Origin of the sequence: Flavobacterium bizetiae (genome assembly GCF_902804475.1) — a bacterium.
Classification (GTDB): domain Bacteria; phylum Bacteroidota; class Bacteroidia; order Flavobacteriales; family Flavobacteriaceae; genus Flavobacterium; species Flavobacterium bizetiae.
Genome location: NZ_CADCSU010000073.1, coordinates 1 through 57,671, shown reverse-complemented (window position 1 = coordinate 57,671; position 57,671 = coordinate 1). Strand labels below are relative to the sequence as shown.

Here is a 57,671-nt window from a genome sequence, read left to right as displayed (position 1 = left end):
ATCTTTTTAATCATTTAATCAGTGGCAAAAAAATATGCAAAAAAAAATCATGTTATTCGCGACTCAAGCGATAGCGAAGACGAACTAAATTCGTGGCGGAATATATTTATATAAATTATGGAATTAAGAGGAATTAAATTTACAACTATCGGATTGAGCTTATTGGTTTTTGCTATTTCACTTACTCAAAATGCTTTGGTTGTAAATTATAATAATGAAATAAAAACAGCTTCATCATTAGAATATCTTTTTATAGGATCAGTAACTTTTATGGGTGGAGGATTATTAGAAGAGATTATTTGGTTGGCAAGTCCGTTATGTTTATTAGCTATAGTATTAATGATCAAAGATGATAAGAGAGCCGTTTTAGTAAGTTTAATAGCTTCTGCTTTGGCAATTTCTTTTTCATTCTGGCATGAAATATTGGGTGCAGAAAGCGGTACTATGGCTAAGATAGTTTCTTTTGAATTGGGATATTATCTTTGGTTATCGAGTATTTTGATATTGACAATTGGGATTTTGATTCATTATAAAATGACATTAAAAACAACTTTACAAGCGTAACCTATGCAAGAAAACAACACTATTACTTTTATATTCCTGGCGATACTTTTATTGCTTATCATTATCATTTGTTTTTTAATGTATCAATTGATGCAGTTTAAAAAAGCAAAAGACGATGCTGAGAAAAGTTTTTATGCACTCGAAATGAAAGTCAACGATTTGCAGTTAGAAACTTTAGAATCGAAACTGAATCCGCATTTGTTTAAGAATATTTTAAACTCGATTCAGTCGCATGCTTACCAAACCTATTTTGCATTAGATAAACTGGCCAATGTTCTGGATTATATTTTATACGAAAGCAAAAAGAAATTTGTCACCGCAAAAGAGGAAATTGATTTTGCTTTGAATTTAATCGAAATCAATAAAATCAAGATCAGTCCGCTTTTTGAACTCAAGATAAAAACCAATATCAACAAAGAAGATAAATTATACGATCAGCCTTTACTCGCACCGTTAATTTCTATCGATTTAATCGAAAATGCCTTTAAACACGCCGATTTGCAAAGTGCCGATGCCTTTATTTCGGTTGTTTTTGAGTTTAGGGATAATGCTTTTTTTATGACGGTTTCGAATAAAATATCAGATAAAAAAGTATTAAAAAAAGAACGAAGCGGTTTTGGTCATGCCACTTTAGAACACCGATTGCGTATTATTTATAAAAACAACTTCAAACTCGATAAGTTTGTAGAAAACGATGTTTATATCGCTCATCTTAAAATAGATTTACTTGAATACAAAACTGAAATGCTTGCTTCTGGACGATGAGTTACCGGGATTAACGTACCTGAAAATGCTTTGCGAACAAATTCACGAAGTCGAAATTGTAAAAACGTATAATAATCCCGAGAAACTTCTTGCTGATATTCCCAATCTCGATTTCGATCTGTTGATTTCAGATATCGAAATGCCGGGAATGGATGGTTTGCATCTTGCAGAATTGCTCGATAATAAATTAGTGATTTTTTGCACGGCTTATAAAGATTATGCTGCCGATGCTTTTAATATTGATGCGGTAGATTATATCACAAAACCGGTAAAACTCGAACGTTTGCAAAAAGCGATCTCAAAAGCGTATGAACGTTTTCATAAACCGGATGCCGCTAAAAAGTTTATTCAGCTGAATACTGACAAAGGGAAAACGCTGTTGTATTTTAATCAAATCGTGTACATCAAAACCGCAGTGAGCGATAGCCGTGATAAAACCGTTTTGCTGACTGACGGAAGTTTCCTGAACCTGAAAAATGTAAAATTTGATACGCTTCTGCACGAATTACCCGATGCTGATTTTTGCCGCGTAAACAAAAAGGAAATTGTTGCTGTAAAAGCGATTAAATTCTTTAATCATAACGAAATTGTTCTGCATCATTTAGAAAAAAATGATAAAAACAGCACTTTAATTTTAAGCGAAACCTACCGTTCTGACTTTTTGAAAAAGGTAAAAATATAACTTATTACAAAGTTTTTCGGACTTGTTACATACATTCGAAATTAGGTTTAAAATTGCTTTATCACTTAATTCTCAGTTCTGATATTTGCACCATTAAATCAAAAAAACGAGTTATGAATAACATTAAAAACTCCTTATTTTACGTTACTGTTATTGGCGGATTCACTGCCTTGATATATTGGGTAATTTCAAAAGGTGCTGCACTCGAAGTGGGGCGCGGAATCGTACATAAACAAATAGAAAGCAATCATTGGAATGACTTCCTGCATTCGATGGTTGAAAATTTACAACATCCTCTCGCTATTTTATTGGCTCAGATCGTTACCATTATTTTAGTAGCGCGTTTGTTTGGATGGGTTTTTAGAAAAATAGGACAGCCATCTGTAATTGGCGAAATGATTGCAGGTATTGTTTTAGGGCCGTCTTTGGTCGGAATGTATTTTCCTGAATTCTCAGCCGCGTTATTTCCAAAAGAATCTTTAGGAAATTTACAATTCTTAAGTCAGATTGGTTTGATTCTTTTCATGTTCGTTATCGGGATGGAACTGGATTTGAAAGTATTAAAAAATAAAGCACACGATGCTGTAGTAATAAGTCACGCAAGTATTGTTATCCCTTTTGCCCTGGGTCTGTCATTAGCTTATTTTATCTACCATACTTTTGCTCCGGTTGGAGTTGAGTTTGCGTCGTTTGGTTTGTTTATGGGTATTGCGATGAGTATTACAGCGTTTCCGGTATTGGCCAGAATCGTGCAGGAGCGAGGCATGCAAAAAACAAAATTGGGTACTATTGCCATCACTTGCGCTGCCGCAGATGATATTACGGCCTGGTGTATTTTGGCTGTTGTAATTGCGATTGTAAAAGCAGGTTCGTTTACAAGTTCTTTATACGTAATTGGTTTGGCTATTTTGTATGTTATTATCATGCTAAAAATAGTACGTCCGTTCCTGAAACGTGTTGGAGATTTAAATTCAACTCGCGAAAGTCTGAATAAGCCTGTTGTTGCTATTTTCTTCCTTACACTTTTATTTTCTGCTTATGCTTCTGAGTTAATCGGAATTCACGCTTTGTTTGGTGCTTTCTTAGCTGGAGCAATCATGCCTGAAAATAATAAGTTCAGAAATATTTTTATCGAAAAAGTAGAAGATGTTGCCATCATCGTATTATTACCATTATTCTTTGTGTTTACAGGTTTACGTACACAAATTGGTTTATTAAATGATCCTGCTTTATGGAAAATTACAGGATTGATTATAGCTGTTGCTGTAGCTGGTAAATTTTTAGGAAGTGCTTTTGCTGCGAAATTTGTTGGACAAAGCTGGAAAGACAGTTTAGCCATTGGAGCATTAATGAATACTCGTGGTTTAATGGAACTTGTGGTTTTAAATATTGGTTATGATCTTGGTGTTCTTTCTACAGAGATTTTTACCATGATGGTAATTATGGCTTTAGTAACGACTTTTATGACGGGTCCGGCGCTGGATTTTATAGGTTTTATTTTTAAAGATAAAGTAACAGCTGTTCCGCAGGAAATTGGAAATAAAAGTAAATACAAGATTCTGCTTTCGTTTGCAACTCCGGAAAGAGGAAAGAAATTATTGAAAATCGCGAATAGCTTAGTGAAGAAACAAGGTGATAATTCGATTGTAACCGCGATGCATTTATCATTAAGTACAGAAATACATTCGTTTGATGTAAAAGACCATGAACGTAAAATGTTGGTTCCGGTTATTGAAGAATCAGAACGTTTGAATCAGAATATGGTGAGCGTTTTTAAAGTAACCAATGATATTGATACTGATATTATAGAAACGGCCAATCAAGGTGATTATGATTTGTTATTAGTTGGTTTGGGACAATCCATTTTTGATGGAACTTTGCTAGGAAAGATTCTTGGTTTCACGACCCGAATCGTAAATCCGGATCGTTTGATCGATAAGTTTACAGGAAAAGAAGGTTTGTTCGAAAATTCTCCTTTTGATGAAAGAACGCGTCATATTATTTTAAAAAGTAAAATGCCGGTTGGTATTTTTATCGATAAGGAATTAGAGGAAGTAAATCAGGTTTTTATGCCAATTTTTACCAAAGAAGATTCTTTCCTGATTGAATACGCGAAGAAATTAATCAACAATAATGGTTCTCAGATTACGGTTCTGGATGCGAGTGGTGAAGTAAAAAACACCAGAGATATTCAGGAAACGATTCGTTCGATCGAGCAAATTGCTCCGAATCATATTATGATTATGCACGACAGAACGATCAAAAAAGAGTTTTTAGAAAACCAGAATTTAATGATTATTAGTTTAGACAGCTGGAAAAAACTAATCGAATCTCAAAGTACGTGGTTGAATAATACGCCTTCGGTTTTGATTTTGAAACCATAATTAGGGTTTAAATTACAATTTGAAAATTCCAAATTCCAATTTTTATTGGGGTTTGGGATTTTTTTTGTTTTGGCTTTTTGAGGATTTTGATTGTGAGATGGCACGCGGATGACACGGATTCGCTTGCGCGAAAACACGGATTTATACGGATTTTTTATGTTGTGTTGTTCTCATTTTTTGTCATCCTGACGAAGGAAGGATCTTTGCTAGTGGCTCGGTAAAGATTGGCGGCAATCTTGTCATCTCGACGTAAGGAGAGATCACACTCGTAGATCGACAAAGATTGGTGATATGCTGTGCGGAGTTTGAAGTGTGATCTCTCCTCCGTCGAGATGACATACTATATGTGTAATTGGAATTTATATTTTTTATTATGAAAACAAGTGCCCTAGCCCTGATAGTAGAGGAAATCCTTTTGTTCCGTCCCGATAGCTATCGGGAGGAGCAAAAGATTGGAACGGATAGCAGGAAATAGCTCCTAATTCTTCGACTCGCTCAGAATGACAAGCTATTTCTATAATTGGAATTTGAAATTTAAAAAGATTGGAATTTAATTTTAATTTATAGCCCCAAATCCAGAACATACGAAATCTTAACGGCAATATTGTCTTCGAATTTCAATAACTGATTTGGTCCGTAGCGGTAGAAACCTCCAAGGCCAAAACCTTTGTAGATTTTGTTTAATTCAATTCCGGATTCGAAGAAACCTTTGTCTAGGGTTTTGTAGGTTGGGCCAACGTGTTGTTGAGGGTTTTCCATATTTCCCCAAGCCATTCTGGTGACTAATACTAATGACGGACGAACTTTTTTGAGTATTCTGATTCGGTCAAAACCATGTTTGATTTGAAAAAAGATATATTGACTCGAGAAAAACTCATTGAAATACATGGTTTCAAAACTGTTTCGGCCGGCAAAAGTAATACGCTGAATAACGGTTTCTTTGGTCAGGTTGTTGGGCATCGTGTTGTACAAATGCGTAAGCGGAACATCGCCTATGGCATAACCTCCTTGCAAAAGCAAGCTTGTTTTTTGACCGTTCAGGTAATTTTTTTCATACTCGGTTTTGAAATCTATTTTACCAAAAGTAAAATCGTTTCCTAGAACATCAGGCAGGGATTGCGTGTATTGAAAAGTGAATCGGGGAAATCTTTTCTCTGATTCGTTCCTTCCGGTTGGTGTTTGCATAAAGTTGCTAAATGGTGCCCAGACAATCGAAACCATTGCGGTTGTCATGATGTAACTCGAATATAATTTTCCGCCGTAATTAAAAAGATAATCAAATTGAGGTTCGACATTTGTTCTTGCCAATTCGAAAACAGCTTCGGTTTTTGGGATAATTTTAGACTGAACATTGGCTTTCCAGGCGGTATATTTGTAGAAAGTACTAATGTTGATTGGTCGCGGATCATAGATTTTAAAAACGCGTTTGTCTACCGCAAAAACGGTACTCGCAATTTCGCGAACATCATCTGTATAATATCCGTTCACCCATGTATTGGTGCTTTTGTCAAGCAAAACTCCGGTTCCTAAACTGTATTTTAGTTCACCATCTTTTGTTCCGTAAGCAGAGTATCCTTCGATTCTGAAATTCTTAGAAAAACGATCATTTGTGATTCCGCCAAGACCTAATCGAAAGCCTTCGTAGTTATTGTAACTGATGATTTTTTTCAGATCAAGATCAACTGGTCCGATAGGAACGTAACCATTGATTATTTTTCGGCCAAAACCCAAACGATTTTCGATTCTTTTCTTGATCGAAAGGCTATCGATCAGTTGATAGGTTCTTTGGCCTTTTAAGTCCAGAGTTTCTTTACGATACTCGTTCCAGAAGGCTTCCGGTTTTTTGCTGGCATCATCTTTAATTTCGATATAAAGTGCCGGATCTTTTATTGGGGTATTTGTGTTGTAATGTATGTCGAAATTATTACTTTCTGAAAGCAGATAAGTAAAGTCTGATGCTGATTTTTTTCGGGGTTCAAAGTTGTCCTCGACATCTCCGTCAAACTGAATCGTTCCGCCCAGAATTTTTATATCATCGTCGTTTTTACCTTTTACGATTTTAAAAGTAGTATTGCTCTGAAACCATACTTTTTCGTTGGGTACATAATCAAATTCATGAATACCGCTAATGTCAAGAACACCTTTTATGCGCATTACGGCTTTGGCTACGGCAAAATTTTCCTGATCGATATACAATACGCCTTCGAGTCCTGATGATTTTCTTTTTTGTTTGTTTTTAAAATAAATCATGTAGGTTTCACGGCCTTTGATATTGACAGTATCGAGTATTTTATAATTGTAATTTGCAGGAGCATTATTCGAAATTGGGTTTTCGTATTTGGTTTCGAAAAGCTCGTATTTATTATCGTAAATAGAGATCGATTGCAAATTAAAGGCAATAACTTCATAGATCGGATTTTTAAATCCAGCCATTTTTGTACCCAGAATGGTTTCTTTTAGTTTGTTGTTGCCAAACTGATATTGCGACACTTTTTCGGTTTGAAATAAATGCTGCTTGCTGATTATCTCTTTGAATTTATAATCAGATGAATCTATATTGATGCGTTTTTTGTCGAAATCTTTGTAAGCGGCCGTAGAATCGATTCTGCCATCGATAGAATCCGGATTGGCCGTTACGATCAGTTTATTGTAGCTTTTGTAATCAAAACTGTTCAGCTTTTTTTGCGGATTGTTTTTGTTCTTGTTTGCAATTACTTTCCTTATAATGGTTAAAGCCGGATTTTCATTAGAAACAATAACTTCTTTTAAATCATCTGTTTTTTGAGAAAGCGGAATTAAATAAAACTTTTTGTTCTCTGTAATCGCAATAATTTTGGTTTGAAAACCAATGTAAGAAACCGCGAAAGTGGTTGCTTTTGCCGAAGGTGTAAAAATGAACTTTCCGTCGACATCAGTAATTGTATTAATGTTGTCAGAAGTTGTTATGGTGGCAAAAGGTAAAGGTTTGTTGTTGGAGTCCGTTACAATTCCGTTTATTTGAAATTGCGCCTGAATAGTAAGCGTAAAAAACAAAGTCAATAAACAAAATAGCTTCATAGAGAATATTATAGTTTCAAAACGGATAAAACGTAATTTTGGTATGCAAAAATAACAATAAAAAAAATCCGTCTAGTACAATTTAACTAAACGGATTTTTATTTTGTGATAATATCATTAAACCTTCATGATTTCGGCTTCTTTTGCTGCCAATAATTCGTCGATTTTCTTGATATAAGTGTTTGTCAGATTCTGAACTTGCTCTTCTGCAGATTTACAAATGTCTTCAGAAGTTCCTTCTTTTTCTAATTTTTTAATATCAGTATTAGCATCTTTACGCACATTACGTACACCAATTTTGGCATCTTCAGCTTCAGATTTTGCTTGTTTTGCTAAATCTCTACGACGCTCTTCTGTCAAAGGCGGAACGCTAATGATAATTACGTCTCCATTATTCATTGGGTTAAAACCAATGTTGGCTACCATAATTGCTTTTTCGATCGCTTGTAGCATGTTTTTTTCAAACGGCTGTAAAGTAATCGTTCTTGCATCCGGAACACTAATTTTCGACACTTGCGAAAGTGGCGCTGCTGATCCGTAATAATCTACGAAAACACTTCCTAGCATTGCTGGAGAAGCTTTTCCTGCACGAATGTTAAGAAATTCTTTCTCTAAATGCGCAATCGAACCATTCATTGATTCTTCAGTACTATCTAATATAAATTCTATTTCTTCAGTCATTTCTTTTAGATTTTTAGATTTTTAGACGATTCGATTTTTAGATTTTTAAAAATACCGGCATCTAATTTACTAACTAATATAGTTTTTTATTTTTTTAATATTGTACGATTGTCAAAATTTAGAAATCTGATATTCTAAAAATTGAACAATCGAAGTAGCTTATACGTTAACTACTGTTCCTATGTTTTCGCCTTCACAGATTTTTAATAAATTTCCAATTTTGTTCATATCAAAAACAACGATTGGCAATTTGTTTTCCTGACTTAATGTAAAAGCTGTTGTGTCCATTACATTTAATCCTTTTTTAAGAACGTCATCAAACGAAATCATATCGAATTTTACTGCTGATGCATTTTTTTCAGGATCAGAATCGTAAACACCATCAACACGGGTTCCTTTTAAGATCACATCTGCATTAATTTCAATTCCTCTTAAAACGGCTGCAGTATCAGTTGTAAAATAAGGATTTCCGGTTCCGGCTCCAAAAATTACAATTCTTCCTTTTTCAAGGTGACGATCTGCTCTTCTTTTAATATAAGGTTCTGCAATAGACTCCATTTTTAAGGCAGTTTGCAAACGGGTTTTCATTCCTCTGTCTTCAAGAGCGCCTTGTAATGCCATACCGTTTATAACTGTAGCAAGCATTCCCATATAATCGCCTTGTACTCTATCCATACCAGCACTTGCACCTGCAACGCCTCTAAAAATATTTCCTCCTCCAATAACAATAGCAATTTCTACTCCTTTACTGTGAATTTGCTTAATTTCTTCAGCATATTCGGCTAATCTTTTAGGGTCAATTCCGTATTGTAAATCACCCATTAAGGCTTCGCCGCTTAGTTTTAGAAGAATTCTTTTATATTTCATGTGTTGTTGCGTTAATTTGTGCAAATATAGACATATTCTTATTTTTAAAAATAATGTTTTAAAAAAATTAATCGTTCTTTTATTTTTAAATTTATACGGAATTTTCAGGATTTTTTTGAATGTGATAAAAGTCATTCTTTGGGTCTTCTTGAAATTTGTAATTTTATGCAATTCAAAAAATAAACAAATATGAAAAATATTATCGCTAAGGCATTATTTAAAAGTCATACTTATCCTGAATATCGCAAATTGATTGCTGATTTATTAGTCGACGGAAAATCAACCGGTAGCGAACAATCTGAAAGTTTAACCAATTATAGTAAGCTGAACGATGCGAGAATGAATCGATTAGATAAAACGATAAAATTAACAGATGAAATTATTTTAAAATTACAAAATCTGGATCATAGATATATTTGGCTCGTAATTTCTGAAGGCTGGTGTGGTGATGCTGCGCAAATTCTTCCAATTTTGAATAAGATGGCTTTGGCATCACATAAAAAAATCGATCTTAGAATTGTGTTGCGTGATGAAAATGAAGAATTAATGAATCAATATCTTACGAATGGCGGAAGAGCAATTCCAAAAGTTATTATTATATGTAAAGAAGCCGGAATAGTTCGTGCCGATTGGGGACCAAGACCAAAAGGTGCTTCTGAATTAATGGCAAATTATAAAAAAGAAGTTGGCGTTATTGATGAAAAAATAAAAACAGATTTGCAATTATGGTACCTGGCAGATAAAGGTGTTTCGGTTCAGGAAGAACTCATGCAAATTATAGAAGACATTAAATATAATCGTTTATAATTTTATTTAATTAAGATACTAAAATTGGGATGTTATTTGTTAATGTGTTGTAATTGAATTTAATAGATTTTAAAAATACAATAAAATATTTTTTTTAATTTAAAAATTGTTTAACTTAGTCACATGATCCCACTTCTATTATTTATTTTCTGATTTACTCTTTTTATTGGTGTTTATTTAATGTTTAACAATTAAAATGCACTATTATGAAAAAGTTATTCGAAAGATTTTATGATTTTGTTTCAGGTGTATTGTTTGGAGGAAAAAATGTATGTAATTATTAACTCCAAAAAAAGACACCTTATGAAATAGAATTATTTTAGGAGTTGGCACATTACTATTTTTTAATTGTAATGTGCTTTCTGTTTTATTCTAAATTAAGGCTTTCCTCAAATAAAGTAACATCAATGGCATTCTTTACGTCATAATCGCCAATTTTAGTTCGGCGTAAAACAGTCAAATGCGATCCGGAATTCATCGCTTTTCCAAAATCATAAGCTATAGATCTAATATAAGTTCCTTTGCTGCAAACAATTCTAAAATCTACTTCAGGCAATGCGATTCTTGTAATTTCGAATTCGTGAATAGTAGTTTTTCTGCTTGCAATTTCTATGGTTTCTCCTGCACGTGCATGTTCGTATAAACGAACACCATCTTTTTTAATAGCCGAAAAAATAGGTGGCTTTTGATCAATTTCACCTAGAAATTGTTTTACGGTTTCATGTATCAAAGCCTCGTCGATATGCGAAGTTGGAAAAGTTGCATCGATTTCGGTTTCGAGATCATACGATGGAGTAGTGGCTCCAATAAAAAAAGTTCCTGTGTATTCTTTTGCCTGACCTTGTAATTCGGTAATTCTTTTAGTGAATTTTCCTGTACAAATTAATAATAATCCACTCGCCAAAGGATCTAATGTTCCGGCGTGGCCAATTTTGAACTTTTTAGGAAGTCCAACTTTATTAATCAATAGATATTTTAATTTATTGACAGCTTGAAACGAACTCCATTTTAAAGGTTTGTCTATCAATAAAACTTGTCCGTTTAAATAATCTTCAGGCGTCATTATATTATGGTAAGGGGATGAATGAAAAAGTGAATCAATAATAATACGATTCCGGCGATTATTCTGTAATAACCAAAAACTTTAAATCCATTTTTAGTCAAAAAGCCAATAAAAGTTTTAATCGCTAAAAGTGCCACAATAAATGCAACAATATTACCAATAACTAATAGATTAACCTGATCATGAGATAATTCGAATCCTGCTTTATAATAATCGTAGCATTTTTTTGCAGTTGCACCCAACATTGTTGGTACAGCTAAAAAGAAAGAGAATTCAGCAGCCGTTGTTCTGGATAATTTTTGAGACATACCTCCAACAATACTGGCTCCACTTCGTGAAACTCCCGGGATCATGGCCAGACATTGAAACATTCCGATTTTAAAAGCTTGTAAATAGGTGATTTCCTGCGAAGTTTCAGCAGTATTTGGATTGTTGAACCATTCGTCAACTTTCAATAAAATTAATCCTCCTATCAAAAGTGAAACGGCTACAGTAACCGGATTTTCTAATAAACCATCAATAAAATCACTTAATAATAATCCTAAAACTACGGCCGGAATAAAAGCAACCAAAAGCTTAAAGTAAAAATCAAGTGTTTGAAAGAAACGTTTAAAGTATAAAACTACTACAGAAAGGATTGCACCAAGTTGAATAACAATGGTAAAAAGTTTAGTGAAATCTTCGTGGGCAATACCAAAAAAAGAAGAGGCAATAATCATGTGGCCAGTTGAAGATACAGGTAAAAATTCTGTAATTCCTTCAATTATGGCAAGAACAATAGCTTGTAAAGTATTCATTTAATTTAAATTGTTAGATTATTAGACTTCTTAGATGTCAGACTTTTTTAAAGAGATTAATCTAATAATCTTAAAGATCTAAGTTGTCTAAGCAGTCTAAAGAAAGTCTATTTAGATTTTTTGAAAATAGAATAAATCGTGATTCCAAAACCAATTAAAACAGTAGTTGGAGCCAAACGAATACGTCTGAAATTAAAAACATCTTCATTAAAAATATTAGGATCTTTACTTCCTCCGCCAGACATTAAAATAAAGCCTAAAGCGATAACCCCAATTCCGATTAATAGAATTTTGTAGTTAATACCATCAAAAAGAAATTCTTGTTTTTGTGGCTGTTGTTCTGTATTGTTATTGTTTTTCATCTTATCATTGCGAGGCACGAAGCAATCCTCTATTTATATGAATTATCTTTTTTACTGTAAACTAAAAGCTGAGACTGAATACTTTTTTAATAAAGATCGTCTGTTCTTAAGTTCAGGAAACGTTGTGTTGCAAAATGTGTACTTACCCAGGTAATTAAAACTCCAAGTCCAAAAACGGCTAATAATACCAAACCAATTAAGACTTTATCTTCTAAAATACCTAAACCAGGAAAATTAGTTTCTACATAAAATAAAAGACCAATCAAGGCTATGATCGCCAATCCTGCGCCTAACATTCCTAATTTTACACTACGTGTTACGAATGGTTTACGAATAAACGATTTTGTTGCACCCACCATTTGCATGGTTTTAATGATGAATCTATTAGAATGTATCGATAAACGTAATGAACTGTTGATTAATAAAACAGCGATTATGGCAAGGAAACCGCTAATAATCAAAATCCACATACTTACTTTTTTGATGTTGTCGTTTACCAGATTTACCAATTGTTTGTCGTAAACGATATCTTCGATCATGGTGTTTTTACGCAATTTACTTTCGATTTGCACGATGCTGTCTCTCTCAACATAATCTGCTTTTAAGTGAATGTCGTATGAATTCAATAAAGGATTTTCTCCTAAAAAGGTCAGGAAATCTTCTCCAATAATATCGGTGTGTTCTTTTGCTGCTTTGTCTTTAGTAACATAAACATAAGATCTTGCGAAAGGAGCTCTTTTCAATTCAGTGTCAAATGCTTTTATCACACTATCATTAGCTTCATTTTTAAAGAAAACTGTCATTGCAATTTTTTCTTTAAAATCATTGGCCAATTTTTTAGAATTGATAATGAATAATCCTAGTACTCCCAAAAGGAATAAAACCAAGAATACACTTAGTACAACCGAAAAATAAGAGGAAATTAACCTGCGCTTTTGAAATTTATCAAAGTTAGAACTCATAGTTTGCTTAAATTATGTGGTAAAAATAATAAAGAATTTCTTTATTTGAAGTTAATAACGATCAAAGTTTTGACTTTCGTACCATAAATGTACAATTAGATGTTGAATAAAAAGTTTATTTAGCCGCAAAGCTTTATTTTTTAATCTCGCAAAGACGCAAAGTCGTAAAGAAAATAAAAAGCTTAGTTCTCAAGCTTTGCAATTGTTGATCTTAAAATTTGATTTTACCGCAAAGTGCGCAAAGTCTTTATAACAGATTGTGTTTAGATTATGTTGAAAAAGGCAAAGTTCGCAAAGCTTTGGGGAAAATAGAACTTAGAAAAATTTACTACAGATTATACAAAGACTCACACAAAGTTAATTAACATCCAGCTTTGCGAACTTTGTGTTTTTACAAAACCTTCAAAATTTAAAAAACTTTGCGCTCTTTGCGGTGAATGTCAATAGTTAAGTTCCCTATTTCAAATTACTTCATTTCCCAAACCAATGATAAATAATACAATCCGCCAATTGACGGACCTCCCAAGATAGAATTATAAGGTTTGTTTAAAATGTTGGTTCCGCCAAGTTTCGTAGTAATACCTGTTTTTTTGAAATTGTAGTTGATCTGTGCGTCCATCGACCAATAAGCAGGAACGGTTCCGCTGACTAGAAAAGAAACATAATCAAAATTGTTTTGATATCGGGCTGTTGCACTTGCACCAAGATTTTTCCAAATATTGTTTGCGATTAAAGTTCCGTTGATGTTGAATTCAGGAGTATTGAAGCCGTCCTCGAGACCATCTTTATCATCTGTTCTGTCGAGTTTGGTATAAGTCACATTCGTTAAAGCGGTGAAAGTTGGATCAAAACGGTATTTTAGACCTAAACTTCCTCCATAATTGTAGATTTTGCTTTTAGAATTGGTCCATAAACGATATCTGTTTTGTGAATTTTTAGAATATAATGCGGTCGGAATCTGATTAGGATCTTTAGTATTTGGGATACTTGCTTCGACTTGTGCAATGAAATTTTTATACGAGTTGTAATAGAAATCAGCATCTATAAAAAGATTTTGTTTCAGGGCAATTCCTCTAAAACCAAATTCGAAAGAATTAACAAATTCAGGCTGCAAGTAAGTATAAGGGTTTTTCTGAATCGTGTTTTTGTTCTTTTCAATAGCTTGCGCCTGAGTAATTCCAAGCGTATTTACATCATTATTGACCTGCGATTGAAATTTATCAATTGAAGCTTTGGTATATGAATTCTCAAAAATGCCATCAGACATGATTCGCAATCCACCTACACGTTTTACACCGCCACTATTTACGTTCGAAAAGCCTTCAAAAATACTTGGGAAACGATAGCCATTTTGATAAGAAGCTCTAAAACTGATTTCGTTTTTAGGAGCATAAACGGCTGTAAATTGAGGCGTAAATTTTGTATTGAAATAATCGGCTTTGTCCATTCTTATGGTGGCGCCAAGATTTATTTTTCGATCTAAAAAATCTTTCTTCAATTGAGTAAAAGCACCCGTTTTTTGGTACGTTAAATTTTCAGAAGGATTTACCGGATTGATGAAATAGTTTCCGTCAGGTACAATAATATAATTTCTGTAATCGAAACCGCTCAATAATTTTGCGTCTATTTTTCCGAAAAAAGCAGAGAAAGCTTTATCCCAATTGAATAAACCTTCGGCATGAACCAAAGTCGATTTTACGCGAAGTGCAGCACCATAATCCCAATTGTTTATATTGATTAATTCCTCTTTTTTTTCATTATATGCTGCTGTTCCCGGCTCAAAACGACCCTGGTCAGAAGATGTTCGGGCTATTTTATGCGCATCGGCAACTGCAGCTCCATTTGTGATGGCATTTTTATAAGCAGTCGAATAATCTGCAAACCATTTATCATCTGATTTATAAGCGCGATCCATGTTTTCGGCAAGAGAACGAAGATTGTATGAATTTCCGGTATTCTCGAAAGTAGCATATCCTTTTACCTGAAAAACAGGCGTATGGTAATCTAAAGCAATTTGGTTTAAAGTATAATTATCCAATCTAAAACGGTTCGAACGTTGATAAATAGTATTAATTAATGCTGTTTTATAAGTCACCGCCAATTCGTGGTCTTTTTTCGGACGGAAATAAAAACCAACATCCGTCTTGTAATTTTTAATATCATAATCGGTAATGTCTGTTTCGCGATATCCTGTTCTGGCAACAACATAATTTTTGCCATTCAGGTTTAATGTTTTTCTGTTTGCCGATTCATTTCCGTAACCATTTACTTCGTCATAAGCCGGATTGTTTGCGCCGTATAAATTGGTCGAAGCATTTGCGTTGGGTGCCAAATCAGTTCGATCATCTGCAACCCAATCTGTTCCGCCAGTAGTAGAAGCGTTAATTTTGAAAGCAAATTTTTCATTGAATGCTTTTGCAAATCTCATATTAAACTGCGAATACAACTTCGGTGAAAACCGATCAATATTACCAACATGATTCACGCCGGTTAATTGCTGAATGCTGACACCCTGGTATTCAAATGGATTTTTAGTCTGAATATTTGCCAGACCATTTATAGCGTTCATTCCGTATAAAGCAGCAGCCGTTCCCGGAATAATTTCTATTTTATCAATGTCAAGATCATTGGCGCCTAATGCATTGGCAATTGGCGCACCCAAATGTGGAGCCTGATTGTCTATTCCGTCTACTAATTGTGCAAAACGTACATTGGTTGAGTTGGCAAAACCTCTTGTATTGATAACCTTAAAACCTAAACTTGGCGTAATAATCTGTACACCTTTTACATTTTCAAGCGCTTCATAAATACTTGCTGATCCCATTATTTTGGCTTCCGCCGATTTTAACTGCTCGATACTTATAGGAGAACGCATTATTTTTTCGGAACGGCGAGAAGCTGTAATTACAATTTCATTCAATTCTTCTTTTTTGATGCTATCCCTAGTTGTTTTCGACTTTTCTACCTGAGAAAAACCGTTAAAACTTATAAAAAACAGAAAAATATAAAGTTGAATTTTCATGATTGTAATTATTATTCAGTGTGTTTAAAAATGAATACTGATAGATTTAAAAGAATATTTTCGGCTTAATTTTTTTATAAAATAGGGTACGATTTTAAAACTTTAGGTTTTGAGTTTCTTTTTGGGCAAAATCTTTAATTCGTTTTTCGATTTCATAAAAAACGGTTATGGCTTTTTTACCCGCTTCAGTTAGTTTTGCGCCGCCTCCACCTTTTCCACCAAGAAGTTTTTCCACCAAAGGACTTTCGGCACGCTGATTCATTTCTTCGACCAATTGCCACGCCTGGCGATACGCCATTTTCATTTCTTTTGCAGCATTGGTAATCGATCCGGTTTTTCGAATATTTTCTAATAACCAGATTTTTCCAATTCCTAAAAAAGGACCGTCAGCTTCTTCAATCCAAAGACGTACTTCGATAGAATATTTTTTATTATTTTCCATTTTTACACATTAAAAAACATCTTTAAAAATACTCTATTTTTAGTAAAATTATTCTTCAAACAATAAAAGTGTTTAAAAAGTCCAATTCCGTTCTTAAATAGTAGAGTGCAAATTTGATTATTTATGGATATTTAAAGAATGATTTTTATCACATTTTTTAATCTAAAAAAATTACTTTGGTACAATCCACAATAAACGTAAATTTGCGGTTTATAATTAATTAGTGAAAAAGTCTTTGAACCTTTGTCACTCTGAACCTTTGAACCTTAGAAATGACTTGAGTAAGCGAAAGCATGACTCCATTAAAATAAAAATATAAACAAGGAATGAAATACAATCCAAACGAAATCGAAGAAAAATGGCAAAAGTATTGGGCAGAAAACCAAACTTTTGCTGCAAAAAATAATTCTGAAAAACCAAAGCATTATGTTCTGGACATGTTTCCTTATCCGTCAGGAGCAGGATTACACGTTGGGCACCCGCTGGGTTACATCGCTTCAGATGTTTATTCTCGTTTCAAAAGACATCAGGGTTTCAATGTTTTGCATCCAATGGGTTACGACAGTTTCGGATTACCGGCAGAACAATATGCGATACAAACAGGACAACGTCCGGAAGATACAACGCGTGTAAATATTGACGGTGGAGTAGATAAAGAAGGAAAACAAATTGCAGGATACAGAAAACAATTAGATAAAATTGGATTTTCGTTTGACTGGAGTCGTGAAGTACGTACATCAAATCCTGATTATTATAAGCATACACAATGGATTTTTATCCAATTATTCAATTCGTGGTATTGCAAAAAACAAGGCAAAGCTTTTGAGATTTCAGAACTTGTAAAAGTTTTTGAAGAAGAAGGAAATGTTTTGGTCGAAGCAGTTTGCGATGATAATGTTGCGATTTTTACCGCAGCAGAGTGGAAATCGTATTCAGACGATCAGAAAGAAAAAATCCTTTTGCAATACAGAATGACGTATTTGGCTGAAACCGAAGTGAACTGGTGTCCTGGTTTAGGAACTGTTTTGGCGAATGACGAAATCGTAAACGGAGTTTCTGAGCGTGGAGGATATCCTGTTATTCGTAAAAAAATGACACAATGGAGCATGCGAATTTCGGCTTATGCAGAACGTTTGCTTCAAGGTTTAAATGATATCGACTGGAGCGAATCTATCAAAGAATCTCAAAGAAACTGGATCGGAAAATCGGTTGGAGCCTTAGTGACTTTTAATGTAAAAGATCATAAAGAAGTAATCGAAGTTTTTACAACAAGACCTGATACTATTTTTGGAGTTACTTTTATGACTTTAGCGCCAGAACATCCTTTAGTTGCTGAAATTACAACTCCGGAACAAAAAACGGCAGTTGAAGAATATATCGAAAAAACAGCAAAACGTTCAGAGCGTGAGCGTATGGCCGATGTAAAAACAATTTCAGGAGTATTTACCGGAGCTTATGCAGAACATCCTTTTACAAAAGAACCAATTCCGGTTTGGATTGGAGATTATGTTCTTGCAGGTTACGGAACTGGTGCTGTAATGGCGGTTCCTTGCGGAGATGAAAGAGATTATGCTTTTACTAATTTCTTTAAAGGTCAAAGTGGAATGCCGGAAATCAAGAATATCTTCGCTAATGTTGATATTTCTCAAGCAGCTTACGGATCAAAAGACAATATCGAAATCGCAAATTCTGATTTCTTAAACGGATTAAATTATAAAACAGCAACTCAAAAAGCGATTGCCGAATTAGAGAAAATAGGACAAGGAACCGGAAAAACAAATTACCGTTTGCGTGATGCCGTTTTCTCTCGTCAGCGTTATTGGGGAGAGCCTTTCCCGGTATATTATGTAAATGGTTTGCCAAAGATGATCGATGCGCAGCATTTGCCAATTATCTTGCCTGAAGTAGAGAAATATTTACCAACCGAAGATGGTTTGCCTCCTTTAGGAAACGCAACAGTTTGGGCTTGGGACACAAAAAATAATAAAGTTGTCAATACAGATTTAGTAGATCATGTAACTATTTTTCCGTTAGAATTGAACACTATGCCAGGTTGGGCTGGAAGTTCATGGTATTGGATGCGTTATATGGATGCGCATAACGAAACTGAATTAGCAAGCAAAGAAGCTTTGGCGTATTGGGAAAGTGTAGATTTATACATTGGAGGAAGCGAACACGCAACCGGACACTTATTATATTCTCGTTTCTGGAACAAATTCTTAAAAGACAAAGGTTTTGCTCCAACCGAAGAACCATTCAAAAAACTGATCAATCAGGGAATGATTTTGGGTACAACGGCTTATGTTTATAGATTAGAAGGAACAAACACTTTTGTATCTAAAAATAAAATTGAAGGTCAAAATGTACAGCCAATTCGCGTTGATGTTCATTTTGTAAATTCTTCAGATGAATTAAATATCGAAAAATTCAAAGCCTGGAGAGAAGATTTTAATACAGCAGAATTTATTTTTGACGAAAACGGAAAATACATTGTAGGTCGTGAAGTCGAAAAAATGTCGAAATCATACTATAACGTAGTTACTCCGGATGATATTTGTAACGAATACGGAGCAGATACATTGCGTTTGTACGAAATGTTTTTAGGACCGTTAGAACAAGCTAAACCTTGGAATACCGCAGGAATTTCTGGAGTATTTGGTTTCTTGAAAAAATTATGGAGATTGTATTTTGACGAAAATAACGGTTTAATTGTAAACAATGACGAACCGACAAAAGACAACTTAAAATCATTACACAAAACAATCAAAAAAGTAGCCGAAGATATCGAGAGTTTCTCTTTCAACACTTCAGTTTCTCAGTTTATGATTTGTGTAAACGAATTGTCGACTCAAAATTGTCATTCAAGAGCAATCTTAGAGCCGTTAGCAATTTTGGTTTCGCCTTACGCACCGCATATTGCTGAAGAATTATGGTCGCAATTAGGACACTCAACTTCTATTTCTGAAGTTTCGTTCCCGGTTTTTGAAGCTAAACATTTAGTAGAAACGAATAAAGAATATCCAGTTTCTTTCAACGGAAAAATGCGTTTCACAATCGAATTGCCTTTGGATTTAACCAAAGAACAAATCGAAGAAATCATCATGAAAGACGAAAGAACATTAAAACAATTAGATGGCAAAACGCCAAATAAAGTAATTATTGTTCCTGGAAAAATCATTAATTTGGTTGGATAACCAAATAAATTCCAATATTAAAAATTCCAAATTCCAATTTTATGATTGGGGTTTGGGATTTTTTTTATAATTACCTCATTTTATGTCTTTGTGAGGAACGAAGCAATCTCACTTGCTGCATAACGTTTTGTGTCTTATTGTAATGTGGTTGCTTCGTTCCTCGCAATGACAATATTGAAAAAAACTTTGCGCCCTTGCGCCTTTGCGAGCAAAAAAAACTAGCGCCCTTTGCGTAAACCTTCGCGCCCTTTGCGGTTAAATAACGCCCATAAACACTGAGGTTTTAAATTTTTTTATTAATTTTTTCATTTTAGTTGTAACATTTTAAAACTTCCCGTATCCAAAAGGCGAATTAAATCATTTAACAACTTAAATCTATTAAAAATGAAAAAGTATATCATCCTGGTTATCGCCCTTTTATTTTCAGCATTATGTTTAAATGTTTTTGCGCAAACAAAACAATGTCCTTTTGAAGTTCTTAAAACCGGAAAAGGAAAACAGACAATAGTATTCATTCCCGGATTTGCCTCTTCAGGAGATGTGTGGAATGAAACCAGAGCAAACTTCGAAAAAGATTTTACCTGTTACACTTTTACAATGGCAGGTTTTGCCGGAGTAAAACCTCAAGGAAACGCAACATTCAAAAATTGGGAAAACGAAATTGCCGATTATATCAAAGCAAATAAAATAGAAAAACCAATTATTGTTGGACACAGTATGGGTGGCGGATTAGCATTGGCAATTGCTGCAGATTATCCTGAATTAATCAGTAAAATTGTTGTGGTCGATGCATTGCCATGTTTAGGCGCGTTGATGGATCCTTCATTCAAATCAAAAGAAAATAATGACTGTTCAGCTATGGTAAATCAAATGACGGCATTATCAGATACTCAGTTTGCTGATATGCAGAAAAAAACAATGCCAAGACTTCTTGAAGATACTTCGAAACTGGATATGGTAGTAGATTGGAGCGTAAAATCAGATCGAAAAACCTTTGCCGAAATGTATTGCGATTTCTCTAATACAGATTTAAGAGATAAAATTGCTGCTATAAAATGTCCGTCTTTAATTTTACTGGAATCTTATTTTGTAAATTTAAAACCTGCAATTGATGCTCAGTATAAAAATTTAAAAACAGGCAATTTTCAATATGCCAATAAAGGCTTACACTTTATAATGTATGATGATAAAGTGTGGTATTTAAATCAGATCAACAATTTTATAAAATCGTAATAAATGGAGTTTGAAACTATTTATAAAACGTATTGGGACAGAATATTCAGGCTTTGTATGGGTTTTGTCAACAATCATGATGTTGCTCAGGATTTAGCTCAGGAAACTTTTATTATTGTCTGGCAAAAGCTGGAAACTTTTAGAAATGAATCGAGTATAGGAACCTGGATTTTTAGAATCGCATCCAATAATTGTTTAAGGCAGATCGAAAAAGAAAAACGTTTTCCTAAATCGGATTTACCCAATCATCTTACCGAAGAAAAACAAACATCATTAGAACCGCAAATTCAGTTTTTGTATCAATGTATTGCCGAATTGCCGGAAACAGAACGTATCATTATTTCGCTGGAATTAGAAGATGTAAAGCAAGCCGAAATAGCCAAAATTATTGGTCTTTCTGAAGCAAATGTTAGAGTGAAAATTCACAGAATTAAAGAAAAACTGACTCAAAAATTTAAAGAAAATGGACAACAATAATATAGACTTTAAAGATTTATGGAAGAAACAAGCCGTAAATAAACCCAATATCGAAGATTTGTTGGCGAGATTAAAACAGTTTAAAAAAGCAAGTTTAAGATCATTGTGGAGAACTAATATTTTGCTTGCAGTAACAAGTGCTTTTATAATTTTTATATGGTACCGTTATCAGCCTGAATTTATCTCGACCAAAATTGGGATCATATTAGCGATTTTAGCAATGGTAATGTACGTTGGAGTTTACAACAGAGTATTGAGTACTTTTAAAAATATAGATTCGACACAAACCAATCAGGAATATTTGCAACAATTAATCTTGATTAGAAAAAAGCAACAATACATGCAGTCGAAAGTGTTAAGTTGGTATTTTGTTTTGCTTATGGCAGGAATTTGCTTGTATATGTATGAATACGCATCAAGAATGACTGTTTTCTATGCTTTGATAACCTACGGAATCACTTTATTATGGATTGCCTTTAACTGGTTTTACATTCGCCCAAAACAAATTACAAAACAACAAGATAAAATTAATGGATTGATTGAAAAGTTTGAAGCGATCAACCACCAATTGGAAGAATAAAAAAAGCTCCACAATAATGTGGAGCTCCTTTTTTCCAAAATTAAAATAAAAATTCTACTCCTAAAACTTATAGAGGAAAAACATAAGGTGTAAGAGGTAATACAATTATTCCATCACTAGTTGCTGTAGCAGTTAGCTCATTTTCTAGTTTTCCTCCAATATAAATTTTACCAGTTAATTGTTGTCCTGCAACTCCACCGTGGCCACTTGCGCTTAATGACGCTCCTAAAGATTTTGCATCAGCAGTAAATTCTTTTGTCCATGGAAGTTTAGTGATATCTTCGTTTAATGCATTTCCGCCTTTTTCAAAATAAAATACAGACACACTTCCTGTATAATTTCCAGTTATTTCATATTTCACATCTCTTGAAGCTGCCTTTGAGTCATTATCGTTATCGCTGCTGCATGATCCTACTGTAAAAGCAAGAGTTAATACAATTGCTAAAGTCTTTAAAACTGATTTCATAATATTTTTTTTATTAATTAACATTCATTTAAAACAAAATTAGGTGCTTAGAAAAGAGATGGCAATACCTGATAAAATGCATTTTGAATTACCTGATATCAGGTAAAAGTGGTGTAATTCCTTTTCAAACATTTTTTTATTTATAAATTTGAATAAATACCATTTTATGAAGAAAATCTACTTATTGCTATTATTTCTTTTTTCATCTGCCGTTTCACATTCGCAGGTAATCCTTTCTCTTGATGATGATTCGGTTTATATAGACAGTATTGCTAAAATCACTAAAAATACAAAATCAGATAGTATAAAATGCCTGTATAGTTTTAAATTATCTAAACTGTATTTGATGGTTCAGGATGCCAAAAAATCAAAAGAATATTTAGAACAGGCCAATAAATTAAAAAGTAAATTTCCGTTCTTAAACGATGCGGGGGTATTTTACAATTCGTATAGCTTCTTAGAAAAAGGTGATGTTGACGGTTTTGAAAAAACACTTCTTGACGGAAACGAAAAACTAAAAAAATATTATAATACCGAAGCTTTTCGACTCAGGGCAATTATCCTGCAGAATTACGGTATTATGCAGCAACGTAAAAACAACGAAAAAGCCTATATGAAATTGCTGATTAATGAAGCGATTCCTGCGGCAAAAAAAAGTCGTGATTATGAACTTATAAGTGGTTTGTATAAAGCAGTTGCTATTATTTTTATGAATAACAACGAACGCGAGAAAGCGAGCGAATATTTAAATGAAGCCCAGCTTTATATTGAAAGAGCCATTAAAAAATCGCCAACTCTTGCCGAATCAAAAATGGAAACTTATATTATTAATGCTGAAAACCTGGTAGAATTGAAGCATTTTTATGATGCCGAAAAAGTACTCGATAAAGCATTTTCGACATTAAAAAATTTCCCGGACTCGAATTTAAACGATTCGTATTTTTATTCGGAAGGATTGTATTACGCCAAACAAAATAAAAATGCAATCGCTTTAGAAAGTTATGAAAAAGGAATAAAATCAGCCGAAAAACACCTAAATGCCATCGCTTTAAACCGATTGAAATTTGCTGAATATGAAGTGCTTTTTAGATTAAAGAATTATGAAAAGGCAAAAAAGAACTTAGAATATCTTTTAAAAAATACTCCTTTTGTTGTAGATAAAAAGAATTATTATAACGAATTGGCCAAAGTGTACAATGCCACAAAAGAATATGATAAGGCCTATTTTTATTCGCATAAATATAATGCAGTAAACGATAGTCTCAATAATACCAAGTTCAAAAGTGAGATTGTAGAACTTGAAGCAAAATATAAAAAAGCCGAAAGCGAGAAAAAAATAACGATGCTGCAATCGCTAAATGATAAAGCCGCCTTGATGGTGTACAGCAATCGATTAAATTCATTGCTATTTGCTGGTTTATCTTTTCTGTTGCTTTTGATTGTTTTATTCCTGTGGATTTTTAATAAAAACCAAAAAAAATTAAGTGTTCAAAAAGAAATCAATCTCAAACAAGAATTATCTGCTTTTGAAGACCGACATAAACTTTCGGTTTCTAAAGCTTTGATTCAGGGAGAAGAAATGGAACGTAAAAGAATTGCCAGAGATTTGCATGATGGTTTGGGAAGTATGCTTTCGAGTGTGAAAATTCATTTGAATCTGGCCAAAAAAGAAAATGCCGAAACCGTAAATGGAGTAGACGCGTTGCTGGACAATTCGATCAAAGAACTTCGCAATATATCGCAGAATCTAATGCCGGAAAGTTTGTTAGAATTGAGTTTAGAACATGCTTTGAGAGATTTGTGCGCGGCAAATTCTAATGCTGTTACCAAAGTTGAATTTCAATACCTGATAAAAAAATCAAGGCTTCCTAAAAATTACGAAATCATGATTTACAGAATTATTCAGGAATTGTTGAATAATGCTTTAAAATATGCAAAAGCCTCTCAGGTTTTGGTTTCATGCTCCCAAAACAAAGATGTATTTTTTATTACGGTCGAAGATAATGGAGTTGGTTTTGATATTTCCGACCCAAAAAACAAAAACGGAATGGGGCTGAAAAATATTAAAAACCGTGTAGAATTCCTGAACGGAAAATTAGAAATTGAAAGTAAACCCAATCAGGGAACATCAGCATATATTGAATTGAATGTAATAAACGAAAATCAGGAAAATGAGTAAAAAATATAAAATGGTTGTGGTGGATGATCATCCTATTGTGATTTCGGGTATTTCAGGACTCTTAGCTGATTTAGAAAACATAGAAATAATCGAGAAAATGCAATCTGGTGTTACGCTTCTCGATTACATAGAAAGCAATAAAGTAGATTTGGTTTTAATCGATATTTTTTTGCCGGTAATAACGGGTATAGATTTATGCAAAGCCATTAAACAGAAATATCCTCGGGTAATTGTTATCGGGATGAGCAGTCAGTCTGAACGAAGTTTAGTGATGAAGTTTATTCAGAATGGCGGAAATGGTTATATTTTGAAAAGTGCTTCGTTTGATGAATTTAAAAACTGTATCAATAAAGCAATTGAAGGCGAAATTGTTTTTAGTGATGAGGTTAAAACAATTGTGAGTCAGCCATTATCTGAAGATTTAGATACAATTCCCAGTTTAAGCAGAAGAGAAAAAGACATCGCTGTTTTACTTTCAAAAGGAAAACAAACTCAGGAAATTGCCGATGAACTTTTTTTAAGTTTCTTAACGGTACAAACGCACAGACGAAATATTCTTCAGAAATATAAAACTAAAAATGTAGCAGAATTAATTACGCTATTGCTGAAAAACAATCTTTTAGATTGAAAAAATGTCCGTAAAAATGCCAAAATGACATTTTTTGAGTTTGGTTCAGAAATTGCAGTTTCTTTTGTAACTTTAATAATCAATCAAATAAAAGTAAAAAAATATGGGAAGTGGATATTTAATTCTGGCCGGAGCAATTATGTTGTTCAGCTGGATAGTGAGTTCAAAGCTCAAGAGCAAATTTGAATTATATTCGAAATTACAATTACGAAACGGAATGAGTGGTGCTGAAATCGCCGAAAAAATGTTGGCTGATAACGGAATTACAGATGTTCGTGTTATCTCTACTCCGGGACAGTTAACAGATCATTACAATCCTTCAGATAAAACGGTGAATTTAAGTGAGGCAGTTTACAATCATCGTAATGCCGCCGCTGCCGCAGTTGCTGCGCACGAATGTGGTCACGCGGTTCAGCATTCTATAGGATATGAATGGCTTACTTTGCGTTCTAAATTAGTGCCAATTGTTAGCATAGCATCCAATTATGTACAATGGATTTTGCTGGCCGGAATTTTAATGATTAGAACGTTTCCGCAATTGCTATTGGTAGGAATCGTGATTTTTGCTGCAACAACATTGTTTACCATTATAACTTTGCCTGTAGAATATGATGCGAGTAACAGAGCGCTTGCCTGGTTAGAAAATAAACATATGCTGACACAGGAAGAACAAGCAGGGGCAAAAGATGCTTTAAAATGGGCGGCAAGAACCTATGTAGTAGCTGCTATAGGATCTATTGCAACGTTGCTGTACTATATCTCGATTTATTCAGGAAGTAGAAGGAACTAAAAAAAAGCAAACTACAATTTAAAAATTCCAAATTCCAAATCTGTTGGGTTTGGAATTTTTTATGCATTTCTGACTCGAAATTAAACCCGACAGGTTTTTAAAACCTGTCGGGTTTTGTTTTTATGAATTATTGAAACTTAAGAAGATGAATAATAAAACCCATATTCCGGAGATTATAAAAACGGAATTTAAATATTGTTTGTTCTCTGTTTTATGATACTTGAAAAACAGAATTAAAGAATAAATTATACTTATGGGAATTGCGAGCAAGAATAATAAAAAACCAAGTCCCGGTGTGCAGACACCACTCGGACTCGTTTTTTCTCCTATTAATGCTAATACAAAATAAGATATGAAAAAGACAATGGTTTTAATCTCAGGCCTAATGTTTGTCATGCAGGTTTTAATTATTATCTAATTATCAAATTGGTTCATTATCTAATTCTAAAGCTGTATTTGCCTGTCGATTTGCTGATCCAGCGATATAAATGTCTCAGTTCTTGAAACGCCTTCTATGGCTTGAATTTTAGTATTTAAAAGCTGCATCAGGTGTTCGTTGTCACGACAAATGATTTTAATTAAAACAGACCAGTTTCCGGTTGTATAATGACATTCCAGGACTTCCGGAATCTTTTTTAGATCTTTTACGGCTTCGGAGTTTCTTGAAGCTTTGTCCAGATAAACACCAATAAAGGCCATTGTATTATAACCCAGAACTTTTGGATTTACAGTAAATTTAGAACCTGATATTACTCCCGATTGTTCCAGTTTTTTTAAACGCTGATGAATCGCAGCTCCTGAAATGCCTATTTTATTGGCGATTTGTAAAATAGGTTTTCGGGCATCGTCCATAAGGTATCTAAGAATTTCTTTATCGATACCATCAATTTCTATTAAAAGGGAGTTGATTTTCATAACTTATAATTTGAAACTATTTAATGTGATTTGGGTTTAGAATAGAAATCAAATGTAGTTAAAATGATGTAAAAAGAAAAATTCCAATATTGAAACTCCAAATTCCAATTTTTATGCTGAAGCTACGGCATCAAATTCCAAAACATAGCCCGTGGTTTCAACCACGGGGAGATAATGGATTGCGTCCCAACGGTTGAAACCGTTGTTTATGTTGAAATAGGTCTAAAAAGAAAAATTCCAAATCCCAGCATTAAAGTCGGAATTTGGAATTTTAAAAAATTAAATATTTTGAAGGAATTATTTTCCTTTGTTTGCTTCTGCGATGTATTTTTCTAAAGCCATTGTCATAGAAGGAGTTTCAGGAGTTGGAGCAAGAATGTCGATTCTTAAACCATGATCAAGAGCTTCTTTTTGAGTTGTGCTTCCAAAAACAGCGATTCTGGTATCATTTTGCTTAAAGTCCGGGAAGTTTTTAAATAAAGATTTAATTCCGGTTGGACTAAAAAATGCTAAAACATCGTAATAAACATCTGCAAGATCAGATAAGTCGCTCATTACTGTTTTGTAAAAAACAGCTTGTGCCCAGTCTACTTTTAGATTGTTTAACGTTATAGGAGCATCAGCATTTAATTGATCAGATGCTGGTAACAAGAACTTTTCGTCTTTGTACTTTTTGATAAGTGGTGATAAGTCTGCAAAATCTTTTGCTCCAACGTAAATTTTACGTTTTCTATACACAACATACTTTTGCAGGTAAAATGCAACAGCTTCAGATTGGCAGAAATATTTCAATCCTTCAGGAACTTTATAACGCATTTCATCTGCTACTCTAAAAAAATGATCCACCGCATTACGGCTTGTCAAAATTATGGCAGTATAGTGATTAAGATCGATTTTTTGTAATCGAATCTCTTTTGCATTAACCCCTTCCACATGAATAAATGGTCTGAAATCAATTTTTATTTTGTGTTTTTGTTGGAGCTCAAAGTAAGGAGAATTTTCCACTTTAGGTTCAGGCTGTGACACCAAAATTGTTTTCACTTTCATATTGTAAACTTTTTCTAAGCGTTCCCTTTTGTAATCCAATAATAAAGAAAATAATAAGGGGCTATTTCAAGAGCGCAAAGATATAAAATAAAATAAAATAACTTGCTGATTATTACGTTTTGATACGTTTTTATTGAAATAAAATATGAGTATAGGCTGATACATAGCGAAATACCTATGATTGCTAGCGGTATAATTTTAGGAATATTGTCATAATAAAACAAAATAGCATTAATAGGAAGCACTAAAACGCCTATGTAAGTTCTGTAAGTGACTTTTTGTAAGTTAAAAAGGTCGGCAAACTCATCAATGTTGAATGAAGTTGCAACAATTTTTTCGATTAAAAACTTCGCTAAAATAAAATAAAGTAAAAATGTAGCGATCTGAATAAACAAGATCCAGTCGGTTTTTAAAACGCTATAAGTTCCCGTTTTAGGATCTTCTGAAAAAATATGCATCGTCAACTGAATGAAAAATGCATACGAAATAATCTGAACGAAAAACAAACCAACCGTAAAACTACTTTTCAGGTGGTTGTTGTCGCGGTAAATTTTTGCGTATTTGTCTGAAAAAATAAGCTTGCTGAATTCGCTAAATCTAGTTTCATAAGCTGATTTAGTCATAGCTACAACAGCAAAGGTCAACACAAATAAAAGTGTTGCCCAGTCTTTGTTTTCGATAATTCGAGGGTGAAGTTGTTCAATCATAACGACACAAAATTAGTAATTTTTTGTCTCAATACTTTTATTATATTTTTATTATGAATCAAATGCTATAAAAAGTTTACTTTTGCGATGAAATTTACGCAGAAAAATGAATGATTGTATTGTCATAATCCCCACTTACAACGAAATCGAAAATATTGAAAGTATAGTTAGAGCTGTACTTTCGCAACACAAACCCTTTCATCTTTTGATTATTGATGATAATTCGCCCGATTTTACGGCCAATAAGGTAATTGCGTTGCAGGAAGAATTTCCTGATAGATTGTTTTTAGAAAAAAGAGCCAAAAAATCAGGTTTAGGAACTGCTTATGTTCACGGTTTCAAATGGGCTTTAGAGCGCAAATACAATTACATTTTTGAGATGGACGCTGATTTTTCTCATAACCCCAATGACCTTGAAAAATTATTTGATGCTTGCCATTTTGGTGGAGCAGATCTGGCTATTGGTTCTCGTTATGTAACCGGAGTAAATGTTGTAAACTGGCCATTAAGCCGTGTTTTAATGTCTTATTTTGCCTCTGTTTACGTGAAGTTTATTACCGGAATGAAAATTCATGATGCCACGGCAGGTTTTGTTTGTTATAAAAGAGAAGTTTTGGAAAAAATCAATCTTAACAAAATTAAATTTGTGGGTTATGCTTTTCAGATCGAAATGAAATACAGAACCTATTGTGCTAAATTTGAAATTACTGAGGTTCCTATTATCTTTACAGACAGAACAAAAGGAGTTTCGAAAATGAGCAATGCCATTATCAAAGAAGCAATTCTTGGTGTAATTTCACTAAGATTAAAAAAACTAGTCAATACCTTATAATACCACAATGGCGATGAACAGGATTTTAATAAAGAATGCTAAAATTGTAAACGAAGGATCTATTTTTGAAGGTGATGTCTTAATCGAAAACGACCTGATCGTTGAGGTGGCAGACAGTATCAGCCTAAAATCATCTGATTGTAAAGTAATCGATGCCGAAGGAAGTTATTTAATTCCGGGAGCAATCGATGATCAGGTACATTTTAGAGAACCGGGATTAACACATAAAGGAGATATCGAATCAGAATCGAGAGCGGCAGTAGCAGGAGGAATTACTTCTTTTATCGAGCAGCCCAACACGGTTCCTAATGCAGTTACTCAGGAAATTTTAGAAGATAAATATCAAATTGCTGCGGTGAAATCATTTGCGAATTATTCGTTTATGATGGGCGCAACCAATGATAATCTGGAAGAAGTTTTAAAAACCAATCCAAAAAATGTTGCCGGAATCAAGATTTTCTTAGGTTCGTCTACCGGAAATATGCTGGTAGATAACGAAGCGACTTTAGAAAAAATATTTTCAAGTACGCCAATGTTAATTGCGGTACATTGCGAAGATGAAACTACAATTCAGAATAATCTTGCTGCTTTTAAAGAGCAATATGGTGATGATGTTCCGGTGACGGCGCACCATTTGATTCGTAGTGCCGAGGCTTGTTATATTTCATCATCAAAAGCGGTGGCACTGGCAAAGAAAACAGGAGCACGTTTGCATATTTTTCATCTTTCGACTGCGAAAGAAATGGAATTGTTTACAAATAAAATTCCGTTAGAAGATAAAAAAATTACCGCTGAGGTTTGTGTACACCATCTTTGGTTTACCGATGAAGATTATAAAACAAAAGGAAATTTCATCAAATGGAATCCTGCTGTAAAAACTGCCCAGGACAGAGCAGAACTGTGGAAAGCATTAAATGATGGTCGTATAGATGTAATTGCTACAGACCATGCACCACATACGAAAGAAGAAAAAATGCAATCTTATCTTAATGCGCCTTCAGGAGGACCTCTTGTACAACACGCTGTTGTGGCAATGTTCGAAGCGCATCACCAGGGAAAAATTACTGTAGAGAAAATCGTAGAGAAAATGTGCCACAATCCGGCTAAAATTTTCAAAATCGAAAAAAGAGGTTTTATAAAAGAAGGTTATTTTGCTGATTTGGTAATTGTAAATCCAAGTTTACCATGGAGTGTAAAACCAGAAAATATCCTTGCAAAATGCGGATGGTCGCCTTTTGAAAATTATACTTTTAAATCAAGAATTACGCACACTTTCGTGAATGGAGAACTGGTTTATAATAATTTTAAAGTAAAAGACCTTCGCAACGGAAAAAGATTATTGTTTGATAGATAAAAAGCTGAAATGAAGAATTGTATAGTAATAATATTGGTTTTGTTTCTTTCTGTAAGTTGTAAAAAAGAGTTGGTCAAACAACCTGCAAAACTTATAGAGAAAGAAAAGATGGTCGATATTATGTATGATTTGTCTCTTTTGGACGCAATGAGATATCAAAATCCACTTCCGCTGGACTCGGTTGAAACAGATCCTGTAAAATTCATTTTAAGAAAATTCAAAGTTGATAGTTTACAGTTTGCCCAAAGTAATATGTATTACGCAGCCGATTATGAGGGTTACAAAGAAATGTTTGACGAGGTAAGTAAACGATTGGCTGTAAATCAAAGAGCTACAGATTCGATCTTGAAAATCGAAGAGAAAAAAGCAGCTAAAGAAAAAAAGCAGAAAGAAAAAGATTCGATTAAAGAAGCTGTTAAGAAACCTTTGAAACAACAAGCTACTATCGATTCGATAAAACAATTAATACAATTAAGAAAAAAGAGATAGATTTTACTTCAAACTCTCTTTTATATATTGATGCACATCTAGAAAAACCGTTCCCAGAGCGGTTTTTATTTTTTCATTAGCATACAGATTTTTAGAATAAGAAGCTTTTGCAGTTGCTTTCGTAAGATGTCTTTTTTGAAAAAACAGCGTTGAAAATACTAAATCTGCCATCCAAAGAAAATTCATAAATAACGGTTTTGCATGTTTGGCCGGTCTTTTTACTTTTAAGGTATCGGCAATTGTGTTTAGGATATCCTGAAAAACAATATTATCTGCAATTAGAGTAAAACGTTCGTTTTTGATGTCGTTTTTCATTAATTCGTGCGAAATTCGAACTACATCATCCACGGTAATAAAACCGGTGCTTCCAAGCGTATAAAAAGAAAGTCCGTTGGCTACTTTTCGGTACAATTCGACACTTCCTTCATCGAAGATTTTTGTTGCTGCAATTGGTCCTAAAATCACACCCGGATTGATAATGATAATGTCTAAGCCTTCCTGAAGTGCGCGCCAGACTTCCATTTCGGCACCATATTTAGAAATGGCATAATCGCTGTGTGGTTTTTCCGGATTCCAGTCGGTTTCTTCGGTAATGTAAGTTTCATGCGGTGCTATATCTCCTAAAGCAGCAATAGAACTCACATAACAGAATTTCTTTATTCCTTTGGCAATCGAAAAATTAACCATATTCGCCGTTCCTTCGATATTAGTTTTTCGAAGAGATTCTTCATCTTTAGGATCAAAAGAAATAAAAGCGGCACAATGATAAACGTAGTCAATATCTATAAAAGCAACTTCTAACGAGGGAACATCAAGAATATCAGCTTCAAGCCAATTGATTTTTTCGAATAAATCTCCTTTTTTATACAATTCAAAAACCGATTTTGTTTTTTGAATGTTATCCTGATTTCGGTAAATCGCCCGAACATTTTCTCCATTTTCAATTAAATGAAGCAATAAATGCGAGCCTACTAAACCTGTTCCTCCAGTTACTAATACCATTTTGTAAAGATATTGAATGATTTACTAATTCGAAATTATTTCTTGAAATTGATTTTAAAAAGTTGATTAAAATAGTATTCAAAACCACATCTAAAAGAAAGAAAAATATTACTTTTGTGTCGAAATATTCATTTGTTTGATGTTGTAGAGATTATAAATTGTTTAATTAATCAGCGAAGTAAGAAATTACAAAGTTTGATGTGAGAAGAAGAAAAATTATATTATGGTTTTTAGGATCAGGTTCGTTTTTATTGTTTTTAATGATTCAGTTACTCGGATTTGATAATGACCTGGCCAAGGTTTATTTTTTATGTTTTAGTATTTTATGTTTTTTTATAGTGTTGCTTTTTAATGTTTTCTCTTTTTTGCGTAAAAAGGATTTAACGGTATAATTTTATTCGATTTTAAATCAGTCGTTCAATTCATTTTTGAGATTGCAATTCACAATTGCTATATTTGCACAAATTATTTTAAAAATGAAGAATCTAGTTGAAGAATTAAAGTGGCGAGGGTTATATCATGATAGCATGCCAGGAACGGAAGAACAATTGCTAAAAGAGGTAACGACGGCATATATAGGTTTTGATCCAACGGCAGATTCACTACATATTGGTAGTATGGTTCAGATTATTTTATTGGTGCACTTAAACAGAACCGGTCATAAAGCGATCGCCCTGGTAGGTGGTGCAACCGGAATGATTGGTGACCCATCTGGGAAATCTGACGAAAGAAATCTGTTGAACGAAGAAACTTTGGCTAAAAACGTTGCGGGAATAAAAAGTGTTTTGTCTCGTTTCTTAGACTTTAATTCAAAAGAAACAAATGCTCCGGTTATGGTAAATAACTATGACTGGATGAAAGAATTCTCGTTTATTGATTTTGCCCGTGAAGTTGGAAAGCGTATCACGGTAAATTACATGATGGCGAAGGATTCAGTAAAAAAGAGATTTGCCGGAGAAGGCGAAGGAATGTCTTTTACAGAGTTTACCTATCAATTAATTCAGGGATACGATTTTTATCATTTATATAAAAACAACAATTGCGTTTTGCAAATGGGAGGTTCTGACCAATGGGGTAATATTACCACGGGTACAGAGTTAGTGCGTAGAATGGGAGGAGAAAATGCAAAAGCTTTTGCTTTGACAACACCATTAATTACAAAAGCTGACGGTTCTAAGTTCGGTAAATCTGAAGGTGGAAATGTTTGGTTAGATGCAGATAAAACTTCGGTATATAAATTTTACCAGTTTTGGGTAAATTCAACTGATGTTGATGCTGAGAAATATATCAAAATCTTTACTTTTTTAGATAAAGAAACGATTGATGCTTTGATCGAAGAGCACAAAACGGCTCCGCATTTAAGAGTTTTACAAAAGAAACTGGCTGAAGAAATCACGATTTTTGTTCATTCTGAAGAAGAATTAGAGAAAGCAATTCAGGCTTCGAATATTTTGTTTGGAAATTCTACTGCAGACGATTTGAAGAAATTAGATGAAACTACTTTCTTAGAAGTTTTTGACGGAGTTCCGCAAGCTGAAATCGCAAAAGCAGATTTAGAAAACGGATTGGATATAATCTCGGTTTTAAACGAAAAAACAGGTTTCTTTAAATCAAACGGAGAAGCGCGACGTGCTTTAACAGCAAACTCAATCTCGGTAAACAGAGAAAAAATAAAAGAAGATTTTGTATTGACTACAAATGATTTGATTAATAATCAGTTTGTGTTATTACAAAGCGGAAAGAAAAATTATTTTGTGATTCGAGTGGTTTAAAAGGTTTAACTGTTTAATCGGTTAATTGTTTAATCGATCTAGCTGAATCTTTTAAATTAAATATATATCCCAATGTTCTAAAAGAATGTTGGGATTTTTTTATTGAAAAAAAAATCATTCCTTAGGAATGTTTCGTTGGTAGAATTAATTATGCGTTATCGATTAAACGATTAAACAATTTAACAAATCCACGATTAAACGCTAAAGCACCATCAAATTACAACCACGAATATCAGAATTATCAAAACGTCCCAATACCTCGAAAGAGTTGTTGGGATTTTTTTTGCCCAAATCCTGCGTGGCAATAAAAGAACAAGAGTTGATGTTGGCTAAATCGATGACGTTTATTCCGCCGGTTTTTCCATCTTTCACGTAAGTGAGAGCATCTTCAGGATCGCGAATTAAAATGTGCATCCATGACGGACATTCGAAAACACCTTCGCCTAAAGAATAGGCTTGTCCTAAAAGTTCTGTCATTCCGTATTCTGAGTGAATTGCAGTAACGCCAAAACCTTTGCAAAGTTGTTCGTGCAATTCTTCGCGAATCATTTCTTTACGTTTTCCTTTCATTCCTCCGGTTTCCATAATGATGGTATTCTGAAGGTTGAATTGGTGCTTTTCGATTAAATCTAATAAAGCGTAAGTAACTCCAATTAAAATAACATTTTGACCGGATTCATCAAGAGCTGTTAGTTTTTTTATTAAGTCGTCGTGATTGTGTAAATAAAACCCGCTCTCAGGCTGATTGGATAGCTTTATAAGATCTTCGACCATATAAATTAACGAAGAGCCGTCGCGTTCGAGATAAGACGGTAAAAGGGCTAAAACAACATAATCTTCGATATTGCCGTAAAATTGAGAAAATCCATTGCGGTAACTTTCCTCATATAGGGAAACATCGGTCACTATGTGTCGGCTTGTAATCATTCCGGTTGTTCCGCTGCTGGTAAAAGTAACCTGAGCAGGATCGTTATTAGAAACAACATTATGACTTTTGAAAAACTGAATAGGTAAAAATGGAATTTGCTCCAGCGATTTTACCTGTTGTGGATTTACTTTTAAAAAATCGCAGAAATCACGATATACAACGTTATTCTCATGTTGAAAACGAAACACTTTTAAAGCGATCTTTTCAAATTGTTTCTGACTCGAAATCGTAAATATATCGTTGGATGTAATCAAAACTTTTTTTGTGCAAAGATATTGTTTTTAGTTTTTAGTCGCGGTTTTCAGTGGGAGTTTTTGGTATGTAGTGAAACTGAAAACTGACACTGGGACTGAAAACTAAAAAAGCTCCTGAAAAGGAGCTTTTTTTATGATTTATCGAATAATGAGCTTTCTTGTTGCAGAAGCATTTTCTTCGCTTATTTTAATGATGTATACACCTGGAACAAGTTCTGATACATTTAATTCTCTTGAACTTAAATGTGTTTGAAGTACTTTTTTACCCAGAACATCAAAAATTATAATTTCTTTTTCAAGGTCATATTTAGACGAGATGGATACTTTTCCGCTTGTCACGGGATTAGGGTACAAGCTTAGACCCTCAATGGTAGTTGCCTCTTGAGGTTTTGGTAATTGCTTACTATCTTGCGCCGAGACACTTATAGTAAAGAAAAAAGCCAATAAGAATGTAATATAAAAGTAGTTTTTTGCCATCGCATTTTTTTGATTACCGTAAATATACAAAAAAAATTACAAAAAGTGAGCCAAAAAAAAACATCCTAAAAATTTAGGATGTTTTTAACAATTTATTTCGAAGTTATTAGAAATCAGCTAATCAATTAATGATGATGTGGTTTCTTAAACTTTATTTGTCTAATTACTTAGTCCAAGTAGCCCAAGTAGGTAACTCAGCACCAGCACCAGCACCAGTTGCTACACCAACAGTTCCTGATAATTTAGGACCAGTTAAATTCGTGATTGCAGCACCAATGTTGTAGTTTACGATAGTAAAGAAACCATCAGTAATGTTTTTAGCAGCAGCGTTATCTGTAGAAGATATTTTGATAAGTGCAGCTGGCATATCGTTATCAACATAGAAGTTTGTGTAAGCTTGTTTTCCACCACCATCTTTGTAGTTGATTGTTTTTTCGTCAGCTATGAAAGTAGCACCACCTTTGATGATAGAGAAGTTAACCAATTTAGCAGTAGTTACCGGAGTAGCTTCACCTGGGTTTTTCTCGTTGTTTGATCCTTCAATTGCAGCTTTTGATACTCCTTTGATGTATACATTAGTTGCAGTTCCTTGCCATCCGTCAGCGAAATCTAATGAGTCATCATAAGAATTTACGATTACTAAGTTAGAAGCGTTAACAGCTCCACCGAAAAATTCAATACCGTCATCACCACTTTCGAAAGTATAGATATCAGATACTACAGTTCCAGAACCTACACCGAAGAAAGAGATACCATTGTATTCTTTAGTTGGAGAGAATTTTGAACCAGTGTAAGAGATTTTCAAGAAGTTAATGTTTCCAGAAGAATCTGCATTATTAGTTCCACCGTAGCTTAAACCACCTACTTCAGATGTACCGTTATCTCCAGTGTTTACTTTAGCGTTACCAGCAATGATTAAACCTCCCCAGCTTCCTTCAGTTGGAATTGCTTTTGCAGATGTCATAACTACAGGTTTTGCAGAAGTACCATTAATGTTTATTTTTGCATTTCTTTCTACAGCAATGTATAAAGCATTAGGATCTATAGTAGCAGAAGCTTTTATAGTTGTTCCTGCAGGAATTACTAAAGTCGCTCCACCTTTTACTAATAATGGTCCTGTTAAAAGGTATGTTTGACTTGCGTCTAATGTTACTGTACCGTCTTTAATTTCTCCTTTAAGATCATCAGCTTTTAATACAAAAGTACTTTTGTTATCGTCGCTTTTGTTGTTGTCGTCAGAACTACAGCTTGTTAAAGCAAGTCCTAATATTGCAGCCATTGCAAATAATGATTTTTTCATTGTGTTGTGTTTTTTATTGTTTTATTTATTTATGGCAAAGTAAACGAACATATGTTTTTGCTGAGTTAAGACGGTATTAACAATATATTAAGTATAAGGGGATGAAGAGGATGCCGCTTAATGTAAAATTTACATTTGAATTTTACTCCATAAAAAAAGGTGATTAGAATATTGTCTAATCACCTTTCTTGTTTTTATTAAGATGTTTTTTTAAAACGTATAGTTTAAAGTAAGTCTTAAATCAGATCCGGCTTTGTATGAAGTTACAGTAACATCACCTACAGCGCTTTTTCCTGGTACTTCACCTTGTTCCTGTACACGCTCAAAAGTTGGGTTTAAGATGTTATTGTAAATAAGACCTAATTTTAAGCTTTTAGTTAAACTTGTGTTTAAGATAAAATCTAATTTATTTACAGCCTTATCAACCTGGTTCCCAATTTGAGAAGTTCCAATTACAGCTAATTTGTCTGAGAAATAAGAGTAAGAAACCGTTGCTGAAATATCGTTGTGATCTGTAAACTCTTTCAAAAGAGAAAGGTTAGCATTAGCAAGGAAAGTAGAAGCTCCTGTTAACTTACTATTTTTAAAAGTAAAATCAGCTCCAAAACCATTTTCTCTGTTTACTTTTTCGTTACTCAAATCCTGATCACTGTAAAGGTAAGATCCGTTTACGTCAAACGAAAGTTTTGTTTTAAGGCTATTAGCATTTTCGATTTCAAAAATATCTTTTCTAATCTCTAATTCAACTCCTGCTACAGTTGCTTTATCTCCTGTATTAGCATATGTAATATCATTTGAAGAAGAGTTTTCGAACATTTCGTTTATTGGGTTTTGGATGATTTTACCAAACGCAGTAACAGAAATTAATTCTCCCGCTTTAGGGAAATATTCCCATCCTAAATCAGCATTGTAATTTGTTGAAGGATACAGATCAGGGTTTCCTCTATAAGCTTGTGTTACATCTTCATAAACAATTGGCACTTTTTCTTTAAACTGAGGAAGAGTATAAGTTTTGCTGGCAGAAAACTTTAAGTTTTGTTTGTCATTTAAAGTGTATTTCGAAATTAAACTTGGTAAAACATTGAACTTTGAGTAATCAGAGTTTTTTCCGTCAATAAGAGTAGTTGTGATGAAGAAAACATCTTGAGTCAATTGTTCGAATCTCGCTCCTAAAATTACACTTAGTTTTTCAGTAAGCGCATATTGTACATTAGCAAATCCACCATTCGTATTCAAATTTCCATTGTATGATTGGTAAATTCTGTTAGATGAAGAAGAACCAAAATGAGCTTCATCTAAATAGTTATCCGTATGGTTGATATCTGATTTTGGGAAAGAAATTGTAGTTCTGTCAGGAAAGAATGAAAACTGTTGCATTGTGTAATCCAGTTTTTTGAATTTTCCAGAGTAACCAAATATTATTTTTCCTTTGAAACCATCATCATTTTTACTGAAGTTATAAGAAAGAGCAGCGTTTGCAGCAAATTCATTTTCTTTTAACTCTTGAAAAAATCTGTGATTATTAATGTTTGAGTTGATAAAGAAAGTATAATCTGTTCCGTTTGCAGAGTGAACAAATGTGTTTTGCATACGATCCGGAATAGCACTATTTGAAATACTGTATCCTGCACCCCAATTTAAATTCCATCTGTCGTTAAATTTATTTTTACCCGTTAATTGATTTACAATTAATTGAGTTCTTTCGAAAGTTCCACGTTTGATGAAACCACTAGTTTGCTGAAGTTCAGTATCACCACCACCATCAAAGTTTACGTTCGTTCCTTCATATTCGCTATAATCCTGATCACTTGAATTTAAAAATAAAGAAGTCAGCATTATAGAATTTTTGTTGTTGATTTTATAATCAGCCGTAGCCATAACAGTTGTTGTAGTGTTATGCTTGTAAGCTGTTCTGTATAAATCACTATTAATGTTTCCGTTAGCATTAATAGAACCTCTGCTATATCCTTCTGTAAATCTATTTCTTGCACTAAAAGATCCTGTAACAAAAGTTCCTATTGAGCTTTCGTCGTTTATAGTAAATCTTTTTCCTGCAGATAATGTGTAAAATGCATTTAATACATTTTTATCTTCTTGTCTGTCCCAGCTTGTTGCATAGTTGTAAGGTTTTAAAGGCGCATCAGGAATACCAACTTTTTTGAACCCTGAGTAAGAAGGTCCGTCCTGAAGGTAAAAATGATCTTGTCCTAAAACGTTTGTATTAGCTCCGGTTCCGATTGAAAAACTAACAAAAGGTTTTCCGTTGAATTTTTTTGCGCTAATATCGATATTTGCTCCACCAAAATCGGCGTAGTTTTGTACCTCAAATGTTTTACTAATTCCAATATTATCTACAATGTTAGTTGTAAAAATATCCAGAAGGATGTTTTTGTTTGCCGGATTGTTTGATGGTAATGGAAGTCCGTTTAAGGTAGTAACATTGTAACGGTCCCCTAATCCCCTTACAAATACATTTCCTGAATCGTCATTTTTCGAAACACCACTTACTTTAGCTACAGCATTAGCGACATCATTAATTCCCTTTCTGGAAATTTCTTCTGCACCAATTGCCGCTTTAAAAGCAACAGCATTCTTTTGGTCTAATAATAAAGCCGATTCTTTTTGCTTGTTTACAGCCGATGATTTTACGACTACATCCTTAAGATTATAACTTCCAGACGAAAGTATCTGATTTACTTTGATAGTCTCATTTGCTTTAACAGTTACTGGTTGCTCTACAGATTCATATCCAACGAAACTAAAAATAATAATATAATTTCCCGGATTTACGCTCAACGAATATTTTCCGTCAATGTCAGTGTTCGCGCTTGTTGTAGTCCCTTTTACTAAAACATTTGCGAAAGGTAAAGGCTGATTGTTGGTTTCTTTGTCGGTTAATACACCAGAAATCGTACCTTTGTTTTGCGCGACCGAAATCGTACAAATAAATAATGTAATAAATAGAAATTTTAAATTGAATTTCATTTCAGTGTTGTGTTTAATTTATTTTTGTGCAAAGAAAGAAACGCCGTGTAAAGTTCATGTTAGGCACTTGTTATGTTTTTGTGTCTTGTAGATTATCAAATTGTTACCAGATTAAATTACCGTTAACCGCAGTTTTTAACGGTTATTTTGTTAGTATATTTACGCTGTGAAATAAAAAACATCGAATGTATAATGAAGAAAATTTGATGTAAAAATCTCAATTTTTGCTATTTATGAAAAAAACACAAACCAAGATTTTATTAGTTGACGATGAACCAGATATCTTAGAAATCGTTGGCTATAACCTTGCTCAGGAAGGCTACCAGATTGTAACGGCTTCTAACGGAAAAGAAGCTATTGCAAAGGCTCAGAAAGAATTGCCGGACTTAATTATTATGGATGTAATGATGGCCGAAATGGATGGAATGGAAGCTTGCGAACACATCAGAAAAATCCCTGAATTAAATAATGTTATCATAACATTCTTAACAGCGAGAAGCGAAGATTACTCACAAGTGGCTGGCTTTGATGCAGGTGCAGATGATTATATCACCAAACCAATAAAACCAAAATTACTGGTAAGCAAAGTAAAGGCTTTGTTAAGAAGGTTAAAAGAACAAGAAGTTGTTAGTGACACTCTAAACGTTGGTGGAATCGAGATTAACCGAGAGGAATATAAGATCATAAAAGGCAATGTAGAAATTGCTTTACCAAGAAAAGAATTCGAATTATTTTATTTATTAGCATCAAAACCTGGGAAAGTTTTTAAAAGAGACGAAATCCTTGATAAAGTTTGGGGTAATGAAGTGGTAGTAGGAGGAAGAACAATAGATGTTCATATTAGAAAACTACGCGAAAAAATAGGAGAAGACCTTTTTAAAACCATCAAAGGTGTTGGTTATAAATTTGAAGTCTAGACATTCAATAAATATTTGAACCATATAAGTTCATTTAAATTATAGTACAACATACTTTTCGAATCAAAGTTTATCTTTGTCAAAGTTCAAAACTTTGACAGAGATTTCTTTTTTTAAGTTCTTAATGTATTATACAATTGCGCTTTACTTTAAATGAACTTATATAACTTATATGGTAAAAATATAATCTCTTAATAATATCAATGAAAATTAATTTTAAAAAAACATACAAATTTGCTGTAAAGTCGGCATTATACATAAGTCTTTTCGGAACAGGATTTGTACTGATCCTGATGAATTTATTCTATAAAAATCAACTGAAACATCAGGTTGCATTTGGAATTATTTTTATTATTTCAATTTATATTTTCTCATTTCTCGTATTACAATATCGTGTAGAGCGATTTATTTACAGAAGGGTAAAGAAAATCTACGATGAGGTTTCGTTGTTAGAATCTACAACATTAATCAATCAGCCAATTACTACAGATATGGAAACGCTTTCGCGTGAAGTGAAAAAGTTTGCTACCGACAAAAAGCTGGAAATCGAAATGCTCGAAATTCGTGAACAATACCGCAGAGAATTTTTAGGTAATGTTTCGCACGAACTTAAAACCCCATTGTTTACGGTTCAGGGCTATGTTTCGACTTTGCTTGATGGCGCGATGGACGATAAGAACATTAGAAAAAAATATTTAAAACGTGCTGAAAAGGGAGTAGAGCGTCTTATATATATTGTAGAAGATCTGGACATGATTACCAAATTAGAATCAGGTGATCTGGATTTGAATATGACTGATTTTAATATCGTTGAACTGATTCAGAATGTTTTTGATTTATTGGAAATGAAAGCCGACAAAAAGAAAATCAAATTGGCTTTTGAAAGCAAAAATGTACAATCAGTTATCATTCGCGGAGATCAGGACAGGATTCAGCAAGTTTTAGAAAACCTGATTGTCAACTCTATCAAATATGGTAAAGATGGCGGTTTAACCGAGGTTGGTGTGGTAAACTTAACCAAGAAAAAAGTCTTAATTCGTATTAGCGATAACGGAGAAGGAGTTGAAAAACAAAATATTCCAAGACTTTTCGAACGTTTTTACAGAGTTGATAAAAGCGGAACCCGTTCAGAAGGTGGTTCTGGTCTTGGATTAGCGATTGTAAAACATATTATTGAAGCTCATAAAGAGAAAGTATATGTAGAAAGTGAATTCGGAATTGGATCTGAGTTTTCTTTTACACTCGAAAAAGCCCATAAAGCTGTAAAAACCGAAGTTAAATAATTGTAAGCTGATTTAAGCGAAGTGCCTTAAAATAAGGCGTTTTAACAATTAATCAATTTACGGCAAAACTTCGTAACATTAAATTTTTATTATAGTAACATCCTGTTAATGATTTCTTAACATTGATGCTACATCTTTGTACCCTGAAATTAAGGGATATTAGAGAAAGGATGATAAAAAGAAAATTAGTTGCCGTTTTATTGCTGTTAAATTTTGCAGCAAATGCTCAGGATTTAAATAAACAGGATGTAAAAAACGAAGTAATGCGTATTTTAGATTCTATCAACAAAGCAAAACTTCCGGACACTAAATCCGGAGGAGGAGTTGAAGAACACTGGTATGACAGAATCTCTTTAAGAGGATATGCACAAATACGATACAATGGTCTTTTCTCTACAAATGATAAAGTTTCCTGCGAGCAATGTGATAAATCCTGGGGAACAACCTCTACTGATCCGGATGCAAAAGCCAACAACGGACTTTTTATCAGACGTGCACGTTTAGTGTTTTCAGGGCAAGTACACCCTAATGTGTTTTTTTATTTCCAACCTGATTTTGCGAGTTCGCCAAGTACAGGAATCCAGAATTTTGTTCAGATTCGTGATTTGTATTTTGATCTTTCTTTTGATAAAAAAAGAGAATATCGCGTTCGTGTTGGGCAAAGTAAAATTCCATATGGTTTCGAAAATATGCAATCCAGTTCACAGCGTTTAGCATTAGACCGTAATGATGCGATGAATAGCGCCATATTAAACGAACGTGATTTAGGAATATTCTTTTATTGGGCTCCGGCCGAAATCAGAGAGCGTTTTGCCATGTTAGTAAAAGATGGTTATAAAGGTTCTGGTGATTATGGAGTTTTTGCTTTTGGAGTTTACAATGGGCAAATTGCCAATAAACTTGATGGTAACCGAGATTTAAATGTTGTTGCCAGATTAACCTATCCTTTTGTTATTGGCAGCCAGATTATAGAGCCAGGAATTCAGGCTTATACAGGAAAATGGGCTTTTACAGGCGAAATTTCACCGGGAGTAAAAGTCAATGATCCGCAATATGTTAAGGACCAAAGAGTAGGAGCAACGTTTGTTTTGTATCCAAGACCTTTCGGAATCCAGACAGAATATAATATTGGTACAGGACCTCGTTACAATACAGTAACCAATACGGTTGACGAAACAGATTTAAACGGTGGTTATGTTTTGCTGAATTATAAATTAGATATTAAAAAACAACACATATATCCTTTCGCAAAATTTCAATATTATGATGGAGGAAAAAAATACGAAAAAGACGCCAGAAGTTATGTTGTTAGAGATTATGAAATTGGTATAGAATGGCAGCCCATTAAAGCTTTTGAGTTTACAGCCGAATATGTCATTGCTGACAGGACTTTCGAAGACAGTGTGCTTCCTATCAACCGTCAGCAAGGAAATTTATTACGACTGCAAGCCCAGTTTAATTTCTAAAATTAATCTTCGAAAACGCTAAATAGCGAATCCCAGTCGATATCTTCGTTAAACTGAGTTAAACCTTTAAACGACTTTACTTTTGAAAGATCTTCAATGGTAAAGTCGTTTTGCATTGCATACGGTACCAAGTTTTCTTCCTGAAGTTTTATCGCTAAATATTCTTGCTCATATTGTCCCGGAGTTGGAATAAAAAAAGCTTTTTTACCCAATTTTGCCAAATCCATTACAGTTGTATAACCCGAACGACATAAAACAAAATCACTTTCGTTAAAAGTTTGTTCCAGTTGTTTTGAGTTCATAAAATTGTAATACGTAACATTTCCGGCTTGCCATTTGGTTTGCGTTTTCTCTACAATACCTTGTACAAAAACCACTTTACCTTTATAATTTGCAACTTCTTTTTGAAGTTTCTCGTCTAAAAAAGTACGCTGAGGTTCAGGACCAGACAAAATCACCATCAAATCATACAATTTTGGAGTTTCCTTTTTACGCATTCTGCTCAAAGGACCAATATATTTTAAGTTAAGATGATTGGTTTTAAGATGCCCCAGGTTACCGGTTAAATTCACCGTTTCATTGGTGTCGGGTACCCAGCATTCATTGTATTTTTTTATAATATACTGATGGCATTTACTGGTAAACCAAGTCGTGTTTCCGGTCATGACATTCAATTGATGTGTCATAAAAACAGATGGGATTTTTTTACTGAAAACACCTAATCGGTTGTCTGAAATAATACCATCGATCCCGTGTTTTTTGATCCAGCGGTTCACCATTTTTTTCTCATCTAAAATAGCGACAATCATTTTGGGTAAACTTTTAATCAGCTTCCATTTAAAGTTTTTGCCGTTTTTAGCATATTCAATATGATAAGAAGGCAATTCCAGTGTTTGAATATACGGAAATTCCTTTCTTAATAATGCCAGGGCAACCCCATCAGAAGCTATTATCGGGATAAAATTATTTTCTTGAAGCGCTTTTATAATTGGGATACATCTTGTGGCATGGCCTAATCCCCAGTTTAATGGAGCAACTAAAATTGTTTTGTTCGCAGAATAGTCAATGCTCATAGTTTAACGCTTTTTAAAAACGAAGATAAAGAAATAAGCTTTTTATGTTATTTCGTACATATTACTAAATTATTAACTCTGATTTAAGCTTCTAAGTTTCTAAGGTACTAAGATGCTAAGTTTTAAATAAAAAAGCCGAACATAAGTTCGGCTTCAGGTTTTTACCTTATAATATAAACATCTTAGCATCTTAGAGCCTTAGTATCTTAGAATCTCAGCACCTTTAACTAATCCTGAATATAAGTTTTATTTCCGTTTTTATTGATGTAGTATTTACCACCTTTTGGTCCGGTATATACCTTTTTTCCGTTGTATTCTCCGGTAACTTTATCAGCTACTTTAGGCGCTTTTTCGGTAGTTTCTTTTAATGTTTTAGTCGCCGTTTTTTTTGTTGCTGTGGCATCTTTTTTAGCTACAGTTGCTTTGGTTTCAGCTTTTTTTGCGTCTGCCTTAGCTCCTTCTGCTGCTGAAGTTGCTTTTTTTGAAGCTTTAGTAGCATCGCTTTTTGCTTTAGCGGCTTCTTTGTCGGCTGCTTTTTTAGTTGCTGTGGCACTTGCTGCCGAAGCATCTGTGGCATCTTTGGCTGCCTTTTTAGATTTTGCAGCTTCTTTTTTCGCATCGGCTTTTGCTTTATCCGCATCAGATTTAGCTTTTTTAGCCGTCGCTTCAGTCTTGCTTTTAGCTGCTTTTGTAGCAGTTTCCTGGGCGTAGAAATTGGTAGATAAAACCACCATTAAGCAAAGTAATAATAATTTTTTCATAAGGTTTCCTATTTAAATTTCAATTAAAATTAATCAATTTATTAATACGTTTTTCGTAAAGTGTTAAAAATAAGCACGAAGCTGAACATTGCCCGTATGAACAACTGATCCCGTCTCACTTTTTCTGCCCTGATAGTTTAAATTTACATCCAGAAATTGAGTTAAATTCTTTTGTAAAAGCAGTTTCCAGACTAAATTTTGCCCTTCCTGAAGCCCTTCGAGCATCTGAAATCCTACTGATGAAAATTCGTTTCCGTTAAATTTATTTTGGTAAAAAGAAAACTCTCCGTTTAAGGTTACTTTTTTCTCTCCCGCAAACGAAAAAGAAGTTCCAAGTCTGTTTTGAACTAAAGTTTCGAAATCGCCAATTTGATTTTCTTTGTTCTGAAATTCATAGAAAAAATCTAAACTCGTATTTTTAGAAAACAAATAACTAATTTTTGGTGCCAATTGATATCCTCTTAAATCGTAGTTTTTTTCGACAAAATCTTTAGAAACTAAGTTGGTATTGATGGTTTTGGTAAAGAAGTTGAACAACCAGCTTTTTTGATACAAATGTGTATACTGCAATTGATTGGAACTGTTTCGCACATTTTGCGAACCTATAGACAGTAAATTTTTACCCTTATTAATAAGGTAGGTATATGTTACCGAATGCTTTTGTTTTCCGCGATTATAATACAGGCTGTTTCTAAAACTCGAATTTAACCCTAAGATATTTTCTTCAGATGAATCAAATGGGTTGAGTTCTAAACGCTCGCCCTGGCTTTTTACCTTTCGATCCATGATAAAAGAAGTCTGGTTGTAAAAGTAAGAAGCAATTTTTTTAAAGCCCGTTTCGTTTTGCCATTGCAGTGGATTCAGTGCAACAGATTGTGAAAATTTATTTTGATTGGTTTTAATGTAAATCTGGTTGGGTAAAAAGATGCGAACATATTTTGCCTGATCCGGAAATGCGGCTATTTCAAATTCTTCTAATTCCTGAATTCCGTTGCCGTTATAATCGTTCCAGGTATAAACACCCTGACCTGTTGGCACTTCGACATAAGTAAATTCTTGTTGCGCAATAGTTCCGGAACTGGTTTCGTAAGCCGTACCAATTTGCATGAATTGGTTAAAGAATCGATCGTTGTAAAGTATTCTCGAGTTGAGAGAAGGCTCATTTTTTTGGGATGAATTTATAAAATCAAGATTACGATAACTGGCGTAAACCGCTAAATCGGTTGTTTTATTCTGAATAAGTTTTGACTTTAAATAATAGGTTTGCGAATTGTTTACGTGCTGCAGCAATCCGTTTTGCAAACTATCATTTCGGCGTTGCAAATATCCAATTTCTACATATACTTTAGTGCTGTCTCCGCGTCCAAGAAAAGCGCCATATTCTGTGAATCTTTGGCTTAAAGCCGAAAACTGATTGCTAACTTTATCCCGCTGCTGATTATTTTCGAGTTGCATACTCGCGCCAATCCAGTTTTTGCCAAAATGATATTTTGTTCTGGTTTGATTTCGAATAAATTTCGAAGTAGAACTTGTCGCATCACTATTCATAAAACTGCCTTGATTTTCGATCGTCCAGTTTTTTAATTTAAATAATGCAGTCGTTGTATGTCTTGCCCCGGAATAACTTTCGGAGTAATCTAATTTTTCAAACTGATAGGTAAACAAACCAATATTTGAGGTTTCTTTTTTAGTAAATAAATCAAAGTTTAAACCCGTAACCAATAAGCTCTGATTGCCATAAAGGGGTTCGTTTAAATTCCAGTCTCTGTTAAATTCTATATTATACAATCGCTCAACAGATCTAAAATCTTCCTGAACAAACTGATAGTTAGCAAAACCATCTAAAGTCCATTCGCGGGTAAAAAGACGTTTTTTGATGTTGGTTTTAAGTGCAACTCCGCTATTGTCTCCATCATCAATTTTCGAAAATAAATTTTTGTCGTTGTTGCTTATGGCAATTTCAAAATCTACCAGCGTTTTTTCGTCAGGATTGTATTTTCCTAAAAAAGTAGCCACTTGCAATTTTATTGGAGCAACTAATTGTACTATAGGTTCATAATTTCCTTGTAAAACACCGCTTACCGGAGGAACATATTCATAAATACGTTCTACGGAATTGTTGTTTTGAATGATGTAATTTCCGAGATTATTGCCCATAAGGCTAAACTTTACATTGTATAAAACATTGCTCGCATCATTAGAATATTCATAAGCTTCTACAGAATTGACCAGTATTTTTTTATATAAAATTTTATTCTCAGCATAAGTATCTTCATAAGCTGATGGCGCTTTCATTAAATTAGGATTATCTCCCGCCTGACTTAAAATCTCCACCTGTTCTGTAGAAAGATTTTGTTGAAGAGGCTGGTTTTTCATATCATTTTCAGAATAAATATAACCGCCAAAACTCCAGTTTTTATTTTCATGAGTCGCACCGGCATACGTAACCAAACGATTATAATTGCGTTCAGAATATTGGTATTCTACATTAATACGCATTTCTGATGTAATCGTAAAAAGAGAAGTAAAAGTAATTTCTCCGGCATTATAGTCAATTACATAATCGTTGTTTTCACCGCGTTTTAGCAAAATACCATTTACGTAAACACGCTCTGATCCTGAAATTACCAGAACATACAGTTCACCGTTTTGTCCTTTTAATTTATAAGGTCCCTGATTACCTTCCTGCCCTGTAAAAGTACTTTTGGCATATTGGCCTTTTACAAAAGCGACCGATGCAAAAATATTGGTTTTGCTTTCTTCATCTCCAAAATTAAAACTGGTCGAAAGTCCCTGTACTTTTTTATTAAAATTTAAAAATTGAGTTTTTCTGTTTTCTAAAAAAACATCACCCGCCCGAATGTTCCAGTCGTTGCTAAAAAGTTCTATAAAAATATTATCGAATTGATCCAGCTTTTGCGAATAACCACCATCCTGAAGCGGAATATTATTGTCCTGAAGAGAAGCCCGAAGACTTATTTTGTCTGATATTTTTCCGGTAATCTGAAGATCCAGATTAGAGTTTAAAACCGTATTTTGATTGTTTCCCACCGTAACACCACGCGTGATACTTCCTGAAGTTACCAAGCCATCAAACGGAGTGACTTTTTTAGTGCTGGTATTATCAATTCGATATAATCTTTCAGAACCAACATCATTGGTAACCACCTGATCTGATTTGTAGAGACTGTATTCTTTGGTTAAGAAATCAGGATATTTTAAATAATTTACAATTAAAGTATCAGAAAGAGTGCCTGCATTTTCTTTTAAAATTAAAGTTCCTTTTTGAAAATCAATTTTATAAAAACTAGAATCTATGAGTTTGTTTTTAGTATTTAAAATTTCAAAAAAGCTGGAATTGATGCTGAATTCTTCAAGATGAATCGTATCACGAGTCACAATTACTTTTTTCGTTTTGTACGATGATTCCGTTTCCTGTGCCTGAAGCCCGGAATACCAGATAAAAACCGTTAAAAACAGTAATTTTTTCAACATAAATACTATAACTCTAAAAAATCAAAAGTAGTATTTATAATTGGGAAATTCCGAGTCTGTAATTTAGAGATTTTAGTTCTGTGTTTAAGGTTATTTTCTGCTTTTTATCTGACTGTACATAGAAAGAAAAATTAAAAGAGCCAATACAATTGAAGTTCCGGTTTTAATCATATTGCCCGTATGATCCGGGCTGTAGAAAAAGTAAGCTAAATAAAGACAGCTAATAATAGCCATACTATATTTGAATATAAAGAATTTCATGTTTTAGTGAATAAATTAATCAGGGGCAGTTATTCTTTTTTTTGCGTTTAATGATTACTATGTTCCCCAAGAATAAGGAGAATTGCAATGACAATTAACGCTATAAAAACAGAATTGGGATTGGCAAAATTTATTGTCCAGCCAAATTCCTTTATTCTTTTAGGAGGAAATAATCTATTGTCTTTTGGATTATAATAGAACATTCCCCAGATCCAGTTATCCGGATCATTTTCCCATTCGTTATGGTTTTCCTGATCAGGTTTATTGTTTATGCCCATGGTTTTTTCGCACTTTAAATTTATTATTACTAATTAATTTGAAAGAAGATTTTTAACGATGTTTTTTCGAAAATCGGTAACCAAGTGCGATAATTATTATTAGAAGGCATAAAAACAATGATGCATTACTCATATTCTGTAGATTTAGGGTTAAGTTTTTTAATAGATTTTATACCTGATTTCAGGTACTATCTACTTGTTTTTTGGAAAATCTAAATTACTGTTTTGTACGCCTTTTTATTATGTGATTATCGGGTATTTTTAATAAGTAAATTATATCTGTTTTTTATTTAAAAATAGTCTCTTTTTTGTGAGTATATATTTATAAAAGTGTCCTCTATACTTTTAGAACGAAAAACTGTATTAAATTATGCATACTGTTGTAGGTAATAAACTTAAAATACTTCGGAAAAACAAAAACATGTCACAAGAAGAAGTAGCAGATTGTCTTCATATATCTCAATCAGCGTATGCTAGAATGGAAAGCGGCGAGAGCCATTCCTGGGCAAATCATATTTTAACCATCTGTAAAATTTATGATATAACTCCTGAAGATTTACTCAAAGTAGATCTGGACAAGGGATCGTCTTCTAATAATACTGTAAATCAGATATCAGGTGAAATAATCGTGCAATACGAAGAACGCATCAAAGAGCTGAAGAAAGTAATTAAGGATTTGAAGAAGGATAAAAAAGCATTAAAGTCATAATTTTTTTTAGCTTTGTGAGAATAAAACAAACTTAAATTATGGATACCAGCAAAGAACTCTTATTCTTTTTTAGCGCATTAGGAGTTTTTAACGGAATTATTTTAAGTGTGTATTTCTTCTTTTTTACCAGGAAAAAGTTCCTGACCAATTATTTTTTGGGTGCATTATTATTCGCACTAAGCATCAGAATTGGAAAATCGGTGTTTGTGTATTTTAATCCCACGTTGCCAAAAATGTATTTGCAATTTGGGTTAACCGCTTGCTTTTTTATTGGTCCCTTTTTATATTATTTCCTCAAATCAGCCGTTGCCGAAATTAATATAATGCCCAAATCCTGGAAACTTACCCTTTTATTCTGGGCTTTATTTATAGGTACAATTGGATTTTTATATCCTTATGAATATTATCCGGAACTGTGGAGACACTATTTTATAAAAGCGATTTATTTTCAATGGTTTGTGTATATTATTTTTTCCGGGTTTACCATTAAAGACATTCTGCAAAAAATCATAAGTAAAAAACACAAAGCAACTCCGGCAGAAATGTGGTTCGGAATGCTTTTTCTGGGCAATTCCCTTTTATTCTTTTTTTATTTTCTTGCCATAATGAACGCTCCGGCCGCTACTTATATTAGTGGGGCAATTGTTTTTTCGATTATGTTCTATTTAATTATTTCGATCCTTTTATATCGTAAAAAAACCGATGATTTGTTTTTATTAAACGGATCAAAGAATTCCGGTAAAAAGATAGATGCAACCGAAGCGGAAATTTTTACACAAAAACTCGAAAGTGTAATGAATGAAAAAGCATTGTATAAAAATCCCAATCTTACATTGCAGGACTTGTCTAAAGAAATAAACATTTCAAGTCATCAATTATCCCAACTTTTAAATAATAATTTAGGTAAGAACTTTACCAGTTTTGTAAATGAATTTAGAATAAAAGAGGCTTGTGAAATTATAACTTCAAATGATAAACTTACTTTAGAATCTATTGGCTACGATGTAGGTTTTAATTCTAAATCGACATTTTTTGTTGCCTTTAAAAAATATACCGGAACAACACCTTCCAGCTATCAAAATCAGGCTTTACGATCGTAGCAGAAAGTGTGAATTTATAAATTCGTACTCCTGTTTTCTCATTTGGTTACCTCATAATGCGATTATCGGTTGACTTTTGCTTTAAAAATAAGTCAAATTTTAATCGCCAAAATTCATGAGATTTTCAGTTACCAATTTTATTTATAGGTATTGCATGATTCTTTATGCCATTACTGTAAACGCACAATCTTCAAAAACAATTCAGGAAAAGATTGTAACTCCCAATAACGAATTAAACGAAGTAGTTATTAAAAAACAGGCATCGTTAGTAAAATATGCTGCCAACGGAACGCTTGATGTAAACGTCGCCAATACATTGCTTTCGACAAGTAGTTCAGTCAATGAATTATTGGGCAGGGTTCCGAATGTCATTGTAGCCGAAGGACAAATAAGTGTTCTGGGGAGAGGAGAAGCAATTATTTACCTTAACGGAATTTTGATTAATTACGAACGTTTTGCTGCGATTCCGGTTTCTCAAATTTTAAAAATCGAAGTAATTTCAAATCCATCTTCAAAATACGATGCCGAAGGAAAGGCGGTTATCAATATTATTACCAAAAAAAATATCGAAAACGGAATGTTAGGAAGCGCGAGTCAGCAAGTGACCGTTTCTGAGTTTGCCGGAACGAGTACGAATACTCTTTTGGATTTTAATTATACAAAAGGCAAATTTTCGTTCATCACCAATTACGGATTGCAATTGGGCAAAGGCCGCGAATTGTTATATACGACCAGAACAAGACCAAATCCGGATGAATATATGCGATCTGAATTAACCACAGATTGGAAACGTCAGTTTAATAATTATTCGAATTTTGGTTTTGGACTGCAATACACGTTCTCTGAAAAGAATTATATTTCATTAGCTTATAGCGGTAATATTGAAGATTTGGGAGGAGTTGTAGAAAGCCGAAACTCTATTAGTAATAATGTGGGAAATAGTTTTTATGCCACAGATATTGCTAAAAATGATGTGCTGCTGAATCAGTTCATTAATCTAAATTATAATGCGATAACAGATAGTAAAGGTTCGTCGTTATTTATAGGAACACAATACTCTAATTATAACGGAACTGTAAAAGATTTTATTGATGAAAATAGTTGGGTTGAAGAACGAAATGCTGAAAAGTATTTGAAAAACAATGTTGACAATACAATTAATATTATAAGTATTCAGGCAGACTATTCTAAAAAGATAAATGAAAATACAAAGCTCGAAACCGGAGCAAAATTTAGCAATGCAAAAGTACAATCAGGAACAGATTTCCTAGTTTCTGATGTAGAAAATGGAGGTTTTGAACCTGATGATCAACTTTCGAGTGATTTTAGATATGTTGAAAAAATCAGTGCCGCTTATTTTAATTATGGAAGTTCACTAGGAGAGAAGTTTAGTTTTTCGTTTGGCGCACGAGGCGAATGGACAAATTATAATTTGTACACTACTGCAAATGGGATTCAGGAATTCAAAAAAAGTTATGGCAATTTTTTTCCTAATGTGTTGCTAAATATGGATGTTTCAGATGATTTAAAACTACATGCATCGTATGTTTCCAGAATAACAAGACCAAGATATCAGGGTTTGAATCCGTTTGTTATTTATCAGGATCCGTTTACTACTATAGAAGGAAATCCGAATTTACTTCCTGAAAAAACTCACGCCTTTGAGATTGGTTCGATGTACAAAAAGTTCGATTTTAAAATAGGATATACTTATAAAATCGATCCAATTTCCGGAGCAGCTTTGCGCGGCGATACACCAAATAGTTATATTTTGAGATCATTAAATATAGAAAAAGAACATACTTTTTTTACTTCGCTTTCAAGATCATTTACAAACAAATGGTGGAGTTCGACAAATACCATTAGTATGAATTTAAGCAAATCGATCGATAATTTTTATGAATATGCTTTGGGTCCTGTCAAACCTCAAATCTATCTTTATTCTAATAATACATTTACGATTCCGAATCTTTTTAAAGTTCAGTTGCTTGCCTGGTATCTTGGCGATAAAAGCTACGGATTAAGAAGCGAAAATAGCAGATCGACAGTTACTGTAGGAATCGAAAGAAACTTTTTGAAAGAGGCGCTAAAAATTAATTTTACCGCAAATGATATCTTTCACGACTTTATGGTTTCCGGTAATTATGATGTTGGGCAAACCGAAATATATTATCACAGAACCTATACTACCAATTATTTTAAACTGATAGCAACATATAGTTTTGGAAATTCAAAGAAACAAGCTTTTAAGAAAACAGAGATTGAACAAAGCGAAAATAACAGAGCGAGATAAAGAAAAAAGGCTTCACGTATTAGTGAAGCCTTTTCTAAATATAATTGAATTGTATAATTAACGTATAAAGAAGATTTAGTTGATCTCTTTAGTAACAATTTGCATTGTTTCGCGGCTTACTTGTTTTAGTAAAACTTCTTTGTTTGCTTCAACAGTTTCGGCTGCATTTTCTGTAAAGTGACGAATAGTATATAAAGTCACATTCTCATTATAATCTACTTTGAATTTTTTCGAAAGAATAGCGTTTAATTCATTGAAATTTCCGAATTTATCTTCAACGCAAACAGAGAAACTAATTGCAGAGTTCTGGATTAAGTTTACTTTGATTTTAAATTCGTGGAATAAACCAAAAATCTCGCTGATGTTTTCTTCCATGATAAAAGAGAAATCAATTGAAGAAAGCGAAATTAAAAGCTGTTCTCTTTTTACAATAAAACACGGATATTGTGGCTCTAAATCAACACCTTTAGAAACACAGGTTCCTTTTAATAATGGGTTGATAAACGATTTTACGTATAACGGAATTTCTTTTTTCTGTAATGGCTGTAATGTTTTTGGGTGAATAACTGTTGCACCATAAAAAGCCAGTTCGATTGCTTCACGATAAGAGATTTGATTCAACAAACTCGCATTCTCAAAATAACGCGGATCCGCATTCATAACTCCCGGAACATCTTTCCATATGGTTACACTTTCGGCATTTAAGCAATAAGCGAAAATTCCTGCTGTATAATCAGAACCTTCACGACCAAGAGTAGTAGTAAAGTTATTTTCGTCAGCACCTAAAAATCCTTGAGTGATGTTTAATATTTTGCGTTTTACATTTTTGCTGATCAATTGTTGAGTCGTTTCCCAATCCACTTCCGCATCTCTGTAATTTGCATTGGTTTTAATAAAATTACGAACATCAAGCCATTGCGTCTGAATACCTCTGTAATTCATATAATGACTTAAAATGGTAGTCGAAATTAATTCTCCAAAACTTACCACCTGATCGTAAACAAAATTGTAATTAGGAGATTTATTATGTGCCAGGAAATATTCTAATTCAGAAAACTGAGCTTTTACAGCTGTAAAAACTTCGTGTTTTTCATCTTCAAATAAATCTAATAATATTTGATTGTGATATTTTTTTATTTCTTGTACAGATGAATTCAACTCCGCTGATTTATCAAAATAATTCTTGATAACAACTTCAAGAGCATTTGTCGTTTTTCCCATTGCCGAAACGACTAAAATCACATCTTCATAACCTACTTTTTGTAAAACGTCGTATACGTTTTTAATTCCATCAGCATCTTTAACCGATGCACCACCAAATTTAAATACTCTCATTATTAATTTTAGATTTTTAATTTTAGATTTCAGATTCAAATCGAAATCTAGTATTTTGTTTTTCTGCCACAGATTATTAGGATTAAAAAGATTTTAAAAATCTGTGAAAATCATTTTAATCTGTGGCAAAATATATCTTTATAATTTTTCTAAGAATGAATTTACGCCCGCTTCATCCATTTGAACCACTCTCCATTCTTCCAGAATTTTTGCACCAGAGTTTTCGTAGAATTTTACGGCAGGAGTATTCCAGTCCAGAACATTCCATTCAACTCTTCGTACATTATCTTTTTTACCTTGTCTCATGATTTCAGCATAAAGAGCAGATCCTAAACCTGTCCCGCGCATTTTTTCTTTAACAATCAAATCTTCAAGATGTATGGTTTTACCTTTCCAGGTAGAATATCTGTAATAATACAATGCGATTCCAACTATTTCTTTGTTGCTAGATTCATCTTCGATTTCTGCAACAAAAACATGAAATAATGGTTTTTCGCCAAAGCCATCACGCACTAAATCTTCTACAGTAATGACAACGGCCTCCGGTTCTTTTTCGAATATTGCCAGCTCCTGTATTAATCCCAAAACCGATTCCATGTCTTCAGGATTTCCTTTTCTAATATTCATATTCTATTCGTTTTATTTTAATCCTAAATATACAATTACCTCTTTTATTTTAAAAATTTGCTTGTACGAATTTCTTGTAAGGGCAATTCATATATTCTTATTATTAAGCGTTTATTAGCTAAAAATGTATTTTTTTATTTGACACTTCCTGCTATTAATTAGCAAATATACAATAGTGGCAAACTAACAAAATAATTTTTGAATCATTCTCACAAAAAAAGCGATATTTGTGACTTATAATCAAAATCTATAACGATATAGTAATGGAAGAACGCAATAAAACACTAGGAGAGTTTATTATTGAGAACCAAAAAGCATTTCAGTATTCGTCGGGAGAGCTTTCCCGAATTATCAACTCTATACGTTTGGCGGCCAAGGTCGTAAACTATAAAGTAAACAAAGCCGGACTGGTAGACATTATTGGCGCTGCAGGCGAACAAAATGTACAGGGCGAAGACCAACAAAAATTAGATGTGTATGCAAACGAAGTATTTATCCAGACGTTAATAAACCGTGAGATTGTCTGTGGTATTGCTTCAGAAGAAAACGACGATTTTATTACTGTTCAGGGGAGCGACAACAGTCATAATAATAAGTACGTGATCTTAATGGATCCGCTTGACGGATCTTCAAACATTGATGTAAATGTTTCAGTAGGAACTATTTTTTCTGTTTTTAGAAGAATTACTCCAATAGGAACCCCGGTAACAAGCGAGGATTTTTTACAACCGGGAATCAATCAAGTTGCAGCAGGTTATGTAATTTATGGAACTTCGACCATGTTGGTGTATACCACAGGTCACGGCGTAAATGGTTTTACACTGAATCCGGCAATTGGTACATTTTATCTGTCACACCCGAATATGAAATTTCCTCAAAACGGAAATATCTATTCTGTGAATGAAGGAAACTATGTTCATTTTCCGCAAGGAGTAAAAAATTACATTAAATATTGTCAGAGAGAAGAAGAAGACAGGCCTTACACTTCCCGATATATCGGAAGTTTGGTTGCTGATTTTCATCGCAATATGATCAAAGGCGGCATTTATTTGTATCCAACAAGTTCAAAAGCACCAAAAGGGAAATTACGTTTATTATACGAATGTAACCCAATGGCGTTTATTGCAGAACAAGCAGGAGGAAAGGCCACAGATGGTTTTGGAAGAATCATGGAAATTCAGCCAACAGAATTACATCAAAGGGTTCCTTTTTTCTGCGGAAGTTATAATATGGTAGAAAAAGCAGAAGAGTTTATGGCAGCTGAGTAAGTTTTCAGTCGCAGTCTCAGTCACGGTCTCAGTCTCAGTTTTCAGTCTGAACTATAAATAGCAAAACCCGACAGATTTTTAAAATCTGTCGGGTTTATTTATTTGTAATGTATTTCATGCTTTTGTATATATTTGATTAAAAAATTAATTATGAATAAAATTACTTTATTGTTTTTAGTGTTATTGGGATTTATTACTTCATGTTCTTCAGACGATGATGACAAATCGGGTGTGAATTCTTCAATAATTATTGACGGAATGAAATTTACGCCTAATAAAGGATTGTACTATTATCAGACAGCGAGTTTTGATTCGCAGAAGAAAGTTGTGTTTTTAATTTCTAATGAAAAGGAAGATGAAAATTTTTATATTGACATTGCTTTTCCTTCATCTCAAAAAGATTTGAGCGGAATCTATGACTTTGGACCAGGAACAGCTAATGAGCTTTTAGTAAGTTGTGAGTTAATAACATCAAAAACAAGATATTCTATACAGGGATATACTTTAAAATTGACAGATTTAGGTGATTCTAAGTTTAGCTTTGAATTTACTAATCCTGTCGCAGCATTTGATATTGTTAAAAATAAACAAGTTAGTTTTAAAGGTGGACTTGAAGGTAAGTTTGAATTTACAGTAATAAAAGAATAAAAAAAAGCTTCTTATGGGTAGTCATGGTCGGAAGATTATTCTTCCGGCCTTTTTTGTTTTATACTTTAAAAAAAAATGTTTTTATTTATTTTA

General features: G+C 33.5%; 49 protein-coding genes. 24 read left to right on the top strand and 25 right to left on the bottom strand.

Annotated features, from left to right (window positions below; all coding sequences use genetic code 11):
• Nucleotides 1–117: 117 nt before the first annotated feature.
• The 4 genes from FLACOL7796_RS08415 to FLACOL7796_RS08400 all read left to right on the top strand — a co-directional run bounded on the left by FLACOL7796_RS08415 (nucleotide 118) and on the right by FLACOL7796_RS08400 (nucleotide 4,395).
• Nucleotides 118–564 (top strand): hypothetical protein, encoded by a 447-nt coding sequence (locus FLACOL7796_RS08415; RefSeq protein ID WP_173970364.1) that lies wholly within the window; start codon nucleotides 118–120, stop codon nucleotides 562–564.
• Nucleotides 565–567: 3 nt separating this feature from the next.
• Entirely contained in the window at nucleotides 568–1,329 is a 762-nt protein-coding gene (locus tag FLACOL7796_RS08410; protein WP_173970363.1) for a sensor histidine kinase, read from the top strand.
• Complete coding sequence (locus FLACOL7796_RS08405) at nucleotides 1,292–2,011, top strand: LytR/AlgR family response regulator transcription factor (RefSeq protein ID WP_173970362.1); 720 nt, start codon at nucleotides 1,292–1,294, stop codon at nucleotides 2,009–2,011. The genes FLACOL7796_RS08410 and FLACOL7796_RS08405 overlap by 38 nt, the downstream gene beginning before the upstream one ends.
• Before the next feature lie 113 nt (nucleotides 2,012–2,124).
• Nucleotides 2,125–4,395, top strand: a complete 2,271-nt coding sequence (locus FLACOL7796_RS08400) for a cation:proton antiporter (protein ID WP_173970361.1) — start codon at nucleotides 2,125–2,127, stop codon at nucleotides 4,393–4,395.
• A 561-nt stretch (nucleotides 4,396–4,956) separates the two neighbouring features.
• Here the strand turns inward: FLACOL7796_RS08400 and FLACOL7796_RS08395 are convergent.
• From FLACOL7796_RS08395 to pyrH, 3 genes are all read right to left on the bottom strand, one after another.
• Nucleotides 4,957–7,452, bottom strand: coding sequence for a DUF5686 family protein (locus FLACOL7796_RS08395; RefSeq protein ID WP_173970360.1), 2,496 nt, complete (start codon nucleotides 7,450–7,452; stop codon nucleotides 4,957–4,959).
• A gap of 117 nt (nucleotides 7,453–7,569) precedes the next feature.
• On the bottom strand, nucleotides 7,570–8,133 hold the full coding sequence (gene frr, locus FLACOL7796_RS08390) for a ribosome recycling factor (protein ID WP_173970359.1): 564 nt from the start codon (nucleotides 8,131–8,133) through the stop codon (nucleotides 7,570–7,572).
• Nucleotides 8,134–8,292: 159 nt separating this feature from the next.
• A complete protein-coding gene (pyrH, locus tag FLACOL7796_RS08385; RefSeq protein WP_173970358.1) occupies nucleotides 8,293–9,000 on the bottom strand; it encodes a UMP kinase in 708 nt (235 codons plus the stop codon).
• 189 nt (nucleotides 9,001–9,189) lie between these two features.
• On the opposite strand from pyrH, the gene FLACOL7796_RS08380 reads away from it, so the two are divergent.
• Complete coding sequence (locus FLACOL7796_RS08380) at nucleotides 9,190–9,807, top strand: thioredoxin family protein (RefSeq protein ID WP_173970357.1); 618 nt, start codon at nucleotides 9,190–9,192, stop codon at nucleotides 9,805–9,807.
• A gap of 367 nt (nucleotides 9,808–10,174) precedes the next feature.
• Here the strand turns inward: FLACOL7796_RS08380 and truB are convergent, their stop codons facing one another.
• The 6 genes from truB to FLACOL7796_RS08350 form a co-directional block, all read right to left on the bottom strand.
• Nucleotides 10,175–10,870: a tRNA pseudouridine(55) synthase TruB gene (truB, locus tag FLACOL7796_RS08375; RefSeq protein WP_173970356.1), complete on the bottom strand. Its 696-nt coding sequence runs from the start codon at nucleotides 10,868–10,870 to the stop codon at nucleotides 10,175–10,177.
• Nucleotides 10,870–11,667: an undecaprenyl-diphosphate phosphatase gene (locus tag FLACOL7796_RS08370; RefSeq protein WP_173970355.1), complete on the bottom strand. Its 798-nt coding sequence runs from the start codon at nucleotides 11,665–11,667 to the stop codon at nucleotides 10,870–10,872. Before FLACOL7796_RS08370 ends, truB begins: the two co-directional genes overlap by 1 nt.
• Nucleotides 11,668–11,774: 107 nt before the next feature.
• On the bottom strand, nucleotides 11,775–12,029 hold the full coding sequence (locus FLACOL7796_RS08365) for a DUF3098 domain-containing protein (RefSeq protein WP_173970354.1): 255 nt from the start codon (nucleotides 12,027–12,029) through the stop codon (nucleotides 11,775–11,777).
• 86 nt (nucleotides 12,030–12,115) lie between these two features.
• Nucleotides 12,116–12,991, bottom strand: a complete 876-nt coding sequence (locus FLACOL7796_RS08360) for a cell division protein FtsX (RefSeq protein WP_173970353.1) — start codon at nucleotides 12,989–12,991, stop codon at nucleotides 12,116–12,118.
• 466 nt (nucleotides 12,992–13,457) lie between these two features.
• Complete coding sequence (locus tag FLACOL7796_RS08355) at nucleotides 13,458–16,013, bottom strand: TonB-dependent receptor (protein WP_173970352.1); 2,556 nt, start codon at nucleotides 16,011–16,013, stop codon at nucleotides 13,458–13,460.
• Between the two features lie 94 nt (nucleotides 16,014–16,107).
• Complete coding sequence (locus FLACOL7796_RS08350; protein ID WP_173970351.1) at nucleotides 16,108–16,455, bottom strand: winged helix-turn-helix domain-containing protein; 348 nt, start codon at nucleotides 16,453–16,455, stop codon at nucleotides 16,108–16,110.
• A 326-nt stretch (nucleotides 16,456–16,781) separates the two neighbouring features.
• Between FLACOL7796_RS08350 and leuS the strand changes: the two genes are divergently transcribed.
• The 4 genes from leuS to FLACOL7796_RS08330 all read left to right on the top strand — a co-directional run bounded on the left by leuS (nucleotide 16,782) and on the right by FLACOL7796_RS08330 (nucleotide 21,939).
• Nucleotides 16,782–19,649, top strand: coding sequence for a leucine--tRNA ligase (leuS, locus tag FLACOL7796_RS08345; RefSeq protein ID WP_173970350.1), 2,868 nt, complete (start codon nucleotides 16,782–16,784; stop codon nucleotides 19,647–19,649).
• 384 nt (nucleotides 19,650–20,033) lie between these two features.
• Nucleotides 20,034–20,882 carry an alpha/beta fold hydrolase gene (locus FLACOL7796_RS08340; RefSeq protein WP_173970349.1) on the top strand — a complete coding sequence of 283 codons (849 nt, stop codon included), beginning with the start codon at nucleotides 20,034–20,036 and terminating at the stop codon, nucleotides 20,880–20,882.
• Nucleotides 20,883–20,885: 3 nt separating this feature from the next.
• Nucleotides 20,886–21,359, top strand: a complete 474-nt coding sequence (locus FLACOL7796_RS08335) for an RNA polymerase sigma factor (protein ID WP_173970348.1) — start codon at nucleotides 20,886–20,888, stop codon at nucleotides 21,357–21,359.
• Entirely contained in the window at nucleotides 21,346–21,939 is a 594-nt protein-coding gene (locus tag FLACOL7796_RS08330) for a hypothetical protein (protein ID WP_173970347.1), read from the top strand. Before FLACOL7796_RS08335 ends, FLACOL7796_RS08330 begins: the two co-directional genes overlap by 14 nt.
• A 67-nt stretch (nucleotides 21,940–22,006) precedes the next feature.
• Here FLACOL7796_RS08330 and FLACOL7796_RS08325 read toward each other — a convergent pair whose 3' ends face one another.
• Nucleotides 22,007–22,405, bottom strand: coding sequence for an MmpS family transport accessory protein (locus FLACOL7796_RS08325; protein ID WP_173970346.1), 399 nt, complete (start codon nucleotides 22,403–22,405; stop codon nucleotides 22,007–22,009).
• Between the two features lie 166 nt (nucleotides 22,406–22,571).
• On the opposite strand from FLACOL7796_RS08325, the gene FLACOL7796_RS08320 reads away from it, so the two are divergent.
• From FLACOL7796_RS08320 to FLACOL7796_RS08310, 3 genes are all read left to right on the top strand, one after another.
• A complete protein-coding gene (locus FLACOL7796_RS08320) occupies nucleotides 22,572–24,584 on the top strand; it encodes a tetratricopeptide repeat-containing sensor histidine kinase (protein WP_173970345.1) in 2,013 nt (670 codons plus the stop codon).
• Nucleotides 24,577–25,212 (top strand): response regulator transcription factor, encoded by a 636-nt coding sequence (locus FLACOL7796_RS08315; RefSeq protein ID WP_173970344.1) that lies wholly within the window; start codon nucleotides 24,577–24,579, stop codon nucleotides 25,210–25,212. Before FLACOL7796_RS08320 ends, FLACOL7796_RS08315 begins: the two co-directional genes overlap by 8 nt.
• Nucleotides 25,213–25,315: 103 nt before the next feature.
• Nucleotides 25,316–26,002: a zinc metallopeptidase gene (locus tag FLACOL7796_RS08310; protein ID WP_173970343.1), complete on the top strand. Its 687-nt coding sequence runs from the start codon at nucleotides 25,316–25,318 to the stop codon at nucleotides 26,000–26,002.
• A 444-nt stretch (nucleotides 26,003–26,446) separates the two neighbouring features.
• Here FLACOL7796_RS08310 and FLACOL7796_RS08305 read toward each other — a convergent pair whose 3' ends face one another.
• From FLACOL7796_RS08305 to FLACOL7796_RS08295, 3 genes are all read right to left on the bottom strand, one after another.
• Nucleotides 26,447–26,917: an Lrp/AsnC family transcriptional regulator gene (locus FLACOL7796_RS08305; RefSeq protein ID WP_007811264.1), complete on the bottom strand. Its 471-nt coding sequence runs from the start codon at nucleotides 26,915–26,917 to the stop codon at nucleotides 26,447–26,449.
• Between the two features lie 297 nt (nucleotides 26,918–27,214).
• On the bottom strand, nucleotides 27,215–27,964 hold the full coding sequence (locus FLACOL7796_RS08300) for a uroporphyrinogen-III synthase (protein WP_041518659.1): 750 nt from the start codon (nucleotides 27,962–27,964) through the stop codon (nucleotides 27,215–27,217).
• A gap of 14 nt (nucleotides 27,965–27,978) precedes the next feature.
• Complete coding sequence (locus FLACOL7796_RS08295) at nucleotides 27,979–28,671, bottom strand: DUF4271 domain-containing protein (RefSeq protein ID WP_173970342.1); 693 nt, start codon at nucleotides 28,669–28,671, stop codon at nucleotides 27,979–27,981.
• A gap of 106 nt (nucleotides 28,672–28,777) precedes the next feature.
• Here FLACOL7796_RS08295 and FLACOL7796_RS08290 point away from each other — a divergent pair, with 106 nt between their 5' ends.
• From FLACOL7796_RS08290 to FLACOL7796_RS08280, 3 genes are read left to right on the top strand one after another with little or no spacing between them, the layout of a single operon-like run.
• A complete protein-coding gene (locus tag FLACOL7796_RS08290; protein WP_173970341.1) occupies nucleotides 28,778–29,503 on the top strand; it encodes a polyprenol monophosphomannose synthase in 726 nt (241 codons plus the stop codon).
• Between the two features lie 13 nt (nucleotides 29,504–29,516).
• Entirely contained in the window at nucleotides 29,517–30,857 is a 1,341-nt protein-coding gene (locus FLACOL7796_RS08285) for a dihydroorotase (protein ID WP_173970340.1), read from the top strand.
• Between the two features lie 9 nt (nucleotides 30,858–30,866).
• Complete coding sequence (locus FLACOL7796_RS08280; RefSeq protein ID WP_173970339.1) at nucleotides 30,867–31,346, top strand: DUF4296 domain-containing protein; 480 nt, start codon at nucleotides 30,867–30,869, stop codon at nucleotides 31,344–31,346.
• Nucleotides 31,347–31,349: 3 nt separating this feature from the next.
• Here the strand turns inward: FLACOL7796_RS08280 and FLACOL7796_RS08275 are convergent, their stop codons facing one another.
• Complete coding sequence (locus FLACOL7796_RS08275; RefSeq protein ID WP_173970338.1) at nucleotides 31,350–32,348, bottom strand: NAD-dependent epimerase/dehydratase family protein; 999 nt, start codon at nucleotides 32,346–32,348, stop codon at nucleotides 31,350–31,352.
• Nucleotides 32,349–32,824: 476 nt separating this feature from the next.
• On the opposite strand from FLACOL7796_RS08275, the gene tyrS reads away from it, so the two are divergent.
• On the top strand, nucleotides 32,825–34,120 hold the full coding sequence (tyrS, locus tag FLACOL7796_RS08270; protein ID WP_173970337.1) for a tyrosine--tRNA ligase: 1,296 nt from the start codon (nucleotides 32,825–32,827) through the stop codon (nucleotides 34,118–34,120).
• A 201-nt stretch (nucleotides 34,121–34,321) separates the two neighbouring features.
• On the opposite strand, the gene FLACOL7796_RS08265 is transcribed toward tyrS, so the two are convergent.
• From FLACOL7796_RS08265 to FLACOL7796_RS08250, 4 genes are all read right to left on the bottom strand, one after another.
• Nucleotides 34,322–35,302 (bottom strand): LuxE/PaaK family acyltransferase, encoded by a 981-nt coding sequence (locus FLACOL7796_RS08265; RefSeq protein WP_173970336.1) that lies wholly within the window; start codon nucleotides 35,300–35,302, stop codon nucleotides 34,322–34,324.
• 138 nt (nucleotides 35,303–35,440) lie between these two features.
• On the bottom strand, nucleotides 35,441–35,779 hold the full coding sequence (locus FLACOL7796_RS08260) for a T9SS type A sorting domain-containing protein (protein WP_173970335.1): 339 nt from the start codon (nucleotides 35,777–35,779) through the stop codon (nucleotides 35,441–35,443).
• A 163-nt stretch (nucleotides 35,780–35,942) separates the two neighbouring features.
• Nucleotides 35,943–37,079 (bottom strand): hypothetical protein, encoded by a 1,137-nt coding sequence (locus FLACOL7796_RS08255; protein WP_173970334.1) that lies wholly within the window; start codon nucleotides 37,077–37,079, stop codon nucleotides 35,943–35,945.
• A gap of 210 nt (nucleotides 37,080–37,289) precedes the next feature.
• Nucleotides 37,290–40,064 (bottom strand): TonB-dependent receptor, encoded by a 2,775-nt coding sequence (locus tag FLACOL7796_RS08250; RefSeq protein ID WP_173970333.1) that lies wholly within the window; start codon nucleotides 40,062–40,064, stop codon nucleotides 37,290–37,292.
• A 233-nt stretch (nucleotides 40,065–40,297) separates the two neighbouring features.
• Here FLACOL7796_RS08250 and FLACOL7796_RS08245 point away from each other — a divergent pair, with 233 nt between their 5' ends.
• The 3 genes from FLACOL7796_RS08245 (at nucleotide 40,298) to FLACOL7796_RS08235 (ending at nucleotide 43,730) form a co-directional block, all read left to right on the top strand.
• On the top strand, nucleotides 40,298–40,981 hold the full coding sequence (locus tag FLACOL7796_RS08245) for a response regulator transcription factor (protein WP_041518469.1): 684 nt from the start codon (nucleotides 40,298–40,300) through the stop codon (nucleotides 40,979–40,981).
• Between the two features lie 203 nt (nucleotides 40,982–41,184).
• Entirely contained in the window at nucleotides 41,185–42,264 is a 1,080-nt protein-coding gene (locus tag FLACOL7796_RS08240) for a sensor histidine kinase (RefSeq protein WP_173970332.1), read from the top strand.
• A gap of 170 nt (nucleotides 42,265–42,434) precedes the next feature.
• A complete protein-coding gene (locus tag FLACOL7796_RS08235) occupies nucleotides 42,435–43,730 on the top strand; it encodes a porin (protein ID WP_173970331.1) in 1,296 nt (431 codons plus the stop codon).
• Between the two features lie 2 nt (nucleotides 43,731–43,732).
• Here FLACOL7796_RS08235 and FLACOL7796_RS08230 read toward each other — a convergent pair whose 3' ends face one another.
• From FLACOL7796_RS08230 to FLACOL7796_RS08210, 5 genes are all read right to left on the bottom strand, one after another.
• Nucleotides 43,733–44,803 carry a glycosyltransferase gene (locus tag FLACOL7796_RS08230; RefSeq protein ID WP_173970330.1) on the bottom strand — a complete coding sequence of 357 codons (1,071 nt, stop codon included), beginning with the start codon at nucleotides 44,801–44,803 and terminating at the stop codon, nucleotides 43,733–43,735.
• Between the two features lie 227 nt (nucleotides 44,804–45,030).
• On the bottom strand, nucleotides 45,031–45,564 hold the full coding sequence (locus FLACOL7796_RS08225) for a hypothetical protein (RefSeq protein WP_173970329.1): 534 nt from the start codon (nucleotides 45,562–45,564) through the stop codon (nucleotides 45,031–45,033).
• A gap of 63 nt (nucleotides 45,565–45,627) precedes the next feature.
• Nucleotides 45,628–49,059, bottom strand: a complete 3,432-nt coding sequence (locus tag FLACOL7796_RS08220) for a hypothetical protein (protein ID WP_173970328.1) — start codon at nucleotides 49,057–49,059, stop codon at nucleotides 45,628–45,630.
• Nucleotides 49,060–49,149: 90 nt separating this feature from the next.
• Nucleotides 49,150–49,320, bottom strand: coding sequence for a hypothetical protein (locus tag FLACOL7796_RS08215; protein ID WP_173970327.1), 171 nt, complete (start codon nucleotides 49,318–49,320; stop codon nucleotides 49,150–49,152).
• Nucleotides 49,321–49,367: 47 nt separating this feature from the next.
• Nucleotides 49,368–49,598 (bottom strand): DUF5808 domain-containing protein, encoded by a 231-nt coding sequence (locus tag FLACOL7796_RS08210; protein ID WP_173970326.1) that lies wholly within the window; start codon nucleotides 49,596–49,598, stop codon nucleotides 49,368–49,370.
• 370 nt (nucleotides 49,599–49,968) lie between these two features.
• Between FLACOL7796_RS08210 and FLACOL7796_RS08205 the strand changes: the two genes are divergently transcribed.
• From FLACOL7796_RS08205 to FLACOL7796_RS08195, 3 genes are all read left to right on the top strand, one after another.
• Nucleotides 49,969–50,307 (top strand): helix-turn-helix transcriptional regulator, encoded by a 339-nt coding sequence (locus tag FLACOL7796_RS08205; protein ID WP_173970325.1) that lies wholly within the window; start codon nucleotides 49,969–49,971, stop codon nucleotides 50,305–50,307.
• Between the two features lie 38 nt (nucleotides 50,308–50,345).
• A complete protein-coding gene (locus FLACOL7796_RS08200; protein WP_173970324.1) occupies nucleotides 50,346–51,407 on the top strand; it encodes a helix-turn-helix domain-containing protein in 1,062 nt (353 codons plus the stop codon).
• A 115-nt stretch (nucleotides 51,408–51,522) separates the two neighbouring features.
• A complete protein-coding gene (locus FLACOL7796_RS08195; RefSeq protein WP_173970323.1) occupies nucleotides 51,523–53,700 on the top strand; it encodes an outer membrane beta-barrel family protein in 2,178 nt (725 codons plus the stop codon).
• 75 nt (nucleotides 53,701–53,775) lie between these two features.
• Here FLACOL7796_RS08195 and FLACOL7796_RS08190 read toward each other — a convergent pair whose 3' ends face one another.
• Both FLACOL7796_RS08190 and FLACOL7796_RS08185 read right to left on the bottom strand, forming a co-directional pair.
• On the bottom strand, nucleotides 53,776–55,035 hold the full coding sequence (locus tag FLACOL7796_RS08190; RefSeq protein ID WP_173970322.1) for an aspartate kinase: 1,260 nt from the start codon (nucleotides 55,033–55,035) through the stop codon (nucleotides 53,776–53,778).
• Nucleotides 55,036–55,173: 138 nt separating this feature from the next.
• A complete protein-coding gene (locus tag FLACOL7796_RS08185; RefSeq protein WP_173970321.1) occupies nucleotides 55,174–55,662 on the bottom strand; it encodes a GNAT family N-acetyltransferase in 489 nt (162 codons plus the stop codon).
• Nucleotides 55,663–55,925: 263 nt separating this feature from the next.
• Here FLACOL7796_RS08185 and fbp point away from each other — a divergent pair, with 263 nt between their 5' ends.
• The gene (gene fbp, locus FLACOL7796_RS08180) at nucleotides 55,926–56,930 is read left to right on the top strand and encodes a class 1 fructose-bisphosphatase (RefSeq protein WP_173970320.1); all 1,005 of its coding nucleotides are present in this window, start codon (nucleotides 55,926–55,928) and stop codon (nucleotides 56,928–56,930) included.
• 150 nt (nucleotides 56,931–57,080) lie between these two features.
• Nucleotides 57,081–57,578 (top strand): hypothetical protein, encoded by a 498-nt coding sequence (locus tag FLACOL7796_RS08175; RefSeq protein ID WP_173970319.1) that lies wholly within the window; start codon nucleotides 57,081–57,083, stop codon nucleotides 57,576–57,578.
• Nucleotides 57,579–57,671 lie beyond the last annotated feature (93 nt).

What these genes read in the sequence shown, in the direction of transcription:
- FLACOL7796_RS08415 (WP_173970364.1), top strand. Translation starts at nt 118, where the DNA reads ATGGAATTAAGAGGAATTAAATTTACAACTATCGGATTGAGCTTATTG.
- FLACOL7796_RS08410 (WP_173970363.1), top strand. Translation starts at nt 568, where the DNA reads ATGCAAGAAAACAACACTATTACTTTTATATTCCTGGCGATACTTTTA.
- FLACOL7796_RS08400 (WP_173970361.1), top strand. Translation starts at nt 2,125, where the DNA reads ATGAATAACATTAAAAACTCCTTATTTTACGTTACTGTTATTGGCGGA.
- FLACOL7796_RS08395 (WP_173970360.1), bottom strand. Translation starts at nt 7,452, where the DNA reads ATGAAGCTATTTTGTTTATTGACTTTGTTTTTTACGCTTACTATTCAG.
- frr (WP_173970359.1), bottom strand. Translation starts at nt 8,133, where the DNA reads ATGACTGAAGAAATAGAATTTATATTAGATAGTACTGAAGAATCAATG.
- pyrH (WP_173970358.1), bottom strand. Translation starts at nt 9,000, where the DNA reads ATGAAATATAAAAGAATTCTTCTAAAACTAAGCGGCGAAGCCTTAATG.
- FLACOL7796_RS08380 (WP_173970357.1), top strand. Translation starts at nt 9,190, where the DNA reads ATGAAAAATATTATCGCTAAGGCATTATTTAAAAGTCATACTTATCCT.
- truB (WP_173970356.1), bottom strand. Translation starts at nt 10,870, where the DNA reads ATGACGCCTGAAGATTATTTAAACGGACAAGTTTTATTGATAGACAAA.
- FLACOL7796_RS08370 (WP_173970355.1), bottom strand. Translation starts at nt 11,667, where the DNA reads ATGAATACTTTACAAGCTATTGTTCTTGCCATAATTGAAGGAATTACA.
- FLACOL7796_RS08365 (WP_173970354.1), bottom strand. Translation starts at nt 12,029, where the DNA reads ATGAAAAACAATAACAATACAGAACAACAGCCACAAAAACAAGAATTT.
- FLACOL7796_RS08360 (WP_173970353.1), bottom strand. Translation starts at nt 12,991, where the DNA reads ATGAGTTCTAACTTTGATAAATTTCAAAAGCGCAGGTTAATTTCCTCT.
- FLACOL7796_RS08355 (WP_173970352.1), bottom strand. Translation starts at nt 16,013, where the DNA reads ATGAAAATTCAACTTTATATTTTTCTGTTTTTTATAAGTTTTAACGGT.
- FLACOL7796_RS08350 (WP_173970351.1), bottom strand. Translation starts at nt 16,455, where the DNA reads ATGGAAAATAATAAAAAATATTCTATCGAAGTACGTCTTTGGATTGAA.
- leuS (WP_173970350.1), top strand. Translation starts at nt 16,782, where the DNA reads ATGAAATACAATCCAAACGAAATCGAAGAAAAATGGCAAAAGTATTGG.
- FLACOL7796_RS08340 (WP_173970349.1), top strand. Translation starts at nt 20,034, where the DNA reads ATGAAAAAGTATATCATCCTGGTTATCGCCCTTTTATTTTCAGCATTA.
- FLACOL7796_RS08335 (WP_173970348.1), top strand. Translation starts at nt 20,886, where the DNA reads ATGGAGTTTGAAACTATTTATAAAACGTATTGGGACAGAATATTCAGG.
- FLACOL7796_RS08330 (WP_173970347.1), top strand. Translation starts at nt 21,346, where the DNA reads ATGGACAACAATAATATAGACTTTAAAGATTTATGGAAGAAACAAGCC.
- FLACOL7796_RS08325 (WP_173970346.1), bottom strand. Translation starts at nt 22,405, where the DNA reads ATGAAATCAGTTTTAAAGACTTTAGCAATTGTATTAACTCTTGCTTTT.
- FLACOL7796_RS08320 (WP_173970345.1), top strand. Translation starts at nt 22,572, where the DNA reads ATGAAGAAAATCTACTTATTGCTATTATTTCTTTTTTCATCTGCCGTT.
- FLACOL7796_RS08315 (WP_173970344.1), top strand. Translation starts at nt 24,577, where the DNA reads ATGAGTAAAAAATATAAAATGGTTGTGGTGGATGATCATCCTATTGTG.
- FLACOL7796_RS08310 (WP_173970343.1), top strand. Translation starts at nt 25,316, where the DNA reads ATGGGAAGTGGATATTTAATTCTGGCCGGAGCAATTATGTTGTTCAGC.
- FLACOL7796_RS08305 (WP_007811264.1), bottom strand. Translation starts at nt 26,917, where the DNA reads ATGAAAATCAACTCCCTTTTAATAGAAATTGATGGTATCGATAAAGAA.
- FLACOL7796_RS08300 (WP_041518659.1), bottom strand. Translation starts at nt 27,964, where the DNA reads ATGAAAGTGAAAACAATTTTGGTGTCACAGCCTGAACCTAAAGTGGAA.
- FLACOL7796_RS08295 (WP_173970342.1), bottom strand. Translation starts at nt 28,671, where the DNA reads ATGATTGAACAACTTCACCCTCGAATTATCGAAAACAAAGACTGGGCA.
- FLACOL7796_RS08290 (WP_173970341.1), top strand. Translation starts at nt 28,778, where the DNA reads ATGAATGATTGTATTGTCATAATCCCCACTTACAACGAAATCGAAAAT.
- FLACOL7796_RS08285 (WP_173970340.1), top strand. Translation starts at nt 29,517, where the DNA reads ATGAACAGGATTTTAATAAAGAATGCTAAAATTGTAAACGAAGGATCT.
- FLACOL7796_RS08280 (WP_173970339.1), top strand. Translation starts at nt 30,867, where the DNA reads ATGAAGAATTGTATAGTAATAATATTGGTTTTGTTTCTTTCTGTAAGT.
- FLACOL7796_RS08275 (WP_173970338.1), bottom strand. Translation starts at nt 32,348, where the DNA reads ATGGTATTAGTAACTGGAGGAACAGGTTTAGTAGGCTCGCATTTATTG.
- tyrS (WP_173970337.1), top strand. Translation starts at nt 32,825, where the DNA reads ATGAAGAATCTAGTTGAAGAATTAAAGTGGCGAGGGTTATATCATGAT.
- FLACOL7796_RS08260 (WP_173970335.1), bottom strand. Translation starts at nt 35,779, where the DNA reads ATGGCAAAAAACTACTTTTATATTACATTCTTATTGGCTTTTTTCTTT.
- FLACOL7796_RS08255 (WP_173970334.1), bottom strand. Translation starts at nt 37,079, where the DNA reads ATGAAAAAATCATTATTTGCAATGGCTGCAATATTAGGACTTGCTTTA.
- FLACOL7796_RS08250 (WP_173970333.1), bottom strand. Translation starts at nt 40,064, where the DNA reads ATGAAATTCAATTTAAAATTTCTATTTATTACATTATTTATTTGTACG.
- FLACOL7796_RS08245 (WP_041518469.1), top strand. Translation starts at nt 40,298, where the DNA reads ATGAAAAAAACACAAACCAAGATTTTATTAGTTGACGATGAACCAGAT.
- FLACOL7796_RS08240 (WP_173970332.1), top strand. Translation starts at nt 41,185, where the DNA reads ATGAAAATTAATTTTAAAAAAACATACAAATTTGCTGTAAAGTCGGCA.
- FLACOL7796_RS08235 (WP_173970331.1), top strand. Translation starts at nt 42,435, where the DNA reads ATGATAAAAAGAAAATTAGTTGCCGTTTTATTGCTGTTAAATTTTGCA.
- FLACOL7796_RS08230 (WP_173970330.1), bottom strand. Translation starts at nt 44,803, where the DNA reads ATGAGCATTGACTATTCTGCGAACAAAACAATTTTAGTTGCTCCATTA.
- FLACOL7796_RS08225 (WP_173970329.1), bottom strand. Translation starts at nt 45,564, where the DNA reads ATGAAAAAATTATTATTACTTTGCTTAATGGTGGTTTTATCTACCAAT.
- FLACOL7796_RS08220 (WP_173970328.1), bottom strand. Translation starts at nt 49,059, where the DNA reads ATGTTGAAAAAATTACTGTTTTTAACGGTTTTTATCTGGTATTCCGGG.
- FLACOL7796_RS08215 (WP_173970327.1), bottom strand. Translation starts at nt 49,320, where the DNA reads ATGAAATTCTTTATATTCAAATATAGTATGGCTATTATTAGCTGTCTT.
- FLACOL7796_RS08210 (WP_173970326.1), bottom strand. Translation starts at nt 49,598, where the DNA reads ATGGGCATAAACAATAAACCTGATCAGGAAAACCATAACGAATGGGAA.
- FLACOL7796_RS08205 (WP_173970325.1), top strand. Translation starts at nt 49,969, where the DNA reads ATGCATACTGTTGTAGGTAATAAACTTAAAATACTTCGGAAAAACAAA.
- FLACOL7796_RS08200 (WP_173970324.1), top strand. Translation starts at nt 50,346, where the DNA reads ATGGATACCAGCAAAGAACTCTTATTCTTTTTTAGCGCATTAGGAGTT.
- FLACOL7796_RS08195 (WP_173970323.1), top strand. Translation starts at nt 51,523, where the DNA reads ATGAGATTTTCAGTTACCAATTTTATTTATAGGTATTGCATGATTCTT.
- FLACOL7796_RS08190 (WP_173970322.1), bottom strand. Translation starts at nt 55,035, where the DNA reads ATGAGAGTATTTAAATTTGGTGGTGCATCGGTTAAAGATGCTGATGGA.
- FLACOL7796_RS08185 (WP_173970321.1), bottom strand. Translation starts at nt 55,662, where the DNA reads ATGAATATTAGAAAAGGAAATCCTGAAGACATGGAATCGGTTTTGGGA.
- fbp (WP_173970320.1), top strand. Translation starts at nt 55,926, where the DNA reads ATGGAAGAACGCAATAAAACACTAGGAGAGTTTATTATTGAGAACCAA.
- FLACOL7796_RS08175 (WP_173970319.1), top strand. Translation starts at nt 57,081, where the DNA reads ATGAATAAAATTACTTTATTGTTTTTAGTGTTATTGGGATTTATTACT.